General features: G+C 57.8%; 37 protein-coding genes and 1 pseudogene. 27 read left to right on the top strand and 11 right to left on the bottom strand.

The genetic code is table 11. The features are described 5' to 3' along the window. Positions 1-212 precede the first annotated feature (212 nt). The 6 genes from kdpD (at position 213) to KHU33_RS14050 (ending at position 6,386) form a co-directional block, all read left to right on the top strand. A complete protein-coding gene (gene kdpD / locus KHU33_RS14070) occupies positions 213-3,041 on the top strand; it encodes a two-component system sensor histidine kinase KdpD (RefSeq protein ID WP_329956057.1) in 2,829 nt (942 codons plus the stop codon). Between the two features lie 2 nt (positions 3,042-3,043). Further along, the gene (gene kdpE / locus KHU33_RS14065) at positions 3,044-3,739 is read left to right on the top strand and encodes a two-component system response regulator KdpE (protein WP_211463934.1); all 696 of its coding nucleotides are present in this window, start codon (positions 3,044-3,046) and stop codon (positions 3,737-3,739) included. 111 nt (positions 3,740-3,850) lie between these two features. Continuing rightward, positions 3,851-4,219 carry a nuclear transport factor 2-like protein gene (locus KHU33_RS14060; protein WP_211463926.1) on the top strand — a complete coding sequence of 123 codons (369 nt, stop codon included), beginning with the start codon at positions 3,851-3,853 and terminating at the stop codon, positions 4,217-4,219. A 52-nt stretch (positions 4,220-4,271) separates the two neighbouring features. Further along, positions 4,272-4,697, top strand: a complete 426-nt coding sequence (locus KHU33_RS14055) for a glycosyltransferase family 2 protein (protein WP_211463924.1) — start codon at positions 4,272-4,274, stop codon at positions 4,695-4,697. Then, complete coding sequence (locus tag KHU33_RS26870) at positions 4,661-4,795, top strand: hypothetical protein (RefSeq protein WP_407928283.1); 135 nt, start codon at positions 4,661-4,663, stop codon at positions 4,793-4,795. Before KHU33_RS14055 ends, KHU33_RS26870 begins: the two co-directional genes overlap by 37 nt. Positions 4,796-4,997: 202 nt before the next feature. Then, positions 4,998-6,386 carry an MFS transporter gene (locus KHU33_RS14050; protein ID WP_329956056.1) on the top strand — a complete coding sequence of 463 codons (1,389 nt, stop codon included), beginning with the start codon at positions 4,998-5,000 and terminating at the stop codon, positions 6,384-6,386. Positions 6,387-6,392: 6 nt separating this feature from the next. Here the strand turns inward: KHU33_RS14050 and KHU33_RS14045 are convergent, their stop codons facing one another. From KHU33_RS14045 to KHU33_RS14035, 3 genes are all read right to left on the bottom strand, one after another. Further along, positions 6,393-7,412: a Gfo/Idh/MocA family oxidoreductase gene (locus tag KHU33_RS14045; RefSeq protein WP_211463920.1), complete on the bottom strand. Its 1,020-nt coding sequence runs from the start codon at positions 7,410-7,412 to the stop codon at positions 6,393-6,395. 58 nt (positions 7,413-7,470) lie between these two features. Further along, the gene (locus tag KHU33_RS14040; RefSeq protein ID WP_211463918.1) at positions 7,471-8,268 is read right to left on the bottom strand and encodes a TIM barrel protein; all 798 of its coding nucleotides are present in this window, start codon (positions 8,266-8,268) and stop codon (positions 7,471-7,473) included. 89 nt (positions 8,269-8,357) lie between these two features. Then, a complete protein-coding gene (locus tag KHU33_RS14035; RefSeq protein ID WP_211463916.1) occupies positions 8,358-9,377 on the bottom strand; it encodes a sugar ABC transporter substrate-binding protein in 1,020 nt (339 codons plus the stop codon). Between the two features lie 199 nt (positions 9,378-9,576). Here KHU33_RS14035 and KHU33_RS14030 point away from each other — a divergent pair, with 199 nt between their 5' ends. Further along, complete coding sequence (locus KHU33_RS14030) at positions 9,577-11,256, top strand: extracellular solute-binding protein (protein ID WP_211463914.1); 1,680 nt, start codon at positions 9,577-9,579, stop codon at positions 11,254-11,256. 60 nt (positions 11,257-11,316) lie between these two features. On the opposite strand, the gene cphA is transcribed toward KHU33_RS14030, so the two are convergent. Then, on the bottom strand, positions 11,317-13,887 hold the full coding sequence (gene cphA / locus KHU33_RS14025; protein WP_211463912.1) for a cyanophycin synthetase: 2,571 nt from the start codon (positions 13,885-13,887) through the stop codon (positions 11,317-11,319). Between the two features lie 71 nt (positions 13,888-13,958). Next, positions 13,959-16,115 (bottom strand): cyanophycin synthetase, encoded by a 2,157-nt coding sequence (locus KHU33_RS14020; RefSeq protein ID WP_211463910.1) that lies wholly within the window; start codon positions 16,113-16,115, stop codon positions 13,959-13,961. Between the two features lie 300 nt (positions 16,116-16,415). On the opposite strand from KHU33_RS14020, the gene KHU33_RS14015 reads away from it, so the two are divergent. Together KHU33_RS14015 and KHU33_RS14010 are read left to right on the top strand one after the other, a co-directional pair. Beyond that, positions 16,416-18,740: a cyanophycin metabolism-associated ABC transporter gene (locus KHU33_RS14015; protein WP_211463908.1), complete on the top strand. Its 2,325-nt coding sequence runs from the start codon at positions 16,416-16,418 to the stop codon at positions 18,738-18,740. Continuing rightward, a complete protein-coding gene (locus KHU33_RS14010; protein WP_211463906.1) occupies positions 18,737-19,207 on the top strand; it encodes a cyanophycin metabolism-associated DUF1854 family protein in 471 nt (156 codons plus the stop codon). The genes KHU33_RS14015 and KHU33_RS14010 overlap by 4 nt, the downstream gene beginning before the upstream one ends. 71 nt (positions 19,208-19,278) lie before the next feature. On the opposite strand, the gene KHU33_RS14005 is transcribed toward KHU33_RS14010, so the two are convergent. From KHU33_RS14005 to map, 3 genes are read right to left on the bottom strand one after another with little or no spacing between them, the layout of a single operon-like run. Then, positions 19,279-20,025 carry a pseudouridine synthase gene (locus KHU33_RS14005; protein WP_211463904.1) on the bottom strand — a complete coding sequence of 249 codons (747 nt, stop codon included), beginning with the start codon at positions 20,023-20,025 and terminating at the stop codon, positions 19,279-19,281. Between the two features lie 60 nt (positions 20,026-20,085). Beyond that, on the bottom strand, positions 20,086-22,638 hold the full coding sequence (locus KHU33_RS14000; RefSeq protein WP_211463902.1) for a [protein-PII] uridylyltransferase: 2,553 nt from the start codon (positions 22,636-22,638) through the stop codon (positions 20,086-20,088). A 15-nt stretch (positions 22,639-22,653) separates the two neighbouring features. Continuing rightward, positions 22,654-23,475 (bottom strand): type I methionyl aminopeptidase, encoded by an 822-nt coding sequence (map, locus tag KHU33_RS13995; RefSeq protein ID WP_211463900.1) that lies wholly within the window; start codon positions 23,473-23,475, stop codon positions 22,654-22,656. Between the two features lie 331 nt (positions 23,476-23,806). Here map and rpsB point away from each other — a divergent pair, with 331 nt between their 5' ends. The 16 genes from rpsB to KHU33_RS13915 all read left to right on the top strand — a co-directional run bounded on the left by rpsB (position 23,807) and on the right by KHU33_RS13915 (position 39,546). After that, entirely contained in the window at positions 23,807-24,559 is a 753-nt protein-coding gene (gene rpsB, locus KHU33_RS13990; RefSeq protein ID WP_211463898.1) for a 30S ribosomal protein S2, read from the top strand. A gap of 205 nt (positions 24,560-24,764) precedes the next feature. Then, on the top strand, positions 24,765-25,646 hold the full coding sequence (gene tsf / locus KHU33_RS13985; protein WP_211463897.1) for a translation elongation factor Ts: 882 nt from the start codon (positions 24,765-24,767) through the stop codon (positions 25,644-25,646). Between the two features lie 257 nt (positions 25,647-25,903). Continuing rightward, a complete protein-coding gene (gene pyrH, locus KHU33_RS13980; RefSeq protein WP_092396456.1) occupies positions 25,904-26,620 on the top strand; it encodes a UMP kinase in 717 nt (238 codons plus the stop codon). A gap of 113 nt (positions 26,621-26,733) precedes the next feature. Next, positions 26,734-27,294, top strand: a complete 561-nt coding sequence (gene frr / locus KHU33_RS13975) for a ribosome recycling factor (protein WP_211463896.1) — start codon at positions 26,734-26,736, stop codon at positions 27,292-27,294. Positions 27,295-27,337: 43 nt separating this feature from the next. Beyond that, complete coding sequence (gene uppS / locus KHU33_RS13970) at positions 27,338-28,102, top strand: polyprenyl diphosphate synthase (protein WP_211463895.1); 765 nt, start codon at positions 27,338-27,340, stop codon at positions 28,100-28,102. Beyond that, on the top strand, positions 28,102-28,926 hold the full coding sequence (locus KHU33_RS13965) for a phosphatidate cytidylyltransferase (RefSeq protein ID WP_211463894.1): 825 nt from the start codon (positions 28,102-28,104) through the stop codon (positions 28,924-28,926). Before uppS ends, KHU33_RS13965 begins: the two co-directional genes overlap by 1 nt. Positions 28,927-28,931: 5 nt before the next feature. Next, positions 28,932-30,104 (top strand): 1-deoxy-D-xylulose-5-phosphate reductoisomerase, encoded by a 1,173-nt coding sequence (ispC, locus tag KHU33_RS13960; RefSeq protein ID WP_211463893.1) that lies wholly within the window; start codon positions 28,932-28,934, stop codon positions 30,102-30,104. Between the two features lie 6 nt (positions 30,105-30,110). After that, entirely contained in the window at positions 30,111-31,478 is a 1,368-nt protein-coding gene (gene rseP, locus KHU33_RS13955) for an RIP metalloprotease RseP (protein WP_211463892.1), read from the top strand. A gap of 60 nt (positions 31,479-31,538) precedes the next feature. Further along, positions 31,539-33,917, top strand: coding sequence for an outer membrane protein assembly factor BamA (bamA, locus tag KHU33_RS13950; RefSeq protein ID WP_211463890.1), 2,379 nt, complete (start codon positions 31,539-31,541; stop codon positions 33,915-33,917). A 138-nt stretch (positions 33,918-34,055) separates the two neighbouring features. Beyond that, positions 34,056-34,526 (top strand): OmpH family outer membrane protein, encoded by a 471-nt coding sequence (locus KHU33_RS13945; RefSeq protein ID WP_211463932.1) that lies wholly within the window; start codon positions 34,056-34,058, stop codon positions 34,524-34,526. Between the two features lie 22 nt (positions 34,527-34,548). Next, the gene (lpxD, locus tag KHU33_RS13940; protein WP_211463888.1) at positions 34,549-35,616 is read left to right on the top strand and encodes a UDP-3-O-(3-hydroxymyristoyl)glucosamine N-acyltransferase; all 1,068 of its coding nucleotides are present in this window, start codon (positions 34,549-34,551) and stop codon (positions 35,614-35,616) included. Next, positions 35,609-36,112: a 3-hydroxyacyl-ACP dehydratase FabZ gene (gene fabZ / locus KHU33_RS13935; protein WP_211463886.1), complete on the top strand. Its 504-nt coding sequence runs from the start codon at positions 35,609-35,611 to the stop codon at positions 36,110-36,112. Before lpxD ends, fabZ begins: the two co-directional genes overlap by 8 nt. Before the next feature lie 4 nt (positions 36,113-36,116). Beyond that, a complete protein-coding gene (gene lpxA / locus KHU33_RS13930; protein WP_211463885.1) occupies positions 36,117-36,905 on the top strand; it encodes an acyl-ACP--UDP-N-acetylglucosamine O-acyltransferase in 789 nt (262 codons plus the stop codon). A gap of 34 nt (positions 36,906-36,939) precedes the next feature. Further along, positions 36,940-38,085: a lipid-A-disaccharide synthase gene (gene lpxB, locus KHU33_RS13925; protein WP_230414262.1), complete on the top strand. Its 1,146-nt coding sequence runs from the start codon at positions 36,940-36,942 to the stop codon at positions 38,083-38,085. Positions 38,086-38,134: 49 nt separating this feature from the next. Further along, a complete protein-coding gene (rnhB, locus tag KHU33_RS13920) occupies positions 38,135-38,764 on the top strand; it encodes a ribonuclease HII (RefSeq protein ID WP_211463884.1) in 630 nt (209 codons plus the stop codon). Continuing rightward, positions 38,761-39,546: a TrmH family RNA methyltransferase gene (locus tag KHU33_RS13915; protein WP_211463880.1), complete on the top strand. Its 786-nt coding sequence runs from the start codon at positions 38,761-38,763 to the stop codon at positions 39,544-39,546. Before rnhB ends, KHU33_RS13915 begins: the two co-directional genes overlap by 4 nt. Positions 39,547-39,575: 29 nt before the next feature. Here KHU33_RS13915 and ppsR read toward each other — a convergent pair whose 3' ends face one another. After that, the gene (ppsR, locus tag KHU33_RS13910) at positions 39,576-40,424 is read right to left on the bottom strand and encodes a posphoenolpyruvate synthetase regulatory kinase/phosphorylase PpsR (RefSeq protein WP_211463878.1); all 849 of its coding nucleotides are present in this window, start codon (positions 40,422-40,424) and stop codon (positions 39,576-39,578) included. A 337-nt stretch (positions 40,425-40,761) separates the two neighbouring features. Between ppsR and ppsA the strand changes: the two genes are divergently transcribed. Beyond that, the gene (gene ppsA / locus KHU33_RS13905; protein WP_230414264.1) at positions 40,762-43,119 is read left to right on the top strand and encodes a phosphoenolpyruvate synthase; all 2,358 of its coding nucleotides are present in this window, start codon (positions 40,762-40,764) and stop codon (positions 43,117-43,119) included. A gap of 86 nt (positions 43,120-43,205) precedes the next feature. Here the strand turns inward: ppsA and KHU33_RS13900 are convergent, their stop codons facing one another. Further along, on the bottom strand, positions 43,206-43,517 hold the full coding sequence (locus tag KHU33_RS13900; RefSeq protein WP_211463876.1) for an addiction module antidote protein: 312 nt from the start codon (positions 43,515-43,517) through the stop codon (positions 43,206-43,208). Between the two features lie 3 nt (positions 43,518-43,520). Then, a complete protein-coding gene (locus KHU33_RS13895) occupies positions 43,521-43,817 on the bottom strand; it encodes a type II toxin-antitoxin system RelE/ParE family toxin (RefSeq protein ID WP_211463868.1) in 297 nt (98 codons plus the stop codon). 146 nt (positions 43,818-43,963) lie between these two features. Here KHU33_RS13895 and KHU33_RS13890 point away from each other — a divergent pair. Next, a pseudogene (locus tag KHU33_RS13890) lies at positions 43,964-44,438 on the top strand (transposase); the annotation flags it as partial.

Here is a 44,438-nt window from a genome sequence, read left to right as displayed (position 1 = left end):
CAAAAATTATGTCGGGCCGGCGCCGGATCGCAAGAACCTGGGTAAAACTGCATTGGTGGTATCGGCGACTAAAACGTTTTAAGAGTTATTAACAAGCCGTTTGAATAGTAATGGCCGGGACGCCTGCGAGCTCCCGGCCTGTTGCGTTTCAATCTACAATTGGCTTACGAATTTGCGTCACCGTCTTATCGACGGCTTTTACAAGGTAATCAGTGTCTTCACCTTACTCAAACGACGATCTGCGCCCAGACCCGGATGCGCTCCTGGCGCGGCTTCAGGTACAAGAGATCCAGGCTGCGCGGGGCAAGTTGCGCATCTATTTCGGCGCCTCGGCCGGTGTTGGGAAAACCTATGCCATGCTGAGCGCCGCGCATAAATTGCATAGTGAGGGGCGCGAGGTGCTGGCGGGCGTGATCGAGAGCCACGGCCGCTCTGAAACCGCGGCGCTGTTGCATGGCTTGGAAGTGCTGCCCATGAAACAAGTCGCTTATCGCGACAAGCAATTGCCGGAATTCGATCTGGATGCGGCCTTGCAGCGCAAGCCCTCGCTGATATTGGTGGACGAACTGGCGCATTCGAATGCATCCGGCTCGCGCCATCCGAAGCGCTGGCAAGACGTGGAAGAATTGTTGAACGCCGGGATCGACGTTTTCACCACATTGAATGTCCAGCATCTGGAAAGCTTGAACGATGTGGTGGGCGGCATCACCGGCATCCGGGTTGCGGAAACCCTGCCTGATACCGTATTCGACGCCGCCGACGAGGTAGTGCTGGTGGATTTGCCGGCCGATGAATTGCTGAACCGGCTCAAGTTCGGCAAGGTTTATCAACTGCCGCAAGCCGAGCGCGCCTCGCGCAATTTTTTCCGCAAAGGCAACCTGATCGCGTTGCGCGAGCTGGCTTTGCGCCGCACCGCGGATCGTTTGCAGGGCGATGTCCAGGCTTACCGGATCGAGAAATCGATAGGAACGGTGTGGCAGACCGACGCCGCCTTGCTGGCCTGCGTCGGCCCTTCGCTCAACGCTGAACATGTGATCCGCAACACTGCCCGGCTGGCGACCCAGCTCAATGCCGAATGGCATGCGGTGTATGTCGAGACGCCGCGCTTGCAGCGTCTGCCGTCGGCCAAGCGCGAGCGCATCCTGAAGACGCTCAAGCTGGCGCAGGATCTGGGGGCGACCACTGCGGTACTGGCCGGCAATGACGTGGCCACAGTCATGGCCGCTTATGCCCGCAGCCATAATTTTTCAAAGATCATCATCGGCCGCAGCCAGCGCCGCTTTCCCTGGCAAGCCAACCATTCCGCACGCATCGCCGCCCTGGCCAGCGACATCGATCTGATCGAAATCGGTGTGCCGACCATCAGCGCTGCCGAAAAGCAGGAAGACGCCGCGGGAAAAATCGCTCCGCGTCATATACCCCTGCAGAGCAGGATCGAGTGGCGGGGTTATGGCTGGGCGTTTGCCGTATGTGCGCTGGTGACCTTGCTGGCGACGCCGATCTTGCCGTTTTTCGACCTGGCTAACATCGTCATGCTGTATCTGTTGGCGGAAGTCGTGATCGCCATCCGCTACGGCCGCGGCCCGGCAATTTTTGTCGCTTTGCTGAGCATCGCTTCTTTCGATTTCTTTTTCGTGCCGCCGCGTTTTTCGTTTGCCGTCAGCGATTTCCAATACTTGCTGACCTTCGGCGTGATGCTGGCGGTGGGCCTGACGATTACCCACTTAACCGCCGGATTGCGCTACCAGGCGCGGATTGCATCGGACCGTGAAGCGCGTTCACGCGCCTTGTTCGAATTTGCCCGCGCCTTGTCCGGCGTGTTGCAGACCGAACAGATATTCGAAACCAGCGGGCAGTTCCTGCAACGCAGTTTCCAAGCCAAGACCTTGTTGCTGATACCGGACGACGCCGGCCGTTTGCAAATGCCGGCGGTGATCCCGGAGGATGCGGTGAAGGTTGCCGACGCACTCGACATGGGCATCGCCCAGTGGGCTTTCGACAATGCCAGCAGCGCCGGTATCGGCACCGATACGCTGCCCGCCAGTAGCTACCTGTATCTGCCCCTGGTGGCGCCGATGCGGACCCGCGGCGTGCTGGTGATCTTGCCGCACAGCCGGCGCTGGATCTTGATTCCGGAGCAGCAGCAACAGTTGTACACCTTCGCCACCCTGACCGCAATTGCGCTGGAGCGGGTGCATTATGTCGAGGTCGCGCAAGATGCTTTGGTGCGCATGGAGTCGGAACGTTTGCGCAATTCCCTGTTGTCGGCCTTGTCGCATGATTTGCGCACGCCATTGACGGCCTTGGTCGGCCTGTCCGAATCGCTGGTGTTGTCCAAGCCGCCGTTGCAAGATCAGCAGCAAGTGCTGGCCGCCGCGCTGCATAGCGAAATGCTGCGCATGAGCGCGCTGGTGACCAATCTGCTGGATATGGCCAGGATCCAGAGCGGCGAGGTCAAGCTGAATTTGCAGTGGCAGCCGTTTGAGGAAGTGGTCGGCAGCGCGTTGCGCGCCAGCGGCTCGGCGCTGCTTGGGCATCATGTGGAGATCCGGGTGGCGCATGAGCTGCCGCTGATCCGTTTCGATGCGGTGCTGATCGAGCGGGTGCTGTGCAATCTGCTGGAGAACGCCGCCAAATACACGCCTGCCGGTTCGCATATCATATTGGCGGCGGTGGTCAGCGGCCGCTTTCTGGCGGTGACCGTGGCCGATGACGGGCCGGGGCTGCCGAGCGGCATGGAGGATGCGATATTCGAAAAATTCACGCGCGGCGAACGTGAATCGGCCAAGCCCGGGGTCGGGCTGGGGCTGGCGATTTGCCGTGCGATCGTGGAAGCCCACGACGGTACTATCCGCGCCCATAATCGCAGTACCGGCGCTGGCGGCGCTGAATTCATCTTTACCATTCCGCTCGGCGCGCCGCCCAGCATGCCGGATCTGGAAGAGCATGAAGCGGCCGCCGATGGCACAGGCAGCGCAGATGGCGCTAGCGGCCAAAGAAATCCCGGCGAGCGAAATAGCGGAAATACGGAGAAAGCATGACGATGCAACCGACACCCATAGCACTGCTGGTCGAAGACGAGCCACAGATCCGGCGTTTTGTACGGGCCGCCCTGGAGGGCGAGGGCTGGCAGATTTTTGAAGCGGCGACCATGCAGCGCGGCTTGATCGATTGCGGCACCCGCAAGCCGAACCTGGTGATTCTCGATCTCGGCCTGCCGGACGGCGACGGTGTCGATTTCATCCTGGATGTGCGGAAATGGTCGCGCGTGCCTATCATCGTGCTGTCGGCGCGGGTCAACGAAGCCGACAAGATCAAGGCGCTCGACGCCGGCGCCGACGATTACCTGAGCAAGCCCTTTGGCGTCGGCGAATTGCTGGCGCGGGTGCGGGCTACGCTGCGGCGGCAACACCAGCCGCTGGCCGGCGAAGATGGCTTGATCCGTTTCGGCGACGTCACGCTGGATCTGCAGGCGCGGCTGGTGACCAAGGCGCAGCAGCAGGTGCATCTGACGCCGACCGAATACCGTTTGCTGACGGTGCTGGTGGCCAACGCCGGGCGGGTAGTGACTAATCCGCAGCTGCTGAAAGAAGTGTGGGGGCCGTCGCATTCGGAGAGCGGCCATTATCTGCGGATTTATATGGGACACTTGCGGCAGAAACTGGAAGACGATCCGGCCCAGCCCAAGCATCTGCTGACTGAAACCGCGGTTGGCTATCGGATTCTGCTGTCTCAGTAAGCAGCCGCTGGGCCACGATGACGGTTTGCTGGACACATTGCGGCAGTCCAACGGACCGTTCTGAAGACAGGTATAGTTCAAATCCGATCCACATTGCTATAGGAGCATTTCATGCCAAGTAGAGAACGTGTTGAAAGTCTGATCGCGCTGGTTGTGCAGGGGAAGTACGTAGAGGCGATCCAGGAGTTTTATACCTACGATGCATCCATGCAGGAAAACCAGGAGCCGCCGCGCAAAGGGTTGCAGGTGCTGGTGGCCGGTGAGGAAAAGGCGCTGGCCGCTTTCAAGGAAATCCGCACCCTGGCAGCCAAGTCGTTCTTGATCGACGGCGATCGGGTCGCGATCAATTGGCTGTTCGAACTGGTCGCCCACGATGGCCGCAGTTTCCAGCAAGACGAAATCGCCTACCAGCTTTGGCGCGGCGACAAGATCAGCGAAGAACAGTTCTACTACGATCCGGGACAGCGCAAGCTGGTTTGATGGCTTGGGTAAAATGGAAAAAATCAATAATATAAGCACGCAATAAGCACGAATGAATAAGCCGCTCTTGCCGCCACCCTTGGTTTCCGTCATTGTTCCCGTATACAACGGATGCGAATTCTTGGACGATTGTTTGCGGTCCATGCTGAATCAATCCTTTACGGATGCAGAAATCATTGTTGTCAATGACGGCTCAACCGATGAAACGCCGGCTTTACTGAAACAGTACGAAAATCACAAAAATATCGTTGTCTGTCATTTCTCTGAAAACCGCGGCGAAGCAGCCGCTACCAACGTCGGGATACAGATTGCAAAAGGGAAGTACATTGCCAGAATGGACGCTGACGATATATCGCTGCCCGAGCGCTTATCTTTGCAGGTAAGAATGCACAAAAGGCTTTCGAGGCCGCAAAAACTCGCTACTCTACAGGTGAGGGATCAATCCTTGAGTTACTTAAGAGTCAGTCTGACGTTGTAGATGCTCGACAACAATGGATAAGGACATACTCTGAGTGGCAAGCCGCGAAAGTAAGATTTGCTGTTTCTATTGGGCGTTTGGAAGAGTTTGATCATTAACCGTGCTTGCAATTCCTAGATGGTCGAATTGTCGATAGCCCAGAAAATTAATTTATTACATCAAGAGGTCGCCAAATTGCTTGATCCTCAGTCATAGTTACTATGACCTGCCGCTAACTTTCAGAAATAGGTGTAAACTACCGGCCAGACAGATGCAACACTGCTTGCATCTGTCTTTTTGTTTACCCTACGGTCATCAGCAGTGTCACGTACTCTTCTTATTCCGCTTATTGTTGCTTGCGCGCTGTTCATGGAAAACATGGATGCGACGGTGATTGCCACCTCTCTGCCGGTGCTTGCGCGCGACCTCGGACAAGACCCCCTTACCCTGAAACTGGCGCTGACCTCGTATGTGGTCGGGCTCGGCGTGTTCATCCCGATCAGCGGCTGGGTAGCCGATCGTTTCGGTGCGCGCACCGTGTTCCGTTCCGCGATCATGGTGTTCCTGACCGGTTCGCTGATGTGCGCAGCGTCGAGTTCGATGGTGGCGTTTGTCGCTGCGCGCTTTTTGCAGGGCATAGGCGGCGCCATGATGGTGCCGGTCGGGCGCATCGTGATTTTCCGTTCGGTGCCGCGTACCGAACTGGTCAAGGCCATCAGCTATTTGACCATTCCCTCACAGCTGGGGCCGGTGATCGGGCCGCCGCTGGGCGGCTTCATCACGACTTATTTCCATTGGCGCTGGATTTTCCTGATTAATGTTCCTATCAGTATTCTCGGCATGTACCTGGCCAGCCGCTATATCGAGAATTACCGTTCCGACGATTTGCAGCCGTTGGATATGAAGGGTTTTGTCTTGTCTGCGGTTGGCAGTACGCTGCTGATGCTTGGACTGTCGCTGATCGACGGTGAGTTGCTGTCGTCGGAATGGGCCTTCGCCATGTGCGTGCTGGGCGGCCTGACCTTGTACGTGTATCTGCTGCATGCGCGGCGCGAACCCTTTCCGCTGTTGGATCTGCGTCTGCTGCGAATCCCGACTTTCCGTGCCAGCGTGATCGGCGGTTCGCTGTTCCGCATCGGGCTGGGGGCGGTGCCGTTCCTGTTGCCGCTGACGCTGCAGGTCGGCTTTGGCATGAATGCCTTTCACGCCGGCACCATCACTTGCGCCTCGGCCTTTGGCGCGATCTTCATGAAGGCCATCGGCACCTCGATCCTGCGTCGTTACGGTTTCCGTTCGGTGCTGATGTGGAATGCTGTGCTGGCCGGGCTGGCGCTGTCCTCGTATGGTTTGTTCACGCCGACCACGCCTTATCTGGTGATGATGGCGGTGGTATTGCTGGGCGGCTTTTTCCCGTCGATGCAATTCACCTGCCTCAATACCATGGCTTACGCCGATCTCGATAGCGCCGACGTCAGCCGCGCTACCAGCCTGGCCAGCGTGGTGCAGCAGATTTCTTTGGGTCTGGGGGTGACTATCGGCGGCCTGGCGGTGCATATGTCGAGCCGCTTGCAGGGGCACTCGACCATCGTGGCGGGAGATTTCTGGCCGGCCTTCATTGTCATCGGCCTGTTCTCGATGGCGTCGATTCCTGTGACCCGGCGGCTGCCTTTGAATGCCGGCGCTGCATTGACGGGGCATAAACCGGCTTAGGGTTGTTTACAATACCTCCGCCAGCCGGACCGGCCGCGCTTCAGTGACCGAGCGAATGCACGCGAGCGCAAGGGCGAGTGCGGCACGCGCGGCTTCGCCGCTTGGCCCTTGCACCTCACCCGAGCGGACCGTTGCGACGAATTCGACCAATTGCGCCGTATAGGCATCGTGAAACAGATCGATGTTGAGCTGCGTGGTGGGGCTGTTTATCCCGTTTGCGCCGAAGTAGGCCGCATTCGAGCGGCGCACGTCTCCCATCGTCACCATCCCCCTTGAACCGAATACTTCGCCGCGAACATCGTAGCCGTAGGCCGCCTGGAAGTTCGCTTCGGCGCAGGCCATCGCGCCGTTGTCGAAGCGCAGGCTGACCAGCGCGGTATCGAGCAGGCCGCGCGACTTGAAGTCCGGCCGCACCAGTGCGTCGGCGATGGCATAGACTTCGATCACCTCCGAGCCGGGGTTGAAGAAGCGCAGCGTATCGAAGTCGTGAATCAGCGTTTCCAGAAAGATCGCCCATGGCGGAACGCGCGCAGGATCGGCCAGTTCCGGGTCGCGCGTCAGCGAGCGCAGCAATTGCGGCGTTCCCAGCTCGCCGGCGACGATGCTGCGTTGCGCTTCGGCCCAGGCATTGTCGTAGCGGCGATTGAAGCCGACTTGCAACGGCACTTTTGCTGCGCGCGCAGCGGCGATCGCCCGGTCGGCTTCTTCGATCGTCAGCGCCATCGGCTTTTCGCAGAACACTGCTTTACCGGCCTCCGCCGCCATGACGATGAGTTCGCTGTGAAACCGTGCCGGGGCGGCGATGATGACCGCGTCGATATCGGGATCGGTAATGATCTGCTGGACATCGGTAGTCGCACTGGCGCAATGCAGCCGGTCTGCAAGGCGTTGGGCTGCCTCAGCCGCCGGATCTGCGATCGCGGCGAGCTGCGCGCCAGGCACCCGGCGCGCGATACTCTCGCCGTGGAACGAACCGATCGCACCGGCGCCAATCAGGCCGACCTTGACTGTTTTATTCTGTTTCATTTTGGATTCCTGTTGTTAAGTTGATTGAAATTCATGGTGCAGAATCAAACGTTGCTGTTTACCGATTCGTGATTGCTTCCGTCGAAACGGTGAAGGCGTCCCGGAAGCGCCGCAACGCCTGCTCGCTGCCGCCGCTGGCCCACGCTTCGAGGCCGATAGTGCCGCGATAACCGGCGCTTGCCAGTGCGCGGGCAATGGCTGGATAGTTGATCTCGCCGGTTCCGGGTTCGCATCGTCCGGGCACGTCGGCCACCTGAATCTCACCGATATACGGCAGTGCGCGCCGCACCAGTTCGATCAGGTTGCCCTCGCCGATCTGCGCGTGATAGAGATCGAGATTGAGCCGCAGATGCGGACTGTCGACTGCGCTCACCAGCGCCAGCGTGTCTGCTGCGCGGGCGAACGGCACTCCTGGGTGATCCACCTCGGTGTTCAGGTTTTCGAGGCAGAACACCAGGCCCGCGCGTTGCCCTAACTCGGCGATGCGCGTCAGCGTGCGCTGCGCCGCCAGCCACATGGGGCCGGACGCCGCCGCTATCGGCTGGACCGGCAGTCCCGCAGCGTCGAGGCCGGTTCCGTGCAAATTGAGGCGGGGGCAGCCGAGCCTGCCGGCGGCTTCGATGGATTGTTCGGCGGTGCGCAGCAAGGCATCTGCGCCTGCAGCGGTGATCAGATCGCCTTCGATATAACCGGTCATCGACGAAAAGCGGGCGCCGGTTCGCGCCAGCGCGTTGAGGTCGTGCCGGGTCCAGTCCCAGATCTCGACTTGAAAGCCCAAGTCATGGATTTTTCGAACTCGGTCGACAAACGGCAAATCCTGAAAGACCATTTCAGCGCATATCGCTAGTTGAAACATGATAGATCTCCAAGTTAAATCACGGCAATGATGTCGAATGACTGCAGCGGCGCAGCGCAGTGCCGATGGGCGGTCATTGCAGGTATAGATCAGCGATACTGGCCCGCGTATTTCTCGACCAGCTCGACGTTGTCGCGGGTGACGAAGCTGGGGCCGGTGGCGACGTGGCGAGGGCCGAAATGCGGGATCAGCCCATACAGTTTGAGGCGCCGCTGGAAATTGGCGTCCGCCAGCAGCGTCTTGCGTGCCTGATCGATATTCTGCATCTTGTCGCGTCGCATGATGGCTAGCATGGCCACCGGGATATACCCTTGCAGATAGGGTTGCTGGTCGACTGCGAACGCTACCGTGCCCGCTGCAATGGCCTGGTTGATCTCAGGCGTCATATCGAAGGTGGCGAAATAGATCTTGCCGGTCAGACGGCGCTTTTGCACCGCCCGCAGCGATGGCACAGCGGAGGTTGGGCCGAGTGTAAGGATGGCTTGGATATCCGGGCGTTTGCTCAAGGTTCCGAACACGCGGTTCTCGACCTCGGTGGGATCGTTGCCTGAGTCGAGCGTCGACTGCTTGAAGTCCGCGCCGATCGCATCGCCGAAGCCGCGGCAACGCTCGAACGATTCGGGATTGGTCACATTGTTGTTGACGCACAGGAAGCACTTGACGCCGGCGGCTTTTGCCCGTTCGCCGGCCGCTTTGCCGGCGTCGTATTCGCGCTGTCCGATGTGCAGCAAGGCGCCCAATGCTTCGCTCTGCCGATCGGTGCCCGAATTGAAGGTGATGAGCGGAATATGTTTTGCGGCGATCCTGCGGATCGGTGCTTGCACGATGTCGAAGTCGGGAATGGTGGTGATGACGCCGTCGTAGTTGTGCGCCGCGACCTGCTCCAGGATGCGCGTCATGTCGGCCAGGTCGCCGTTCGGCGGATTGCGGTAATGCACCGTGACGCCGAAGTCCTGCCCGGCGTCTTTGATCGCATTCTTGACCACGTTCCAGAATGGATCCGAATCGGGCGCGTGCGTGATCAATACGAACCGTGCCTCTGCGGCGAATGCATGCGCGCTGAACGCAAGGATAGCGAAGGCCGCAAGCCGGATGGCTACTCGTCTCATGCTTTGTCTCCTGATGGTTTGGTTGGTTTGATGACTGCTCTGTGGCGTAGTCATGTTACGGCCGCAGCATCCGCGGGCGGACATTCGAAAATAACCATTCTGGTTATTTCAAGTAAAATCAATCAGTTATGAAGTTTGTTGGGTAGCGCACCGGTTAGATCCGAAACGTTGAAGCCATCCGCCAGAGGAGATCGCAACCATGCACGGACTCGACCGCTATGCGGCGATCACTATCGTTGACAAGCTGCTGGACATACTGCGTTCCGAACTCGGCGAGGCGGCTCAGGGCGCGTGGCCGATTCTCAGTGCGCTGCTGCGAAATTTTCTGAGCGGCCGTCACACGACCATCACCGCGCTCGCCGATCTCTCCGGCCTGCCGCGCAGCAGCGCGCGCCGCATCATCTTTGGATTGAAGGCGCAGGGATGGCTGCAGCTGCCGCCGATGTCGGCGCACAGCAATCGCGCTCAGGTCACGCCTTCGGCTTTGCTGCTGGACCGCCTCGACAGCATCACCGGGCACACCATCAAGCTACTGGTGGATGCGGTCGACACACAATCGTTCGACCGCTTCAATGCAGTAACCCTGAACCCCGCCGCCGATATCGCATGGCCGCGTCCCGCCGCATCTGGCTTTGATGCGGCGGTCGAATTGACGTTGGTCGCCTATGCCGATCCGGTGTTCGACATCATCAAACAGAATCGCGCCGATGTTGAACGCTTCCTGGGCATGCGGCTGCGCATCCTGACCTACCCGCAAGATACCTATCGGCCGATGCTCGACGCCGCCCTGGCGCCGTCGTCGAGCCTTACCCCGGCTCCGGCCGCGCCTGTGCTGGTAGCCATTCCGTTTCCGTGGCTGGCAGAGTCTTGTCGCGACGGACGGCTGCTCGATTTGCAAATGCTGGAAGCGGGCGGCCAGGTATCCGGCGCCGATTTCTACGATGCCGTATGGCGTGCCGGCTGGTGCCAGGGGCGTCTGTATGGCATGCCGATCCAGCCGACGCTGGATTTTCTCTGGTATCGGCAGGATCTGTTCGATGCAGAGGGATTGTCGCCGCCACGTTGCTTTGAAGACGTCATCGAATGTGCTCGCGTGTTGCACCGGCCCAGTCGAGCGCGCGCCGGAATTACGTGGAGCGCCGCGCCGGGCCTGCCGATCGCCGAGACGTTCTTACAGATTCTGGGTGCGCAAGGCGCACTTTCCGGCGACGCCGGCGTGCTGATGGTCGATACCGAGGCGGGCCGGCGGGTCTGCGAATATTTGCGTGCGCTGCTTCCTTATTCGCAAGCCCAGCTGCGTAGTGCTCATTGGGTACGCAGCGCACAGATATTCGGGCGCGGACAAGCCGCGATGTGCTACGGCTGGTCGAACCGTCACGGCATGCTCGACAGTCATGCGCTATTGCAAAAAGGCGGCCGTATCGGTTTGCAGTTGCATCCGACGTTTGCGCCCGGCATGACGCCGATTTCACCCCTAGGCGGCGCCCTGCTGGCGATTCCGTCCAGCAGCCATGACAGCGCTGCACAGCGCGCCTGGAAGGCGATTGAGACGCTGACTTCGCCGGAACTGATGAAATACTTTGTGCTGCACGGCGCGGCCGGCAATGCGCGCTATTCGGTAGCCGAGGACCGTTATGTATTGCAGCGCAATCGCGTCATCGGCGTGATGGGGCAACTGGCAGAGGCGCAACAGATTCAGGCATTTCCTGCACCGGCGCTGCCGCACTATCACGCAGTGATACAGATACTGAGCGATCATCTTGAAGCGTTGCTGTTCGATACCGGGAAGGATGTGTCGGCCGGGCTTGGCCGATTGCAAACGGCCTTGACTCGTTCTCATCGCGCAGCCACCAAGGGACCTGTGAAACGTCAGGCCTGAGTAAGCCGACCGCCGAGCTTTTTGGCTCGGCGGCGGCCGGACTAAATATAGGCTTCAGCGCTAAACTTCAGCGATACGCTTGGCAATATGCGCCAACGCTTCTTCCACCTGGTCGACCAGGATCAGGCAAAGATCGCCCGGCGACAGATGCGACAAGGCGGTATCGATGGCGACAAATTCGCCGTTGATTTCTTCGGTCGACGTGGTGCGGCGGGCATTTTGCAGGCCTTCGCGCAACAGGCCGAGCACTTCGCCGTCGGCGCGGCCGCGCTGGCATTGGTCTTGATACAGGATTACCTGATCGAAGGCGTCGCCGAGGATTTCAGTCTGATGGCGGATGTCGATATCGCGCCGGTCGCCGGCGCCGCTGATGACTACCGAGCGGCGTTTGGCGGGCATGCTGTCGATGGCCTTTACCAGCGCCTGGATCGCATCCGGGTTGTGGCCGTAATCGGCAATCAGGGTGGCGCCGCGATAGTCGAATACATTGAAGCGGCCTGGTGCGGTGGCGGCGTCGTTGATGAAGGTGCCGAGGCCGGCGTGGATCACATCCCAATCCAGGTTCAAGGCCCAGGCGGCGGCAATCGCCGCCATGGCGTTTTCGATCTGGAAGCCGATCGTGCCGTTGCGGGTCAGCGGGATTTCTTGCAGCGCTATCCGATGCTCTTGCTTGCCCTTGGCGGCGACGATGGCGTTGCCGTCCTGGTACACCACCCGATGCCCTTGGGCGCGGTGGGTGGTCATCAGCGGGTGATGGAAATCGTGGGCGAAAAAGGTGACGGAACCGGAGCAGGATTTGGCCATGCTGGCGACCATCGGATCGGCCGCGTTCAAGACGGCATGGCCGCCAGGGGCGACGTTTTCGACGATCACGCGTTTGACCACGCTCAGGTCTTCCACCGTGCTGATATAGCTCAGGCCGAGGTGATCGCCCATGCCGATGTTGGTGACCACGGCGACATCGCAGCGATCGAAGCCGAGGCCTTCACGCAAGATGCCGCCACGCGCGGTTTCAAACACGGCGGCGTCGACGTCCGGGTGCATCAAGACATTGCGGGCGCTGCGCGGACCGCTGCAATCGCCGGTGTCGATGCGTTGCTGTTCGATGTAGACGCCGTCGGAATTGGTCATGCCGACGCGCAGCCCTTTGCGGCCCAGCAGGTGGGCGATCAGGCGCACGGTAGTGGTTTTGCCGTTGGTGCCGGCCACCGCTACCAGCGGGATGCGGCCGTTGTCGCCGTCTTTGAACATGGTCGACATGATGGCGGCGCCGACTGCGCGGCCCTTGCCGTAGGAAGGGCTGATGTGCATGCGCAAGCCGGGTGCGGCGTTGACTTCGACTACGCCGCCTTCCTGTTCTTCCAGCGGTTGGTGAACATTGTTGCAGACCACATCGACGCCGCAGATATCGAGGCCCACCATTTGCGCCGCAGCCACTGCACGTGCCGCCAGCTCCGGATGGACATCTTCGGTGACATCGGTCGCGGTGCCGCCGGTGCTCAGGTTGGCGTTGTTGCGCAAGACCACGCGCACGCCTTGCTGCGGAATCGAATCGGCGCTGTAATTCTGCTTGGCCAAGGTGGCCAGGGCGATCGCATCGAAGCGGATTTTGGTCAGTGAAGTGGCATGGCCTTCGCCGCGCAGCGGGTCGCTATTGACCTGCTCCACCAACTGGCTGATGCTGCGCACGCCATCGCCGATGACTTGCGGCGGATCGCGGCGGGCGGCGGCAATCAGTTGCTTGCCGACTACCAGCAGACGGAAATCGTGGCCCGGCAGATAGCGCTCGACGATGACTTCCGAGCAGATTTTTGCAGCGACTTCAAAGGCCGCCATGATTTGTTCGCGGGCGGTGATGTTGACCGCCACGCCCTTGCCTTGATTGCCGTCGCGCGGTTTGAGCACCACCGGGCCGGCGATTTCCTGGGCTGCAGCCCAGGCTTCTTCGGCGCTGCTGACCACCCGGCCCATAGGCACCGGCACGCCGGCAGCGTTCAGCAGCTTTTTGGTCAGGTCTTTGTCTTGGGCGATCGATTCGGCGATGGCGCTGGTGTGGTTGGTTTCGGCCGCCTGGATGCGGCGTTGGCGGCTGCCCCAGCCGAATTGCACCATGCTGCCGCCGGTCAGGCGGCGGAATGGAATGCCGCGCGCTACGGCGGCTTGCACGATGGAGCCGGTGCTTGGTCCGAGGCGGATGTCTTCGTCCAGTTCCTGCAGGTTGGCCAAGGCGCCGGTGAGATCGAAAAGCTTGTCTTCCAGCGCTGCCAGGCACAGCTCCTGCGCCAGTCGGAAAGCCAGCTTGCCGACATCTTCTTCAGTGTATTCAACGATTACCTGATAGACGCCGGCTTCCAGCGTGGGCACGGTGCGGCTGAAAGTGACCGGGCAACCGGCTTCCGATTGCAGTCCGAGCGCGGCAATCTCCAATGCGTGGGCCATCGAGACCACTTCGCTTTTGCCGCTTGCTTCCAGGAAGCCGATCTGTGGGAAGCGTTCACGTAGCCTGGCTTCGAAACCCGCGATGCCTGCGATGGCGCGCTCGGCATCGGTACAAGACACGATGGCTTCGATAGCGGTATGTCGACTCCACAGATTGGGGCCGCGAAGTACTCGGATACGTGATACGTCCATCAACAAGTTTTCCTATTGTTACTAATCAAAAAAAGCAGGGTGGGCAAAAAGTGCCGACCCTGCTTAAATTTTTAAACCATCTCGAAAGTCTCTATCCCTGCACGCATCAAATCGTGAGAGATGTCCAGCGCCCATGCGGCAGCCACTGCCGCCAATACATTTTCAATCTGGAAGCGGTCTTTGCTGCGGGCAATCAACGGCACGGTGGTGATGTCGGCCAGTAGCGTTTCGTTCTTGCCGATGGCCAGCATGATCTGGTCATTGCGGATAAAGACCGCACGCTTGCCTTGCTCAAGCTGTTCTGCAATCACCGGCAGGGCAGGGTCGAGGCCAAAGAAAATCACTTCGCCGTCGCACAACGGCGCCATGCCCGCTACCAGCGGATCGGCGGCGTTCAGCACGGCGACGCCGCCCGGCAAGACGACATCGACCTGGGTCCGGGTCACTTTCACCATTTCCTCGGCGTCGCCGATGTAGTACTGCGGCGAGCTGTCGTCGGCGGCAATATTGGTGACGACGCCGACCTGGCAGCGGTCGTAGACCAGGCCTTCCGACAGGATGGTCTCGTGGCTGTTCTCGAACACGGCGGCTTCGACTGCGCGGTTGATCAGCACCCGTTGCGCCGATTCCCAATTGGCGCGGTCGCCTTTTTCGACTTGCCGCTGCGCGAAATAGAGGCCGTCGCCGCAAGCCAGGCCGACATGGTTGCCGCTCAAGTGGAGTTGCCAGGCGATCAGGCGCGAGACGGTGGTTTTGCCATGGGTGCCGGTGACGCCGACGATCGGGATGCGGCCATTGTCGGCCGCGGCGAACAGGTGCTCGATGATGGCCCTGCCCACCGGGCGCGGCCTGCCTTCAGCCGGTTTCAGATGCATCAGCAAGCCGGGGCCGGCATTGACTTCGACGATCGCGCCGCGCTGTTCTTCCAGCGGACGGGAAATGTCTTCGGCCACCAGGTCGACGCCGGCAATATCCAGGCCGACCACGCGTGCCGCCAGCGACGCTGCGGCGGCGACGCTGGGATGTACCAGATCGGTGACGTCGATGGCGACGTTGCCGTTACGTTGGATTAATATTTGCTGGCCTGCTGCGGGGATCGATTCGCCGGTATAGCCTTGCCTCTCCAGTTCCACCCGCACCACCGGTTCTTCATCCAGCAACACCAGGCTTAGCGGACATTCTTCGAGTTCGCCGCGGCGCGGGTCGGAATTGATCTGCCTGTCTATCAGTTGCCGGATGGTCGAACTGCCATCGGCTGTGACTGACAGCGGCTCGCCGCGCGCAGCTGCCGCCAGCCGGCCGCCGACGACCAACAGCCGATGCTCATTGCCGCGAATGAAACGTTCGACAATGACGCTGCTGCCTTCTTGCAATGCGAGTTCGTAAGCGGTTTCGATTTCAGTACGGGTCTTGAGGTCGATGAAGACGCCGCGGCCATGATTTGCATCGGACGGCTTGACGACCACCGGCAAGCCGATATCTTCGGCCGCTTCCCAGGCTTCTGCGGCGCTTTCCACCAGTTGTCCTTCCGGCACCGGCACGCCGCAAGCTTGCAGCAAGTTTTTGGTCAAGTCTTTGTCGCTGGAGATGCTTTCGGCGATGGCGCTGGTTTGATCGGTTTCCGCGGTCCAGATGCGGCGCTGGCGAATGCCGTGGCCGAGCTGCACCAGATTGCCTTCAGTGAGGCGGAAAGAGGGGATGCGCCGCTCATTTGCCGCATCCACGATACAGGCCGTGCTTGGTCCCAGGCAGAGCGAATCCACCATGCTGCGCAGTTCAACGATGGTGGCAGGAACGTCGAATTTTTTGTCCTCAATCGCCGCCATGACCAGGTCGCGGGCGGCGTGCATGGCGGCGCGGGTCACTTGTTCATGGCGCGCGCGGACCGCAACCTTGTAGACGCCGCGCACCGAGGTGCTGCGCGCCTTGCCGAAACCGCCGGGCATGCCGGCCAGGTTTTGCAATTCCAGCGTGACGTGTTCGAGAATATGGCCGGGCCAGGTGCCGTCTTGCAGCCGCTGCACAAAACCGCCGCGTTCGCCGTAGCTGCAGCGATGCTCGATCAGGGAAGGCAGCCAGCTGGTCAGGCGCTGGTTAAAGCCGGGCAGGGTATTGGAGGGGAAATCTTCCAGTTCGCCGATGTCGATCCACGCCTCAAGAGTTGGTCGATACGTCCAGATATTTGGTCCGCGTAGCGACATGATGCGGAGAATTTCGATGTTTTTCATGAGTGAGCAATGAGGCAATGCAATAGGACGATACTTACGTGAATGCTGAAATTTTTGCATGTGCCGGTTTCAACACCCTGCAATTATCTGTAACGCACTAAAGCGTGAATTGGTTTACAAGGGCTCACCAAATAACAAAAAGATAGGATTAATTGGTAACGAAAAGTAACGTTTCCGAAAAACCCGATAGGATATAATACTTGCGGCAGACGATGTGCGCCATTTGCGGCGATTTCACACAAAATTCCATCCGGTCCGTATTCGTCTCTATGATGCATGCGGACACACCATGCCGTTTAGATGAAAAGCAACCCTTTATCCCCTGTGCTCACCACTAGTAATTATTTATCGCCTGATTTGTCACCGGCGCTGCCCGTCTCCTGGCGTGCCGAAGTGACAACTCAGCTGGCTCCCGCCGAAGAGATTCTGGCGTCCCTGGAAGTCGATCTCAACGCCTCGCTGCATTTTGCGCGGGGGTTGGTATTGCTCACCAATCAGCGCGTGCTGGCCAAGATGGCCGCAGACAGCGGCTGGCGCGAATGGGCTTACCGGCCGGGCCTGAAGCTGGGCCATCACGATCATGCCGGCGTCGGCAGCCTGGAATTGTTTGATGAGCAACAGCAGCTGGCCAGCTGGCGTTACACGCTCGGTCTTAACCTGGAAGCGCTGCGCCTGATCAAGCTCTTTGAGCAGCAGCGCGACGATCATCTGGCCGGGCGCTCGGCAGCGCGCCAGGAGCAAGCCACTTGTCCGCAGTGCAAAGCGCCGTTGCCGCCCGGTAGCGACGAGTGCCTGATTTGCCCCGAAAAGAAAGAGGCAGCTTCCTCGACCTGGGCCTTGTTCCGGCTGGCGCGTTTTGCCACGCCCTACAAGGGCATGCTGCTGCTGGGTTTTATCTTGATGCTGATTTCTACCGCCGCCACCCTGGTGCCGCCTTATCTGATGGGGCCCTTGATGGACAACGTGCTGATTCCATATCAAAACGGCAAGCCGATCAACTACGATCTGGTCAAGCTTTATCTGTCCGGTCTATTGGCTTCGGCATTGGTTGCCTGGAGCCTGGGCTGGGCCCGTACTTATATCCTGGCCCTGGTCAGCGAACGCATCGGCGCCAATTTGCGCACCACTACCTACGAGCATTTGCTGCGTCTGTCGCAAGAGTATTTCGGCGGCAAACGCACCGGCGATCTGATGGCCCGCATCGGTTCCGAAAGCGATCGTATCTGCGTGTTCCTGTCCTTGCATTTGCTGGATTTCGCGATCGATGTGCTGATGATCGTGATGACCGCGGTGATCCTGTTCTCGATCAATCCCTGGCTGGCGCTGGTGACGCTGGTGCCGTTGCCGTTCATTGCCTGGATGATCCACCTGGTCCGGGATCGCTTGAAGCATGGTTTTGAAAAGATCGATCGTATCTGGGCCGAGGTGACCAATGTCCTGGCCGATACGATTCCCGGGATCCGCGTGGTCAAGGCGTTCGCCCAGGAAAAGCGCGAAGCCACGCGTTTCCGCGACGCCAACCAACACAACCTGCTGGTCAACGACAGGGTCAATAAAATCTGGTCCCTGTTCTCGCCGACGGTCACCTTGCTGACTGAAGCGGGTTTGCTGGTGGTCTGGGTTTTCGGTATCTGGCAAGTCTCGAAAAATGAAATCACGGTCGGTGTGCTGGCCTCGTTCCTGGCTTACATCAGCCGCTTCTATACCCGTCTGGATTCGATGAGCCGGATCGTTTCGGTGACGCAAAAAGCCGCGGTCGGCGCCAAGCGTATTTTCGAAATCCTGGATCATGTATCCAGTGTGCCGGAGCCGGCCAACCCGGTGCATCTGGAACATGTGAAAGGCGCCATCGAATTGCGCAATATCGGTTTCCGTTACGGCAACCGGGCAGTGATGCGCGATGTCAATCTGACGATTGCTCCGGGCGAGATGATCGGCCTGGTGGGGCATAGCGGTTCCGGCAAGAGCACCCTGGTCAATCTGATCTGCCGCTTTTATGATGTGTCGGAAGGATCGATACGGATAGACGGCGTGGATATTCGCTCGATGCCGATCTCTGAATACCGCCGCAATATCGGCCTGGTGCTGCAAGAGCCGTTCCTGTTTTTCGGCACGATTGCCGAGAATATCTGCTACGGCAAACCGGAGGCCACACGCGAAGAAATCGTTGCCGCCGCGCGCGCCGCCCATGCCCACGAATTCATTTTGCGTTTGCCGCAGGGTTACGATTCGCTGGTGGGCGAACGCGGCCAGGCGCTGTCTGGCGGCGAACGCCAGCGTATTTCGATTGCCCGCGCCTTGCTGATCGACCCGCGCATCCTGATCATGGATGAAGCCACTTCGTCGGTCGATACCACTACAGAAAAAGAGATCCAGAAGGCTTTGGACAACCTGGTGCAGGGGCGCACTACGATTGCGATTGCTCACCGTTTGTCGACCTTGCGCAAGGCTGACCGGCTGGTGGTGCTGGATCGCGGCCAGATTGTCGAAGTCGGCAGCCACGATGAATTGATGCTGCGCGAAGGCGCTTATTATCGTCTCTATCAGGCGCAGTTGCGCAATGTCGATACAGAGCCGACATTAATCGACGAAGATAGCCAAGACAGTGAAGAGAGCGCTGCATGACAATCCATGATTTCAAACTAAGCCGCAATGCCTTTGGCCGTCTGGTATACACCGGCGCGAACGGCGAGGTGCATGAAGGCGCGGTGCCGGTGCGCGCCTTTCCTATCGGCGCGCCGGACGACGGTATTTCGCTGGTGAACGGCGACGGCCAGGAGCTGGCCTGGATTTCACGCCTGGGCGATTTGCCGGATGCGACTCGCGCCATGGTTGAGAAAGAGCTGGCGAGCCGTGAATTCATGCCGGAAATCCGGCGTATTCAACGGGTGTCCAGTTTTACGGCGCCCAGCACCTGGTACGTGGAAACCAATCGCGGCGATGCTGCTTTTACTCTGAAGGGTGAAGAAGATATTCGCCGCATCGTGGCGACCAGTTTGTTGATTGCCGACAGCCACGGCGTGCAGTTTCTGATACGCGATACTCAGGCACTGGATAAGGCCAGCCGCAAGATTCTGGATCGCTTCTTGTAAAAAAACAGCGGGCGGCTCTCGCTGGCCGTCTGTTGCGGTCTGCCGGTCAGCGCCGAGGCTGGCCCGGCATCTTAAAATTGTTCGTCCGCGCCCAGGTAGCGCCATTGCCCTTCCGGCAGATTCCCCAATTTCACGCCGCCAATCCGCACCCGTTTCAACCCCAGCACCTTGAGGCCGACCATATCGCACATGCGGCGAATCTGGCGCTTTTTACCTTCACGCAAGGTGAAACTCAGCTGATCTTCGTTTTGCCATTTGACGATGGCCGGCTTGAGCCGTTTGCCGTCCAGGGTCAGGCCGTGATTGAGGCGGCGCAGTTCGGCGTCGGGCAGCTTGTCGCCTTTGGTGTAGCGCACCCGCACCAGGTACTCTTTATCGACGCTGGTTTCTTCACCGATCAGATGCTTGGCGATGCGGCCATCCTGAGTCAGCACCAGCAGGCCGACCGAATCGATGTCGAGGCGGCCGGCCGGCACCAGGCTGCGCAGCTGGGTTGGATGGAACAAGGTCGGCGAGCGGTCTTCGCTCCAGCGATTGGCTTCCTTGATCAGCGCTACTGCCGGTTGATAACCGTCTTCGGCCTGGCCGCTGACGTAACCGACCGGTTTGTTGATCAGGATGGTGACGCGTTTCGATTGTTCGGCCGCGGCCTGGCGTTCGACGCTGATGCGCTGGCTCGGCAGCACTTTGCTGCCGAGTTCCGATACGACGACGCCGTCAACCCGGACCCAGCCGCGAGCGATCCATTCATCGGCTTCGCGGCGCGAGCATAGCCCGAGTTCTGACATGCGTTTGGAAAGGCGTAATGGTTCGGTCATGGAATGCAAAAAATAAGAAGAGTATAAAAAACAAAAACTGCAGGGCAGCTTAAATCAAATTTAAATACGCAGCGCATCCAGCAAATCGGTTTCCAGCTGGATTTGCAGGCGCGCATGGTTGAGCGCATTGCCGTCGACCAGGAACACGTCTTCGACCCGCTCGCCGAGCGTCATGATCTTGGCGGTGTGTAAATTGATCTTGTGCTTGGCCAGGACGCTGGCGACGGAATACAGCAGCCCGGTACGGTCGTTGGCGGTAATCGACAGCAGGTAATACTGGCCGCGGTCGTCGGGCCGCAGATCGACCGTGGGCGTTACCGGGAAGGTGCGCGACAGCCGCGACAGGCGGCCCTTGGAAGGCGCCGGCAGGGGGCTGTCGGTTTGCAGCAAAACCGTCAGTTCATGCTCGATCAGGTTGATGATATCGCGATAATGCTTGGCAAACAGCGGTGCGCTGATGAGGAAGGAATCGAGCGCATAACCGTGCCGCGTGGTCTGGATTTTTGCATCCAGGATGCTGAAATTCTTGCTGTCGAAATAGCTGCAGATGCGGATGAACAGGTCGCTCCGGTCCTTGGTGTAGACCGCCACCTGCAAACCTTCGCCGATCGGCGCCAGACGGCACTTGACGATCGGATTGACGCTGTCGATCTGGTTGCAGAAGGAGCGGGTTTGCCAGGCAATGTCGGAAGCGTCGTGACGCAAGAAATAGGCGACATCGAGTTGCTGCCACAACTGCTCATGGGCGTCTGCCGCCAGGCCATACAGGCGCAGGGTTTTCAAGGCTTCTTCCTGGCGGTTCTTCAGTTCGCGATCGGCCGATGGCGTTTCGCCGCCGAGCACCCGCAGCGTCATGCGGTACAAGTCTTCCAGCAATTTACCTTTCCAGGCGTTCCACACCTTGGGGCTGGTGCCGCGGATGTCGGCCACGGTCAGCAGGTAGAGCGCGGTCAGGTGGCGCTCGTCCTTGACGGTGGCGGCAAAGTTGAGGATCACCTCGGGGTCCGACAGATCCTGTTTTTGCGCCACTTGCGACATGGTCAGGTGGTGCTCGACCAGGAACACCACCAGTTCGGTATCCGCCGCCGGCAAGCCGTGCTGCTGGCAGAAGTGCAGGGCGTCGGTCATGCCCAGTTTTGAGTGATCGCCGCCGCGGCCCTTGGCGATGTCATGGAACAAGGCCGCCACATACAACAGCCAGGAGCGCGGGAAATTGGCGATCAGCTGGCTGCAAAACGGATATTCATGGGCGTGTTCGCTCATGGTGAAGCGGCGCACATTGCGCACCACCATCAGGATATGCTGGTCGACCGTGTAGACATGGAACAGGTCGTGCTGCATCTGGCCGACGATGCGCCGGAAATTGGGCAGGTAACGGCCCAGGATGCTGGTTTGGTTCATGCCGCGCAGCGCGTGGGTAATCCCTTGCGGCGCCTGGATGATCTGGATAAACAGCGAACGATTCACCGGATCGCGGCGGAAGCTGTTGTCGATCTTGACGCGGGCGTGCCACAAGGCGCGCCGGGTGCGCGCGGTCATATCCTTCAGTTCGCTGTGCTGGGCCAGCAACAGGAACAGCTCCAGCATCGCCGACGGCGTGGTTTTAAACAGGTCGTCGCGGGCGATATCGATCAGGCGGTTAAGGTGATTGAAACGGTCGTTGATGCGCTGCGGCACCATCGGCTGCGGAAACAGTTGCACTTCGATGTTCTGCAGCAGGATGGTGTTGAGCTGGGTCACCGCTTTGGCGGCCCAGTAATAGCGCTGCATCAGGTATTCGCTGGCGCGCCGGGTTTCCGTGGTCTGGAAACCGAGTGCTTCGGCGATTGGCGTCTGGACGTCGAACACCAGCCGGTCTTCGCGGCGGTTGGTGTAGATGTGCAGGCGGATCCGGATATCCTTGAAGGCGCGTTCCTGGCGCGACAGCTGGCGCGCTTCGGCGGCCGTGATCAGGCCATGCTTGGCCAGCTTGGGCCAGGATTCGCCGAGGCCGGCAGCTTTTGCCACCCACAGAATGACTTGCAAATCGCGCAAACCGCCCGGGCTTTCCTTGCAGTTCGGTTCCAGGCTGTAGGGCGTGTCTTCATACTTGACGTGGCGCTGGTGCATTTCCAGGATTTTTCCCTGGAAAAAGGCGCAGGCGTCCATGGCCGCGTTGCAGCGTTCTTGCAGTTGATGGAACAGCGGCTGATTGCCGCTCACCAGCCGCGCTTCCAGTAGGCTGGTCTGGACCGTGATGTCGGCGGCGGATTCGCTCAGGCATTCGTCGATGGTGCGGATGCTGTGGCCGATTTCTAGGCCGATATCCCAAAACAGCTGCACCAGCTGTTCCAGCTTGGCTTTCAATTCGGCGTCCGGGCTGGCGGCCAGCAGGATCAGGACATCGACGTCGGAATGCGGGAACAACTCGCCGCGGCCATAACCGCCCACCGCCACCAGCGCCGCGCTGGAGGGCAGCTCCAGCATTTTCCAGGCTTGCGTCAGGGCGATGTCGACGCTGCGTCGCAGCGCCGTCAGCAGTTCGCCGGGTTTGCCCTCTGCCAGAAATGCAGAGATGATGGTTTGCCGTTCGCTTCTAAGCTGTTTTTTGAGAGTCGCGGCAAGGGTCGTCATGTATATGTGAGCCAACTACGCGGCAGCGGTCGCTTGTTGAATGAAGGCAGGCGGTGGCGGCGTGCCCGCGGATTGGGTCAGGATTTCGTAGCCGGTTTCAGTGACCAGCACCGTATGCTCCCATTGTGCGGAGAGGCTGCGATCCTTGGTCTTGATGGTCCAGCCGTCGCCCATTTCGCGGATATCGCGGCGGCCGGCGTTGATCATCGGCTCGACCGTGAAAATCATGCCGGCTTCCAGCCGTTCCAGCGTGCCGGGGCGGCCGTAATGCAATACCTGCGGCTCTTCGTGGAATACCTTGCCGATGCCGTGGCCGCAGAATTCGCGGACTACGCTGTAGCCGGCTTTTTCAGCGTGCTGTTGAATCACATAGCCGATATCGCCCAGATGTGCGCCGGGTTTGATCTTGGCGATCCCAAGCCACATGCATTCATAGGTGATGTCGCCCAGGCGCTTGGCCATGATAGAGGGCTCGCCGACATAAAACATGCGGCTGGTGTCGCCGTGGTAGCCATTCTTGATGACGGTGATGTCGAGATTCACGACATCGCCGCTTTTCAATACCTTGTCGCCTGGAATGCCGTGGCAGATAACGTCATTAACCGAGGTGCAGATGGCCTTCGGATAGGGCGTATAGCCGGGTGGGCAATAATTCAGCGGGGCAGGGATGGTGTCTTGCACATTTGTCATGTACTCGTGGCACAGGCGATCCAGCTCGCCGGTGGTAACGCCGACTTTGACGAACGGCGTGATGTAATCGAGCACTTCCGAGGCAAGCCTGCCGGCGATGCGCATGCCGGCAATATCTTCGGCGGTTTTAATGGAGATAGAGGTCATAAGATGGGAAATTCGAGAAAATTCGGTGAATTCTTTAGAAAAAGAGGCAAAAAACGCCTGGATTCAGTCAAGAGACGATTATAAACGAGGCTAAGGAGATGCGCTTAAAGATATGCCTCGCGGCGCTTGAAGAAGTCTGGGGTTTTGGGGTACAATCTTAGGTTAGCTCGAATCGCTATTCGGCTATCTCGATGTTTGAGTTGTCTATTTTATGTTTGAAAATCGGTTTTAAAAGCGCGAATCCGCTCGAAAAGGGTGCTGTTTTTGTCCGGCTGCAATGCTGGCAACTGCGGTGACTGAGCGGGTTCCAGACCTAACCCTGGAGAAAATTATGTCAGTAACAATGCGTGAAATGCTGGAAGCCGGTGTCCACTTCGGTCACCAAACCCGTTTCTGGAACCCAAAGATGGCGCCGTTCATCTTCGGTCACCGCAACAAGATTCATATCGTCAACCTGGAAAAGACCCTTGGCATGTACCAAGAGGCGATGAAGTACATCCGCCAATTGTCATCCAACCGCGGCAACATCCTGTTTGTCGGCACCAAGCGTCAAGCACGCGAAATCGTTGCTGCTGAAGCAGCACGTTCGGGTTCGCCTTTCGTTGACCAGCGCTGGTTGGGCGGCATGCTGACCAACTTCAAGACCATCAAGACATCGATCAAGCGCCTGAAGGAAATGGAAGCTTCGATCGAAGACGGTTCGGTTGAGAAGCTGAGCAAAAAAGAAGCCCTGATGTTCCAGCGTGAGCTGGTCAAGCTGCAAAAAGCTATCGGCGGCATCAAGGACATGGGCGGCATTCCTGACGCAATTTTCGTGATCGACGTCGGCTACCACAAGGGCGCAATCACTGAAGCCGCTAAACTGGGCATCCCGGTTATCGGCGTGGTCGATACCAACCACTCGCCAGACGGCGTGACTTACGTTATCCCTGGTAACGACGACTCGTCCAAGGCAATCGCCCTGTACGCTCGCGGCGTTGCCGATGCGATCCTGGAAGGCCGTGCCAATGCAGTCAACGACGTGGTCGAAGCTATCAAGGGCGGCGCCGGCGATGAGTTCGTTGAAGTTAACGACCAGGCTTAAGCCTTCAATCTGAGGTCTCATACTTCAGAATAAAAAGGGGGCGTGGTTGCCCCTTTTTTTGTATCACTTGCTTGTGTTTTACCCGAATTTATACCTGAATATATTTTGAATGATGGCGCTGGAAAGCCGGTTGTCGAATGGACTGCCCTTGCACTGCACGGCAGCCGCGGATCACCGGCACAGCGCCAACTGTTAGGAGAATAGTATGGCGGCAATTACAGCAGCACTGGTAGGCGAACTGCGCGCAAAGACTGATGCGCCTATGATGGAATGCAAAAAAGCGTTGACCGAAGCGGCCGGCGACATGGACAAAGCAGAAGAAATTCTGCGCGTGAAACTGGGCGGCAAGGCTTCCAAGGCCGCTTCCCGCGTGACCGCCGAAGGCGTGGTTGCAGCGTATATCGCCGGCGGCGTTGGCGCCCTGGTGGAAGTCAACTGCGAAACCGACTTCGTGACCAAGAACGACGATTTCCTGGCTTTGGCAAATGCTTGCGCCAAGCTGGTTGCAGAAAACAATCCGGCCGACGTCGCTGCCTTGTCGGCTCTGCCGCTCGACGGTAGCACCGTTGAGACGGTTCGTGCCGCCTTGATCGGCCGTATCGGCGAGAACATGTCGATTCGCCGTTTCACACGTTTCGATACTGCCGCCAAGCTGGTTTCTTACCTGCACGGCACACGTATCGGCGTGATGGTTGACTACGACGGCGCTGACGAACAAGTCGGTAAAGACGTGGCCATGCACATTGCGGCGATGAAGCCGGTTTCCCTGTCGTCGGACCAGGTGCCTGCCGAACTGATCGAGAAAGAGCGTTCGGTAGCCACTCTGAAGGCGGCTGAATCCGGCAAGCCTGCGGATATCGCGGCCAAGATGATCGAAGGTTCGGTGCAGAAATTCCTGAAGGAAGTTTCCTTGCTGAATCAGACTTTCGTCAAGAACGACAAGCAAACTGTTGAACAAATGCTGAAAGCAACGAATACCAGCGTTAAGTCGTTCACCATGTTTGTGGTCGGTGAAGGCATCGAGAAGAAACAAGATGACTTCGCTGCAGAAGTTGCAGCGACGGTTGCTGCGGCCAAGCAGGCGTAAGCAAGAATACGGGCCGAAAGGCCCGTTTTTTTGGCTCTGAGGAATTTTCTTCGCGAGCCAAGGACTAAGGAATGCCTTGCTGAATCGCTGCTCCGTAACCCGGGCAGTGGAAAGTCGCAGGAGTCGGCGCTGAGCATTGTAAATCGCGCTGATAGTGGATTTTGCTGCAGTTTGGCCTGACAATGGCGCTGCAGTCCTTCAGCCAGGCATTGACTAATACACATATATCAATCGGAAAGCCACAAGGGGCCCAGACCATGACAAAACCAGCTTATAAGCGTGTTCTCCTGAAACTCTCCGGTGAGGCTCTGATGGGCGACGACGCCTATGGCATCAATCGTGCAACGATTGAGCGTATGGTTGCGGATGTTGCCGAAGTGGCCAAATTAGGCGTTGAACTGGCGATCGTGATCGGCGGCGGCAATATTTTCCGCGGCGTGGCGCCAGGTGCACAGGGCATGGATCGCGCCACCGCCGACTATATGGGGATGCTGGCGACGGTGATGAATTCGCTGGCGTTGGCAGACGCCATGCGCCAGGTTGGCATCACTGCCCGTGTGATGTCGGCAATCAGCATCGAACAGGTAGTAGAGCCTTATGTGCGGCCTAAAGCGCTGCAATATCTGGAAGAAGATAAAATTGTCATTTTTGCAGCGGGTACCGGTAATCCGTTTTTTACCACCGACACTGCAGCGGCATTGCGCGGTTCGGAAATCGGCGCGGAAATCGTTTTGAAGGCGACCAAGGTTGACGGCGTCTATAGCGCGGATCCAAATAAAGATCCAACGGCAACGCGTTATTCGCACATCACTTTCGATGAGGCAATCACCAAGCATCTGCAAGTCATGGATGCCACAGCGTTTGCTCTGTGCCGCGACCAGAAACTGCCGATCAAGGTGTTTTCCATCATCAAGCCGGGCGCGTTGAGGCGTGTCATTTTGGGCGAGGATGAAGGAACATTGGTGCACGTTTAAATTATTTATGTAATTTGCAATAATTGCGCAAATAGCTTGTGCAGATTGCCTGTATTGAATAAGTTAAGTATTACTCAATTTAAAAATCACTCGTTTTCGAAGAGGAGAGCAGCATGAGCATTGCTGACGTTAAAAAGAATACCGATCTAAGAATGCAAAAGTCGCTTGAGACTCTGCGCGCCGATCTGGCGAAAGTACGTACCGGCCGCGCCCACACCGGGATTCTCGATCACATCATGGTGGATTACTACGGTAGCGCAACCAATCTGAGCCAGGTTGCCAACGTGACTTTGATCGATGCGCGTACTATCGGCGTACAGCCTTGGGAAAAGAAAATGATTGCAGTGGTCGAGAAGGCCATCCGCGAATCCGATCTGGGCCTTAATCCATCCACCCAAGGCGAAATGATCCGGGTGCCGACGCCGCCGCTGACGGAAGAGCGCCGCAAGGAAATGGTGAAGCTGGTCAAGGGTGAGGCCGAGGATGCGAAAATTGCAGTTCGCAATATCCGGCGCGACGCTAACGAAGGCTTGAAGAAGCTGGTCAAGGACAAGGAATGCTCGGAAGACGACGAACGTCGTGCTCAGGATGAGATCCAGAAACTGACCGACAAGTTCGTGGCTGAAATCGACAAGCAAGTGATCGATAAAGAAAAAGAGATCCTGACGGTGTAAGTGCTGCCGATCTGCCGCTCTCCATTTTCTTATTTCATTATCTATGGCCCATACAAGTTCCACGCAATCGCTGCCGGCAAGCTCAACCGTGCCACGGCACGTTGCCATTATCATGGACGGCAACGGCCGCTGGGCGACCGGCCGCTTTTTGCCGCGTGTCGCCGGCCACGGCAAGGGCGTTGAAGCAGTGCGCGCGGTGGTCGAAGCCTGCGCTGTGCGCGGTGTCGAATATCTGACGCTGTTCGCCTTCAGCTCGGAAAACTGGCGCCGGCCGGCCGACGAAGTGTCGTTGCTGATGCGTTTGTTCATGGTGGCGCTGGAGCGTGAAGTGGGTAAGATGCACGCCAACGGCATTCGTCTGAAAGTGGTCGGCGATTTAAGCCGCTTCGATGACAAGCTGCAGCAAATGATCGATAACGCTGAGCGTAAGACAGCCGGCAACACGGCCATGACTGTCACCGTCTGCGCCAACTACGGCGGCCGCTGGGATGTGATGCAGGCAGTGCAAAAAATGCTGGCTGCACGCGGAGCGGCAGGCCAAGATGCTGCCGCGTTTTCCGAAGAGGAACTGGCGCAGCACCTGGCCATGGCCTATGCGCCTGAGCCGGATCTGTTTATTCGTACCGGCGGCGAGCAACGCATTTCCAATTTCCTGCTTTGGCAGCTGGCGTATAGCGAACTCTACTTTACCGACACCTACTGGCCGGATTTCGGCGCCGAAGAGCTGGACAAGGCGATTGCCTCCTATCAGCAACGAGAGCGCCGTTTTGGACGCACCAGCGCGCAATTGCTGGAACAGGCTTCCTGATGTTAAGAACGCGTGTCATCACGGCTCTGTTGTTATTGGCAGTCTTGCTGCCGATTTTGTACTTCAATTATTTCCCCGCATTCGTCGTCGTCTCGACACTCTTTTTTGCCGCAGCCATTTGGGAAAGCGCCAGGATCTTCGGCGCTTCCGCCAAAGCCGCTCTGGCCTGGGGGCTGGCTGCCCTGGCCTTGTTTGCCGCCATCATGTACACCGGCAGCGGCCCCAATATTCGTTTACTGTTTGTACTCTGCGTGGCAATTTGGTGTTTGCGCTTTGTGCCGGCGTTGGGCCTGGGTCTGCCGCCCTTGACCAGCCTTGGCAATCGGCTGGTTGCCGGCAGTTACGCCCTCGCGATTTTTGGCTGCTTCCTGGCGATTGTGGTGCTGTTTCATCAGTCGCCGCTGTATCTGTTGTCGGTCCTGGTGATCGTCTGGGTAGCCGATATCGGCGCCTATTTTTCCGGCAAGGCATTCGGCCGGCACAAGCTGGCGCCTTCGATTTCTCCTGGCAAATCCTGGGAAGGGGCGCTCGGCGGCTGGATTCTAGTGCTGATCATGGTATTCGGGTTTAGCCTGGCGCCAGCGCTGGCCGAGACTTTCCCGATGCGTTTGCTGGCTAGCTGGGGTTGGGCTGGATTGCTGGCGGCAACCACAGTGCTGGTAGCCGCCAGTGTCGCCGGCGATTTGTTCGAATCGCTGCTGAAACGCCGGGCCGGCGTCAAGGACAGCAGTAATCTGCTGCCTGGTCACGGCGGTGTGCTGGACCGCGTCGATGCGCTGATCCCGGTATTGCCCGTGGCCGCCTTATTAAGTTTTTGGTTTTAGGTCGTATGCAAAATATTACTATTCTCGGCTCCACCGGTTCGATCGGCATGTCGACGCTGGATGTGCTGGCGCGTCATCCTGAACGCTATTCGGTATATGCCCTGACCGCGCACAGCCGGGTCGAACAACTGGCGGAGCAATGCCTGCGCTTCAAGCCGCAGCTGGCGGTGGTCGGCAGCGCTGCCGCGGCGCAGCAGTTGAGCGCCTTGCTGCGGGACAAAGCGCCTGCGATTGAAGTGCTGTACGGCGATGCGGCGCTATGCCAGGTGGCCAGTGCCGAAGCCTGTCATACGGTGATGGCGGCTATCGTCGGGGCTGCAGGTCTGGCGCCGACTTTGGCAGCCGCCAAGGCCGGCAAAAAAATCCTGCTGGCGAACAAGGAAGCCTTGGTCATGTCGGGCCAGTTGTTTATCGATGCGGTGAAGCAAAGCGGCGCCTTGCTGTTGCCTATCGACAGCGAGCACAACGCGATTTTCCAGTGCCTGCCGCATGATTATCAGCGCCAGCCAGCCGCGCTTGGGGTCGAGAAGATCTTGCTGACCGCATCCGGCGGCCCGTTTTTGAACCGGGCGGTGGAGACGCTGGGTTCCGTCACGCCAGAAGAAGCGATTGCCCATCCGAACTGGGTCATGGGGCGCAAGATTTCGGTCGATTCCGCGACCATGATGAATAAGGGCCTGGAAGTAATCGAGGCGCATTGGCTGTTCGGCGCCTCGGCTGAACAGATCGAGGTGGTGATTCATCCGCAAAGCGTGATTCACTCGATGGTTTCTTATGTTGACGGTTCGGTCCTGGCGCAATTGGGCAACCCCGATATGCGTACCCCGATCGCCTACGCGCTTGCTTATCCGGAGCGGATGGCGTCCGGCGTCAATCCGCTCGATCTGACCGTGGTCGGGCAGTTACAATTCAGCCGGCCCGACCTGCAGCGCTTTCCTTGTTTGAAACTCGCGTATGATGCATTGCGAGCCGGTGGTTCGGCTGCAACAATATTGAACGCCGCGAATGAAATCGCTGTCCAAGCTTTTCTAGAGGGAAAAATCGGGTTTCGCATGATCGATCAATTGATAGCGCGCACCATGGATAAATTGCCGCTGTGCGCGGTAAGCGATATCGATTCCTTGCTTGAGCAGGATCTTCTCGCGCGTCAAACGCTTCACTCTTTCCTGATCGCATAGTACGTAATGGCCTTCCTGCAAACACTCCTCGCATTTGTTGTCGCACTCGGCTCGCTGGTCATCATCCACGAGCTTGGCCATTATTGGGTCGCGCGTTTGTGCGGCGTCAAGGTGCTGCGCTTTTCGGTGGGGATGGGAAAGATCATTTTCTCGCGCAGGTTTGGTCCCGATCAGACCGAATGGGCTATTTCGATTCTGCCTTTGGGCGGCTACGTCAAGATGCTCGATGCTCGCGAGCAAGACGTGAGCGGTTTGTCGCCGCAAGAACTGAAGCGCGAATTTACCAACCAGTCGGTATGGCGGCGCATGGCGATCGTGGCCGCTGGTCCGCTCGCCAATTTCGTTCTTGCCATTTTATTATTTGCCGGCTTGTACAGTTATGGCGAAATGGAGCCGACGCCAAGAGTGCGCGCCGTCGCCGAACAGACTGCAGCCTATCAGGCAGGTTTGCGCGGCGACGAATTAATTACAGCGGTGAACGGCGAAGCGATCCAGGCCTGGTCCGAGTTGCGCTGGAAAGTGATGCAGGGAGTTATCGACAAGACGCCGATCAAGCTCGATATCCGCAAGCCAAATCCCGGCCCTTCGGGCGGCAATTTGCTTGATACGGTCAATTTGCCGATAGGCGGCTTGACCGCTAAGGATCTTGAAGGCGATTATCTTGGCAAATTAGGCATCAAGCTGGCGCGCGCCAAGGCTGTGCTGGGCAAAATTCTGCCGGGCGGCCCTGCCATGCAGGCCGGCTTGCGCGAAGGCGATCTGATCACCAGCGTCAACGGTGAGCCGGTTGCCGACGGCGTCGCTTTCGTCGATAAGGTCAATGCATCGCCGGGCAAGCCGCTGAGTATTGCTGGTCTGCGAAACGGCAATAGCTTCACTTTGAGCGTGACGCCGCAAGCGCAAGCCGGCAAAAATGGGCAAATCGGCCTGATTAAAGTCGAAATGCCTATGGCGCCGGAAATGATCCTGATCAGCAGCCCGCCGCTGCAAGCGCTGGCCAAGGGCGCCCAGCGGACCTGGGACGGCAGTATCTTGACCCTCAAGATGTTGGGTAAAATGGTGATTGGCGAGGTTTCCTGGAAAAATATCACCGGTCCTATCACCATTGCCGACTACGCAGGCCAGACTGCGCGTATCGGCGCATTCAGCTATTTGAGCTTTATTGCCTTCATCAGCATCAGTCTGGGCGTCATGAATTTGCTGCCCATTCCGGTTCTAGATGGTGGCCATTTGCTGTATTATTCGCTGGAAGTTTTGACTGGACGCCCCATTCCTGAGCGGGTTGGTGCAATTGCACAGCGCGCGGGTATCGGTATTCTGATGATGTTGATGATGGTCGCCATGTTTAACGACATCGTTCGGCTCATATTTTAAGTTCTGCTCTCTTGTCTGACAATCGTGGCAGGCAAGGACATTGATAAAAAACGATCGCTAATGAAATTACATTCTGAGCACTTCCCTTTGTCGATTCTTCCCCGTCGTTTGATTGCTGCTGCTGCCTTTGCCCTGTGTTCGGGCCAAGCGCTGGCGGTACAGCCGTTTGTGGTCAAGGATATCCGCATCGAGGGGATTCAACGTACCGAGGCGGGTACCGTTTTCAGTTACCTGCCGGTGCGTGTCGGTGAGACCTTCACCGATGAGAAAGGGACTGCAGCGATTAAAGCTCTGTATGCAACCGGCTTCTTCAAGGATGTCCGGGTCGAGTCCGAAGGCGACGTGCTGGTGGTCATGGTGGAAGAACGGCCGTCAATTGCCGGCGTCGATTTTTCGGGCATCAAGGAATTCGATAAAGACCAGTTGACCAAGGCATTGAAGGAAATCGGCGTTGGCGAATCGCGCATTTTCGATAAAGCCCAGGTCGATCGCGCCGAGCAGGAATTGAAGAAACAATATCTGTCACGCGGCCTGTACGGCATGAAAGTGACTACTACCGTCACGCCTATCGAACGTAACCGGGTCAACGTGACGTTTGCGGTGGACGAAGGCGAAGTATCGCGCATCAAGGAAATCCGTTTCGTCGGCAACAAGGCATTTTCCGACAGCACTCTGCGCGATCAGATAAAACTGCGTTCGCCGGGCTGGTTTACCTGGTACACCAAGGCGGACCAGTATGCGAAAGAGAAATTGTCGGGCGATATCGAAACCTTGCGTTCGTATTACCTGAATCGCGGCTATATCGAAATGCAAGTGGAGTCGACTCAGGTTTCGATCACCCCGGACAAGAAAGATATCTACATCACCGTCAATATCAATGAAGGTGAGAAGTACAAGGTTTCCGACATCAAGATGGAAGGCGAGATGTTTGGCCGTGAGAGCGAACTCAGCGCGCTGATGGAGCTGAAAAAGGGCGACGTCTTCAACGGCGAAAAGCTCAACAACAGCACCAAGAAGATGTCGGAGCGGCTGGGTAATTTCGGCTATGCGTTTGCGAACGTCAACGCCAATCCGGATTTGAATCGCGAAACCAAAGAAGTAGCGTTTACCATTCTGGTCGATCCTGGCAAGCGCGTGTACGTGCGCCATATCAACGTTGCCGGCAATACCAAGACGCGCGATGAAGTGGTGCGCCGCGAATTCCGTCAGTTTGAAGATTCCTGGTACGACGGTTCGAAGATCAAGCTTTCGCGCGACCGGGTTGACCGCCTTGGCTATTTCAAGGACGTCGCCATCGAAACGCCGGAAGTGCCGAACACTTCCGATCAGGTGGATATCAACATGGCGGTCACCGAGAAGCCGACCGGTAATATCCAGGTTGGCGCCGGTTTTTCGCAGACAGATAAATTGAGTTTGTCCGGTTCGATCCAGCAGCAGAATGCTTTCGGCAGCGGTAATACCATCGGCCTGGATGTCAATACCAGCAGCTACTCGCGGGTGGTTGCGCTGTCGCAAACCAATCCCTACTTTACCGATGACGGCATCAGCCGTACCTACGACGTCTACTACCGTACCGTGCGTCCATCGCAGTACACCACCGGCGACTACAAGGTGCGGACCATCGGTAGCGATATCAAGTTCGGCGTGCCGTTCTCGGAACTGGACACGGTGTTCTTCGGCGTCGGTGTGGAAAACACCAACGTGAAAGCCGACGCCTCCAGCCCGCTGCTTTATCAGCAATATGTCAGCGACTTCGGTAACGGCCAACTGGTCGACAGCGGCCTGGGTTACAAGGTGCTCTCCAGCCCGTCGAATGCAACTACCAACAGTTTCCCGCTGACGGCAGCCTGGCAGCGCGATAGCCGCGACAGCGCACTGGTGCCGACCAAAGGACGTTACCAGCGCGCCACACTTGAAGTTTCCGCGGTCGGTACCTTGCGCTATTACCGCGCAAGCTATCAGCACCAGTACTTCCAGCCCTTGTTCAGCAATGCTGTGACTCTGGCCGCGAACGGTGAAATCGACTATGGCCGCGGCATCGGCGGCAAGCCGTTCCCAGTGTTCAAGAACTACTATGCCGGCGGTATCGGCACCGTGCGCGGTTTTGAAGGCTCGACCCTGGGTGTTGGCACCAACCGCGACCAGTACGGCGATTCGATGGGTGGCGCGTCACGCTTGTTCGGTAATCTGGAAGCGCAATTCCCGTTCCCTGGTTCCGGCAACGATCGCACCTTGCGCTGGTTCACCTTCCTCGATGGCGGCCAGGTGTATGCCGACAAGTCGCCGATGCAGTTGAGCGAGTTGCGTTACTCTACCGGTATCGGTTTGAGCTGGGTATCGCCTATCGGTCCGTTGAAAATCAGTTACGGCAAGCCTTTGAACGCAAAGCCGACCGACAAGCAGCAGTCGTTCCAGTTCCAGCTCGGCACCGGTTTCTAAATCGTCGGGATGCTGCATGATTGCAGATCCTGGCAAGAATGGCATAATGCACAAGTTGCATCATTTGAATTGCGGAGAATAGTGTTGAAATCTCTAATTAAAACTTTTACATCATTGCCATCGGCTGGTTTGCTGGCAATGTGCTTATTGTCGGCCGCAGCGGTGCATGCTGAAGAAGGGTCGAAAATCGCCTTCGTCAGCAGCGAGCGCATTTTGCGCGAAGCGACGCCGGCCAAGACCGCACAAACCAAAATCGAAGCCGAGTTTTCCAAGCGTGACAAAGATCTGCAAGATCTGGCTGCCCGCTTGAAAGGCATGGCAGACAAGCTGGACAAGGATTCGGCGGTGATTTCGGAATCCGAGCGGATCAAGCGCCAACGCGAGTTGAGCGATCTGGACAAGGATTTTCAACGCAAACAACGTGAGTTCCGCGAAGATCTGAACCAGCGTCGCAACGAAGAACTGGCGATTGTGCTGGAACGTTCGACCAAGGCGATCAAGCAGATTGCCGAGGCGGAAAAATACGATATGGTGTTCCAGGAAGGCGGGGTGTATGTCAGCCCGCGTATCGATATCACTGACAAAGTGTTGAAGATTCTTAATAAATAACAAATTCTGTTAAGGCCACAGTATGAGCATTCGGCTAAAAGAATTGGTCGAAAGCTTGGGTGGCCAATTGATCGGTGATGCGGATATCCAGGTATCCGGCATCGCGCCACTGAGCGACGCCAGCGCATCACAGATCACCTTTCTGTCCAATCCCAAGTTCCGTTCCCAGGTATCGCAAACGCAGGCGGCGGCTATCATTTTGTCTGCGGCAGATGATGCTGTGGTCGGCGCCGATTATCACGGCGCACGTATTGTCGCTGCTAATCCCTATGCCTATTTTGCAAGGGCGGCGCAGCTCTTTTCTGCAAAAAAGGCTATTCCTGTCGCTCCCGGAATTCATCCGGCAGCGCATGTCGATCCTGCCGCCCATGTCGCACCGACTGCTTACATTGGCGCCAACGTGGTGGTCGGCGCCGGCGCTGCGATTGGCGAAAATGTCCGGATCGAGGCAGGCTGTGTGATTGGCCGGGACGTCGGCGTCGGCGCAGGAAGTTGCCTGTATCCCAATGTCACGATCTATGACGCCTGCCAGATCGGCCGGCGCGCCATTATCCATTCCGGTGTGGTGATCGGCGCCGATGGTTTCGGTTTTGCCAATGACGGCGGGGTCTGGATCAAGATTCCTCAAACCGGCCGGGTCCTGATCGGCGACGACGTCGAAATCGGCGCCAACACCACCATCGACCGTGGCGCATTGGCCGATACCGTGATTGAAGAAGGGGTCAAGCTGGATAATCAAATCCAGATCGCCCATAACTGCCATATCGGCGCCCATACTGCGATTGCAGCTTGCGCCGGCATCGCCGGCAGCGCCAAAATCGGTAAATATTGCTCGATAGGCGGGGCGGCGATGATCCATGGCCACATTACCATCGTCGATCATGTGCATGTGTCAGCGGGTACGCTGGCATTGCGCTCGATTACCGAGCCGGGCCAATACACCGGTTTTTATCCGATTGCGAAACACGGCGATTGGGAAAAATCTGCTGCTTTGGTACGCAATCTGAATGCAATGCGTGAGAAAATCCGGTCTCTGGAAAAATCCATGAAACAGTTCCCGCAACAGCTTACCGAAAAAGATAATGAATAGTCCAAGCCAAACGCTAGATATCAATCAGATCAAAACTTACCTGCCGCATCGTTATCCGCTGTTGCTGGTTGATCGCGTATTGAATTGGGAAAGTGGCAAGTCGATTACTGCGATCAAGAATGTCACTATCAACGAAGAATTTTTCAACGGCCATTTCCCCAACAAACCGGTGATGCCTGGCGTCTTGACCATCGAGGCATTGGCGCAAACCGCCGCTTTGCTGTCGTTCCTGAGCGAAGGCCGCAAGCCGGATGAAAATACCGTAGTGTATTTTCTTGGCATCGACAAAGCACGTTTCCGCCGCCCGGTAGAGCCTGGCGACCAGATCAAGCTGCAGGTCGAGATCGTGCGCGTAGTGCGCGGCATCTGGAAATACAAGGCGGTCGCCAGCGTCGACGGCGAAATGGCGGTAGAAGCCGAATTCATGTGCACCATGCGCACCGCTGTCAGCCCCGGCGTAGCTGCGACTGTGGTGGAAGCCAGTCCGTCAGAGTGATCCGATGACGCGCATTCACCCTACCGCCATCGTCGATCCCAAGGCGGCCCTCGACAGTTCCGTGGAAGTCGGCGCTTATGCCGTGATCGGCCCGCATGTCGCCATCGGCGCCGGCAGCAAGATCGGCCCGCACGCCGTGATCGAAGGGCATACCACGATCGGACGCGACAATTCGATTTTCCAGTTCGCATCGATTGGCGCTGTGCCGCAAGACAAGAAATACGCCGGCGAGCCAACCCGTCTGGAGATTGGCGACCGCAACACCATCCGCGAATTTGTCACCCTGAATCTGGGCACCGTGCAGGACGGCGGCGTCACCCGTATCGGCGACGACAACTGGGTCATGGCCTATGTTCACGTGGCGCATGATTGCCAGATCGGCAGCAATACCACGATCGCCAATAACGCAACGCTGGCCGGACATGTGTATATAGGCGACTGGGTGCTGCTCGGCGGTTTTACCACTGTGCACCAGTTTTGCCGCATCGGCGCGCATGCGATGACGGCGTTCACCGCTGCCGTCAGCCAGGATATTCCGCCATTCGTGACGGCTGCAGGCAACCGTGCCGAACCGGCGGGGATCAATAGCGAAGGCCTCCGGCGCCGTGGTTTCAGCAGTGAGCAGATCATGGCGATCAAGCGTGCTTACCGGACCATTTATCGATCCGGCCTGGCGCTGGAAGACGCCATGGCCGTGTTGGCACAGGAAGAACTGAAAACACCTGAGTCCGCTGCGCATCTGAGGCTGATGCGCGATTTCATTGCTGCCTCCACGCGTGGCATCATCCGCTGATATGGCGGGCACTGACTCCAATGTAGCAATCGCCATGGTCGCCGGAGAAACCTCCGGCGATTTGCTGGCCAGCCGCCTGTTATCCGGTTTGCGTCCGCATTTGCCGGATGCGCCCATGTACGGCATCGGCGGCGCCAAGATGGCTGAATATGGTTTTGTCAGCGACTGGCCGATGGAAAAACTGTCGGTCAACGGCTTGTTCGAAGTGCTTGCTCACTACCGCGAAATCAAGGGCATCCAGATCGCCCTGCGCGATCGCCTGCTGGCGGAAAAGCCGAGTGTGTTTATCGGGGTTGATGCGCCGGATTTCAACTTCGGCCTGGAAGCGCAGTTGCGTCAGGCAGGTATCCCAACGGTGCATTTCATCGGTCCTTCGATCTGGGCCTGGCGTGGTGGCCGTATTAAGAAGATCGCGCGTGCGGCGTCGCACATGCTGGTCATCTTTCCATTTGAAGCAGAGATCTATCGCAAAGCCGGGATCCCGGTAACCTATGTCGGCCATCCGCTGGCGCAAGTGATTCCGATGGTGCCGGATGTTGCCGCGGCGCGCAGCGCGCTTGGCTTGCCAGCCGCTGGCCGCGTGGTGGCGATCATGCCCGGCAGCCGCATGGGCGAGCTGAAACACAATACGATCGCCTTTGTGCAAGCTGCAAAAATATTAGCGCAGCGCGATCCCGGCATGCGTTTCATCGCACCCATGGCGGGCGAGAAACAACGCAAATTCTTTAGCGAGCTGGTCAGCCAGGCCGGTTTGCAGGACCTGCCTATCCAGTTGCTGGATGGCCAGTCGCACACGGCGATGGCAGCCGCAGATGCGGTGCTGGTGGCCTCTGGCACGGCCTCGCTGGAAGTTGCCCTGTACAAGAAACCCATGGTGATCGCCTACAAAATGATGCGCGCCACTTGGGAAATCCTGCGGCATATGAGTTACCAGCCGTGGATCGGCTTGCCGAATATCCTGGCCCGTGAATTCCTGGTGCCGGAGCTTTTACAGCACAATGCAACACCGCAAGCGTTGGCAGATGCGCTCTGGATGCAATTGGAAAACCCTGCGCACCAGGCGATGCTGCGGCAACGCTTTACCGAGATGCATCACGCCTTGCTGCGCGACACCGCCAATGAAAGTGCGCAAGCCGTGCTGCAGGTGATTGAGCAAAATAATAAGCAGCATCGACGCTGATTCTGGTTTTCCGCCGGCCTGATCTGGCGCACCTATTTTATGGAATGCCGTGACCCCATCTGATCCAAATCTCTCTCTCTTTACCTACGACGGCGAAATCATTTGCGGCGTCGACGAGGCCGGCCGCGGCCCCCTGGCCGGACCGGTGTTTGCTGCCGCTGTGATACTCGATCCGGCGCGGCCGATTAGCGGCCTGCGCGACTCCAAGAAACTGACTGCCGAACGGCGCGAAGCGCTGGCTGAGCAAATCAAGGCCAATGCGCTGGCCTGGGCGATTGCCGAATGCTCCGAAGCGGAAATCGATAGCCTCAACATATTGCAGGCAACCATGCTGGCGATGCGGCGCGCGGTGGAGGGATTGGCCATGTTGCCGACGCTGGCGCTGATTGACGGCAATCGTTGTCCGCAACTCAGCATCCGCTCCGAGGCCATCATCAAGGGCGACGACAAGGTGCAAGCTATTTCCGCCGCGTCGATTCTGGCCAAGACAGCGCGCGACGCCGCGCTGCAGGTGCTGCACGAACAATATCCGCATTACGCTTTCGATCAGCATAAAGGCTATCCGACCGCATTGCATATGGAGCGGCTGCGGCTGCACGGCGTGTCGCCGGTGCATCGCAAGTCTTATGCGCCGGTGCGGGCTTTGCTGGCAGCGCATCCCGATGGGGCGGCGGCATGAAAAGCATTACCTCGTCTGCCAATCCCTTGTACAAAGAATTAAAGCAGCTGGCGACCAGCACCCACGAGCGGCGTAAGGCCGGCCGGACTTTGCTGGACGGGATTCATTTAACCGAAGCGTATTTGCAGCATGGCGCCAAGCCCATATTGTGTGTCGCCAGCGCTTCTGCGCTGACGCATGCCGAGGCAGCCGCGGTGATCCGCCAATGCCAGGCCGCCACAGTGCAATGCGTGGTGCTGCCGGATGGCCTGTATCAGGCGTTGAGCCAGGTTGAGCATGGCGTCGGTTTGCTGTTTGTAATTGAAACACCGAAGGCAGCCGCGCCGGCAGGATTGACGCAGTCCGCCGTGTTGCTCGACAATTTGCAGGATCCGGGAAATCTCGGCTCCATCTTGCGTAGCGCCGCGGCTGCCGGCATCAGGCAGATCTATTGTTCCGAAGGCAGCGCATCTGCCTGGTCGCCCAAAGTTCTGCGAGCAGGGATGGGCGCTCATTTCATACTGGATATTTTTGAGGGCGTCGATCTGGCGGCGTTGATGGCGGCGGCGCAGATACCGGTGCTTGCCACCAGTTCGTATGCCACGCAAAGTATTTATCAGGTCGACCTGAGTGGATCGTTAGCGTGGCTGTTTGGCCATGAGGGGCAGGGGGTTGCCGAAGATTTGCTGCAGCTGGCCAGTCAGCAAGTCGTGATTCCGCATCGTGGCCAGATGGAGTCGTTGAATGTTGCCGCCGCAGCGGCGGTATGTTTTTTTGAGCAACTGCGGCAGTCGCTGGACTAACTAAGCAAGCCAGCTGCCTGTGTCTATGCTTAGAACGTCCGGAGATCCGGCTTGATATCCTGCAAAATCGTTGCCGCGATTTCTTCAATCGATTTGGTGGTCGACGACATCCAGCGTATCCCTTCGCGCCGCATGATTTTTTCCGCTTCATTCACTTCATAACGGCAATTTGTCAGCGCGGCATATTTGCTGCCCGGACGGCGTTCGTTGCGGATTTCCGACAAGCGGTCGGGAGCGATGGTCAGGCCGAAAATCTTTTGCTTGAACGGCATCAGGCCGCTTGGCAATTTGTCGCGTTCGAAATCCTCCGGAATCAAAGGATAATTTGCGGCCTTGACGCCGAACTGCATGGCCAGATAAAGACTGGTCGGGGTTTTCCCAGAGCGCGATACGCCGACCAGGATGACATCGGCGTCGGCCAGGTTCTTGTGCGACTGGCCATCATCATGCGCCAGCGAAAAATTGATGGCTTCGATCCGGTTCTTGTATTCGTCGGTGTTGGCGGTGTTATGACTGCGGCCGATGGTGTGGGTGGATTTGACTTCCAGTTCTTTTTCCAGCGGTTCGACGAAAGTCTGGAACAGGTCCATATGCATCGCCTTGGCTTGCTGGATGACTTTTGACAGGTCGGCTTTGACCAGCGTCGAAAACACGATGGGCAATTTGCCGTCCGCCACGCAAGCTTCGTTGATCTTGCGGATTGCGTCGTATGCCTTGTCCAGGGTATCGATGAAAGGCAGGCGCACCTGCTTGAAACGCAGATCAAACTGGGTCAGCACGGAATGGCCGAAAGTTTCGGCGGTAATGCCGGTGCCGTCGGAGACAAAAAATACGGTGCGATTGGCAGGAACCAGCGGGGCAGGAGCAGCATCTAGCATAATGTTGTCAAAAATAAAATGATGAAATAAAAAAGCACACAAACCAGGCAGCGCTCAAGAAGCGCGCTAGCGCTCATAGAGGCGCAGAAACTTTTAACGGAGCGCGGACTCTAGCTAAAGGTGCTGCTGCCTTGTACGCCTTTGGAAGCCAAATTGGCATAAAATGGCAGCCAACTGAATATTTGAAGCTACCTGACGAAGAATAACAAAAAGCCAAGGGCGGCGAAGGCAATTGTGAAGATTTCTTATCATCAAACTAGAGGTTGTTATGTCCAATGCAATACAGATGGGTGCTACCCAGGGGGCGGCTTACGTCATCTCCTTTGAAAACCTGCGGATGACGGATGTCGATTCCGTCGGCGGCAAAAACGCGTCACTGGGTGAAATGATCAGCCAGCTGGCCGGCGCCGGAGTGCGGGTGCCGGGCGGCTTTGCTACCACTGCGCAGGCATTCCGCGATTTCCTGTCGCACAGCGCCAATGGCGGCGCGCCGCTGGCCGACCGGATTGCCGAGCGCCTGGAAACCCTGAACATTGACGACGTGCGGGCATTGGCGCAAGCCGGCGCCGAGATCCGTCAATGGATAGTGGAAACGCCGTTCCAGCCGCGCCTGGAACAGGAGATTCACGCCTTTTACAAACGCCTGGTCGAGGATTCTTCCAGCGAGATGTCGTTTGCCGTACGTTCTTCGGCCACGGCTGAAGATTTGCCGGATGCGTCATTCGCCGGCCAGCAGGAAACTTTCCTCAACGTGGTCGGCATCGACAACGTGCTGGAAGCCATGAAGCATGTATTCGCGTCGCTGTACAACGATCGCGCTATCTCTTATCGCGTGCACAAGGGCTTTACCCATGCCGAAGTAGCGTTGTCGGCCGGCGTCCAGCGCATGGTCCGTTCCGATGTCGGCGCCGCCGGTGTCATGTTCACCTTGGATACCGAATCCGGCTTCAAGGATGTGGTGTTCATCACCTCCAGCTACGGCCTGGGCGAGACGGTGGTGCAGGGCGCAGTGAATCCCGACGAGTTCTACGTCCACAAACCGATGCTGGAGCAGGGCAAGCTGCCTATCATCCGCCGCAACATCGGCTCCAAGCTGATCAAGATGGAATTCACCGGCGAAGCCAAGGCCGGCCGTTCGGTCAAGACGGTCGATGTCCCTATCGAGCTGCGTAACCGCTATTCGCTGAACGATACCGAGATCGTCGAGCTGGCCAGATACGCCGCCATCATCGAGAAACATTATGAGCGCCCGATGGATATCGAATGGGGCAAGGACGGCCGCGACGGCAAGTTGTACATCTTGCAAGCGCGCCCGGAAACCGTGAAGTCGCAAGAAAAATCGACCGACGCCCAACAGCGTTTCAAACTCAAGGGCATCGGCAATGTGCTGACCCACGGCCGCGCCATCGGCCAGAAAATCGGCGCCGGTCCGGTGCGCGTGATCCATGACGCTTCCGAAATGGAAAGAGTGCAGCCTGGCGATGTGCTGGTGGCCGACATGACCGACCCCAACTGGGAACCGGTGATGAAGCGTGCTTCGGCGATCGTCACCAACCGTGGCGGCCGTACCTGCCACGCCGCGATTATTGCGCGCGAGCTGGGCGTGCCGGCGGTAGTCGGTTGTGGCGATGCTACCGATGTGCTGAAAGACGGCACGCTGGTGACCGTCTCCTGCGCCGAAGGCGATGAAGGCAAGATTTATGACGGCCTGCTGGAAACCGAAGTCACCGAAGTGGCGCGTGGCGAACTGCCTAAGTTGCCGTTGAAGATCATGATGAATGTCGGCAATCCGCAACTGGCTTTCGATTTCCAATCGATTCCAAACGGCGGCGTCGGCCTGGCGCGTCTGGAATTCATCATCAACAACAATATCGGCGTGCATCCGCGTGCGATCCTGGAATATCCGAACATCGATGCCGACCTGAAGAAGGCGGTGGAATCGGTGGCTCGCGGCCATGCATCGCCGAAGGCTTTCTACGTCGACAAGCTGGCCGAAGGGATTGCCACCATCGCCGCCGCATTCTGGCCGAAAAAAGTGATCGTGCGCTTGTCCGACTTCAAGTCGAACGAGTACAAGAAGCTGATCGGCGGTTCGCGTTACGAACCGGATGAAGAAAATCCAATGCTCGGTTTCCGTGGCGCTGCCCGTTATCTGGCGAGCGACTTTGCCGAAGCATTCGAAATGGAATGCCAGGCGATGAAGCGGGTGCGCAACGACATGGGCTTGACCAATGTCGAGATCATGGTGCCTTTCGTGCGGACCCTGGGTCAGGCGGAAAAAGTCATCGGCCTGCTCGGCAAGAACGGCCTGGTGCGCGGCGAAAACGATTTGCGCGTGATCATGATGTGCGAAGTGCCGTCGAACGCGATTCTGGCAGAGCAGTTCCTGGAATATTTCGACGGCTTCTCGATCGGCTCCAACGATCTGACCCAACTGACCTTGGGCCTGGATCGCGATTCCGGCATGGAGTTGCTGGCTGCCGATTTCGACGAGCGCGATCCGGCTATCCTGGCTCTGCTGGAGAAGGTCATCGCGACCTGTATCGCCAAGGGCAAGTATGTCGGCATTTGCGGTCAGGGGCCATCGGACCATCCTGATTTTGCAGAATGGCTGATGAAGCAGGGTATCGAATCGATTTCGCTGAATCCGGATTCGGTGATCGATACCTGGCAGAAGCTGGCTGCCGCGCAATAAGCCTTAAGTCGACACGCGAAAATCCTCCCCGCTTGTATTCAAGCGGGGAGGATTTTTTATTTATACGGTGCAATGAGCTTGCTGCTTTATGACTGTGTGGTTGCTTCTGAGTGAGCGGTGGGCAGGATTGCGATTCTGACACCGAGCGACTTGATCAGTTTGGCGATCGTTTCAAAGCGCGGTTTGGCGCCGGGGGCGAGCGCCTTGTACAAACTCTCGCGGCCAAGCTTGGCGTCCTTGGCAATTTGCGACATCCCGCGCGCTTTCGCGACGTCGCCCAGCGCCGCAATAAATACATCAGGATTGTCGTCTGCCAGCGCTTCGGTCAGATAGGCTGCGATGATTTCATCGCTATCGAGAAACTCCGCAGCGTCGAATGGCGAAAATGTTTGCTTCATGTTTCACTCCTTTAGTGCTTTCGCCATCTGTTTGGCAAGCTTGATGTCCTTCCTCTGCGAGGATTTGTCGCCGCCTACCAGCAGTAATATCAACGCTTTGCCACGCCGGGTGAAATAAATGCGGTAACCCGGACCGCAATGAATGCGTAGTTCGCTAACGCCTTCGCCGACTGCTTTAACGTCTCCAAGATTACCGAGACTGATTGATCTGATGCGGGTCAGGATTTTAGCTTTCCCTTGAACATCACGTAAATCCTGAAGCCAGTCTTTAAAGACGTTCGAGAGTGAAATCTCAGACATGTTTGAATTGTATCCGACTGGATACTTAAGTCAAGAATGTTTTACTTTCTCGTGCCTGTTGGTGGTGACCGTACCCCAATAAACAGTCGCATTTAAAAGTAGAATTTCCGACGTGATTTTTCATTAGATGAAACAGGAGTCATGTCGTGAAGAAAAGCAAATTTACCGAGCAACAAATCGCATTTGCGCTGAAACAGAACGAGCTAGGCACATCGGTTGAAGAGGTCTGCAGAAAGATGGGGATCAGTGAAGCTACCTTCTACAACTGGAAGAAGAAATTCGCCGGCTTGGGGCCATCAGAACTGCGCAGACTGCGACAGCTTGAGGAAGAGAATGCCAAGCTCAAGAAGTTGGTCGCAGATCTCAGCCTGGACAAGGTGATGTTGCAGGATGTGCTATCAAAAAAGCTCTAAAGCCTTCACGCAAGCGATCCTTGGTAGACGATTTGCGTGATCGTTATCGCGCCAGTCTGCGTAAGGCGTGCGCCCTGTTTCGCATGTCACTCTCGGTCTACAGATACAAATCCAGAGGACGCGACGCCGCAGCGCTGACGATGCGCATCAAGGAGATCGCTGCAACACGTGTGCACTATGGTTATCGCCGGGTGCATGTGATGTTAAA

It is taken from the genome of Collimonas silvisoli (assembly GCF_018305005.1).
GTDB lineage: Bacteria > Pseudomonadota > Gammaproteobacteria > Burkholderiales > Burkholderiaceae_D > Collimonas > Collimonas silvisoli.
This window is presented reverse-complemented; position numbering and strand designations above follow the sequence as displayed.

What these genes read in the sequence shown, in the direction of transcription:
- rpsB (WP_211463898.1), top strand. Translation starts at nt 23,807, where the DNA reads ATGTCAGTAACAATGCGTGAAATGCTGGAAGCCGGTGTCCACTTCGGT.
- kdpE (WP_211463934.1), top strand. Translation starts at nt 3,044, where the DNA reads ATGCAACCGACACCCATAGCACTGCTGGTCGAAGACGAGCCACAGATC.
- KHU33_RS13945 (WP_211463932.1), top strand. Translation starts at nt 34,056, where the DNA reads ATGTGCTTATTGTCGGCCGCAGCGGTGCATGCTGAAGAAGGGTCGAAA.
- KHU33_RS13895 (WP_211463868.1), bottom strand. Translation starts at nt 43,817, where the DNA reads ATGTCTGAGATTTCACTCTCGAACGTCTTTAAAGACTGGCTTCAGGAT.
- KHU33_RS13900 (WP_211463876.1), bottom strand. Translation starts at nt 43,517, where the DNA reads ATGAAGCAAACATTTTCGCCATTCGACGCTGCGGAGTTTCTCGATAGC.
- tsf (WP_211463897.1), top strand. Translation starts at nt 24,765, where the DNA reads ATGGCGGCAATTACAGCAGCACTGGTAGGCGAACTGCGCGCAAAGACT.
- KHU33_RS14040 (WP_211463918.1), bottom strand. Translation starts at nt 8,268, where the DNA reads ATGTTTCAACTAGCGATATGCGCTGAAATGGTCTTTCAGGATTTGCCG.
- KHU33_RS13915 (WP_211463880.1), top strand. Translation starts at nt 38,761, where the DNA reads ATGAAAAGCATTACCTCGTCTGCCAATCCCTTGTACAAAGAATTAAAG.
- bamA (WP_211463890.1), top strand. Translation starts at nt 31,539, where the DNA reads ATGAAATTACATTCTGAGCACTTCCCTTTGTCGATTCTTCCCCGTCGT.
- pyrH (WP_092396456.1), top strand. Translation starts at nt 25,904, where the DNA reads ATGACAAAACCAGCTTATAAGCGTGTTCTCCTGAAACTCTCCGGTGAG.
- frr (WP_211463896.1), top strand. Translation starts at nt 26,734, where the DNA reads ATGAGCATTGCTGACGTTAAAAAGAATACCGATCTAAGAATGCAAAAG.
- KHU33_RS14000 (WP_211463902.1), bottom strand. Translation starts at nt 22,638, where the DNA reads ATGACGACCCTTGCCGCGACTCTCAAAAAACAGCTTAGAAGCGAACGG.
- map (WP_211463900.1), bottom strand. Translation starts at nt 23,475, where the DNA reads ATGACCTCTATCTCCATTAAAACCGCCGAAGATATTGCCGGCATGCGC.
- KHU33_RS14015 (WP_211463908.1), top strand. Translation starts at nt 16,416, where the DNA reads ATGAAAAGCAACCCTTTATCCCCTGTGCTCACCACTAGTAATTATTTA.
- lpxD (WP_211463888.1), top strand. Translation starts at nt 34,549, where the DNA reads ATGAGCATTCGGCTAAAAGAATTGGTCGAAAGCTTGGGTGGCCAATTG.
- uppS (WP_211463895.1), top strand. Translation starts at nt 27,338, where the DNA reads ATGGCCCATACAAGTTCCACGCAATCGCTGCCGGCAAGCTCAACCGTG.
- KHU33_RS14010 (WP_211463906.1), top strand. Translation starts at nt 18,737, where the DNA reads ATGACAATCCATGATTTCAAACTAAGCCGCAATGCCTTTGGCCGTCTG.
- KHU33_RS14020 (WP_211463910.1), bottom strand. Translation starts at nt 16,115, where the DNA reads ATGAAAAACATCGAAATTCTCCGCATCATGTCGCTACGCGGACCAAAT.
- fabZ (WP_211463886.1), top strand. Translation starts at nt 35,609, where the DNA reads ATGAATAGTCCAAGCCAAACGCTAGATATCAATCAGATCAAAACTTAC.
- rseP (WP_211463892.1), top strand. Translation starts at nt 30,111, where the DNA reads ATGGCCTTCCTGCAAACACTCCTCGCATTTGTTGTCGCACTCGGCTCG.
- ppsR (WP_211463878.1), bottom strand. Translation starts at nt 40,424, where the DNA reads ATGCTAGATGCTGCTCCTGCCCCGCTGGTTCCTGCCAATCGCACCGTA.
- KHU33_RS13965 (WP_211463894.1), top strand. Translation starts at nt 28,102, where the DNA reads ATGTTAAGAACGCGTGTCATCACGGCTCTGTTGTTATTGGCAGTCTTG.
- lpxB (WP_230414262.1), top strand. Translation starts at nt 36,940, where the DNA reads ATGGTCGCCGGAGAAACCTCCGGCGATTTGCTGGCCAGCCGCCTGTTA.
- KHU33_RS14045 (WP_211463920.1), bottom strand. Translation starts at nt 7,412, where the DNA reads ATGAAACAGAATAAAACAGTCAAGGTCGGCCTGATTGGCGCCGGTGCG.
- cphA (WP_211463912.1), bottom strand. Translation starts at nt 13,887, where the DNA reads ATGGACGTATCACGTATCCGAGTACTTCGCGGCCCCAATCTGTGGAGT.
- KHU33_RS14035 (WP_211463916.1), bottom strand. Translation starts at nt 9,377, where the DNA reads ATGAGACGAGTAGCCATCCGGCTTGCGGCCTTCGCTATCCTTGCGTTC.
- KHU33_RS14005 (WP_211463904.1), bottom strand. Translation starts at nt 20,025, where the DNA reads ATGACCGAACCATTACGCCTTTCCAAACGCATGTCAGAACTCGGGCTA.
- ppsA (WP_230414264.1), top strand. Translation starts at nt 40,762, where the DNA reads ATGACGGATGTCGATTCCGTCGGCGGCAAAAACGCGTCACTGGGTGAA.
- lpxA (WP_211463885.1), top strand. Translation starts at nt 36,117, where the DNA reads ATGACGCGCATTCACCCTACCGCCATCGTCGATCCCAAGGCGGCCCTC.
- KHU33_RS14055 (WP_211463924.1), top strand. Translation starts at nt 4,272, where the DNA reads ATGAATAAGCCGCTCTTGCCGCCACCCTTGGTTTCCGTCATTGTTCCC.
- KHU33_RS14060 (WP_211463926.1), top strand. Translation starts at nt 3,851, where the DNA reads ATGCCAAGTAGAGAACGTGTTGAAAGTCTGATCGCGCTGGTTGTGCAG.
- KHU33_RS14030 (WP_211463914.1), top strand. Translation starts at nt 9,577, where the DNA reads ATGCACGGACTCGACCGCTATGCGGCGATCACTATCGTTGACAAGCTG.
- ispC (WP_211463893.1), top strand. Translation starts at nt 28,932, where the DNA reads ATGCAAAATATTACTATTCTCGGCTCCACCGGTTCGATCGGCATGTCG.